The sequence below is a fragment of the Shewanella sp. ECSMB14102 genome, assembly GCF_000813075.1.
In the GTDB taxonomy this organism is placed as follows: domain Bacteria; phylum Pseudomonadota; class Gammaproteobacteria; order Enterobacterales; family Shewanellaceae; genus Shewanella; species Shewanella indica.
The window spans coordinates 57,672-108,342 of sequence record NZ_JWGX01000018.1; the positions used below are offsets into that span (position 1 = coordinate 57,672).

Below are 50,671 nucleotides of genomic sequence, written 5' to 3' on the forward strand. Positions count from 1 at the left end.
AGAATTGGTGCTGTTCCTGCTGCTTGATGTTAAAGGCATAGAGGAAGCTGGTACTCAATATGCTTCTGTGGCCAAAGGCCTGGGTATCTCCCAATGTTAGCTGACGCTGGAGACGACCATCGACGTAGTGGTAGATCTCCAGCTTGTCCGTACTGGGGTTATTAAAGGCCAGTATTCTGTTGAAATGGCCCGGCTCTTTGGCATAAAGGCTGAAGTTGAACCAGAGGCCATCAGCGCCCATCTCGATAAAGTTGTAGTCATTGGCTGGATGCCAGGCGGTATCCGGTAAATTCTGTACCTGGTTGAGGCGACTATCAGCGCCTTGCTCTGTGACTCGGGTGCTGGGGCGCAGATCCAAATCCAGCCCTTCGGTTGCGGAAACCGCGACTCTGGGTTCGGCAGCAAGAGTGAGAGACAGTAAACTCAAGAAGAGCAATAGAATGGAGTAGGCATTAGCCATGAATGCTCTCCAGCTTAAAGAAACGCAAGCTGTTGCTAAAGCACTGGCGCGCAAGACTCTCCAGCGACTGACCTCGGATGTCGGCGACAGCTTGGGCTATGTAAGGCAGATACTTGGGCTCATTGCGGCCCGATTTCGGCTTGGGTCGCATGCTGCGTGGCAGTAGATAGGGACTGTCGGTTTCCAGTAATAATCTGTTGTCCGGGATTAATGGCAGAGCGCTGACCAGATCTTGTCCACGGCGTTCGTCACAAACCCAACCTGTTACGCCCAGGTACAGATCCCTGGCAATATAGTCTTCGGCCTGTTTGGGGCCGTCGGTAAAGCAGTGCAGTAGCGCTGCCGGAAGGGCTTCCAGATAGTCATCCAGAATAGCCAGAAAATCATCATGGGCGTCGCGTTGATGCATCAGTACCGGGTATTGCAGTTCTACCGCCAGAGCCAACTGGGACTCAAAGGCTTGGCGTTGCTGCTGGCGCGGCGAAAAGTCTCTGTTGTAGTCCAGGCCGCATTCCCCTATGGCAACCACGCCCGGTTGCCTGGCCAGTTGTTTCAGTTCGGCGGCGCTCTTCGTCTGCCACTCGCTGGCATGATGAGGGTGGACACCTACTGTGGTGTAGACTTTTTGGGGATATTGCCGGCAAACCTGGATGCAGCTTCGGCTTTCATCCAGATGGCTGCCAATAATGATAAGCGGCGAGACGCCTTCGCCTGCCGCTTCATTGATAACTCGATTGAGATCTTGTTCCAGGTGGCTGCCAATTAGATTGACAGCGATATCCAGGTATTGATTCACTGCAGACGCTTGACCCTGATAGTGCTGTTGCGCCCTTCAGTTCCCAACAGGAATGAGCCTAAGGCGGCTTTTTCGATATAAACCTTCTGCCCGGATTTCAGGCGGAAATTGCGGCTGTCGGTTTGTTTCCAAACCTGACCGTTACTGAAGCTGATTTTGAGGGCACCATAGGGGTCTTTATCGACCTCGCTGATGGTCAGGAAAATCTTCGCAACTTCATTTTTCTTGCTGGTCTGGATAGTGGATTCCAGGTTATCGGCACCGAAGTCGGCCGCAGGATCGGCCTGAACACTCTTGGCCACAGGCGCAGCGGCAACTACAGTGGTTGCTTCGGCAGCACTAACTTGGCTGGCTTTTACATGAGAGACTTTGGCAGCCAGCTCATCGTAGCAGATGAGCCGGTCGAGTTTATCAGTTAGGGAGGCACATTGAGCCAATTCCTGCTCGATACCGGCCTGAGCCTGAAAACAAAGCAGTGCAGCCGTAGAGGCAGCAATCCAGGTTAAACGCATGAATATCATCCTTCTTTTATTCTTGTTATTGCCCTTGCTGCCTGCTGATTATGCCTGTTTTTCTTCGGTTTCATCCTCGTCTGATTCATCCGAAGCCTTGCTGTAAAAACGGGCAGCCAAGAGTCCACCTTCAAACAATAACAGCATTGGCACGGCCAGCATAGTCTGAGAGATGACATCAGGCGGTGTTAGCATCATGCCCACCACAAAGGCACCGACAACGATATAGGGGCGTTTAGCTCTTAGGTCTTCCGGAGTCGTGACACCGGCCCAGCACAACAAAATCACGGCGACCGGGATCTCGAATGCCAAACCAAAGGCAAAGAACAGCTTCAGAATAAAGCTCAGATAACTGCTGATATCGGTTGCTACCTGAACCCCTTCCGGAGCCACACTGGTAAAGAAGCCGAATACGACCGGGAATACTACATAGTAGGCAAAGGCGATCCCCAAATAAAACAGCAGAGTACTACTGAATAAGAGCGGAACTACCAGACGTTTTTCATGTTTATACAGTCCGGGCGCGACAAAGGACCAGATCTGAAATAGCACATAGGGCACCGCAATAAAAAAAGACAGTACCAGTGTTAGTTTAAAGGGAGCAAAAAACGGCGCGGCCACATCCGTTGCAATCATACTGCCGGTATCCGGCAAAGACTGCATCAATGGGATCGCCATATAGTGATAGATATCATTGGCCCAGTAAACCAGGGCAATAAACACGATAAGCACACTTGCAATGGCTTTGAGCAGTTTAGTGCGCAGTTCAAGCAAGTGGCTGATTAATGGCTGCTGTTGCGACATGCGTTACCCATTATTTAGTGTCAGTACCTGTCGGCTTGGGAGCCGTCTCGGTGGCAGGTGTTTTCTCCTCGACAGCGGCTTCTGCCTTGGGGGATTCCTGGGCTGGAGATTTGCTGTCTTCAACCTGATAGGGACGGTTAACCGATTGGGCCGCCTCTCTCAGTTGATCGATAGATTCCTGCAGTTCCGGAGACAGATTGCTGAGGCCCTTGTTCTCGGCCTTCTTCAGGTCTGCATGTAACTGCTCGATCTTGAGCTCCTGCTCAAGTTCATCTTTGACCGAATTAGCCATGCGTTTCATGGCACGGATCCAGCCGGTAATTGAACGTACCGCTACCGGGAGACGTTCGGGGCCGAGAACGACCAGCCCCAATACCCCGATGAGCAGCAGCTCCATAAAGCCGATACCATCGAACATAGGGAATTACGCCTGTTCTTTGTCCTTGGACTCAGGCTTCTTATCAGTCGCCTGTGCTTTGGGGTCTGCCTGAGTGTTCTGTGCAGAAGTGTCCTCGATGGCTTTCTTGTCCTCGTCACTGGACATAGCATTTTTAAATCCTTTAACTGCTCCGCCGAGGTCGCCGCCCAGTGAACGCAGCTTCTTGGTGCCGAACAGCAGCACTACAATTAACGCGATGATGAGAAGTTGCCAAATACTGATACCACCCATGAAGGTTTCCTCTATAGATAATCTTGGTTCAATTATGAACCTTTAATTAAAATGTACTAATTAAAATTTCTTAATTTTAGGCCTGGATCGCCATCCAGCAAACCATAGGATTGCTCCGACCCCAATACTGACATAGGACGGCCACAGTGTAGCGTCCTGACTGAGTGAAATCGTGCCACAGATCAACAAAATTGCGGATGTGATTAACAAATAATTACTCTTGTGTGCTTTTTGCTGGTGTTTAAGATACTTATCCAACATCTGCTGCTGAGCTCCAAGGAGATTACGCCCCAGCTTCAGATTGTCATATATCAGTTCCGGAAACTCTGGAAGTTTATCAGACCAGAAGGGCAATTGTGTTTGCACTTTTTTGAACATTGCCTTGGGGCCGACCTGTTCTGCCATCCACTGCTCAAGGAAAGGCTTGGCCGTTTGCCACAGATCCAGTTGAGGATAAAGCTGACGTCCCAAGCCTTCGATATAGAGCAAGGTCTTTTCCAGCAAGACCAACTGCGGCTGTACCACTATATGGAAGCGGCGGGCGGTGCGAAACAGTTCCAGCAGCACATGGCCGAAGGAGATCTCATCCAGCGGCTTGTTGAACATGGGTTCACACACCACTTTAACCGCTTGCTCGAAGGCCTGAATGTCGGTATCGGCTGAAACCCAACCGGATTCCACATATAGTTGGGCGATACGGCGGTAATCACGGTTGAAAAAGGCGAGAAAGTTTTCTGCCAGATAGCGTTTATCCGTGTCGTTAAGTGTTCCCATAATGCCGCAGTCCAGACCTATATAGAAAGGATCTTCCGGGTGCTCACGGGAAATAAAGATGTTGCCCGGGTGCATGTCGGCGTGGAAAAAGTTATCGCGAAATACCTGGGTAAAGAAGAGTTCCACCCCACGCTCGGCCAACAGCTTGAGGTTGGTGCCCTGGGCCTTGAGCGCGGCGATGTCCGACACCGGGATCCCCTCGATACGTTCCATCACCATCAAGCGCTGATAGCTCAGTTCTTCATAAACATAGGGAATATAGAGGGCGTTGGAGTCGATAAAATTGTTGCGCAGCTTGACTGTATTGAGCGCTTCCAGTTTAAGGTTGAGCTCCCCCAAAATGGTAGTGCGGTAGTCTTCCACCACTTCGGCCGGGCGCAGGCGGTTATCCGGGCCGAGAATGGTTTCCAGCAGCTTGGCACTCTGGCTCATCAGCTGTAGGTCGGCGAGAATGTTTTGCTCTACATTGGGGCGTAATACCTTGAGAACCACAGGCTTGCCGTTGGACTTGAGCGTTGCCGTGTGCACTTGGGAAATAGATGCCGAGGCCAGCGGGGTATCGTCAAAGTCGTCAAACAGGGTTTCTATGGGGGCTTTGAGCTCGGCCTCAATAGCTTCTCGTGCCAGCTTGGAGTCAAATGGCGGGACTCTGTCCTGCAACATGGCCAATTCATGGGCCCATTCATCACTGAGCAGATCGCGACGGGTGGAGAGCATCTGGCCGAACTTGATATAAACTGGCCCCAATTCTTGCATCGCCAGTTTCAGACGTTCACCACCGGCCTTGGATTTATGTTTGTTGCGCAGCCAAAACAGACTGCGACGCCAGAGTTTAAAGTACCAAGGGGTCAACTTTTTCGGCAACAGCTCGTCCAAACCATAATGCAGGGCAATGCTGATAACCTGATATCCTCTCTTGATACTGGCGAAACTCATGGGCTTTTCTTGTCCTTCAAATTGGCGAGTCGTTGTTCTAAGGCGTCCGTGGCGGCCGCAAGCTCGTCAATTTTGTCGCAATGGTGAATAAATTCAAGCCGATGAGGGGCTAATTTGTACTCTTCGGTGGTTAATTGCGCCAGATGGGACTGGGTCTTGTTAAACACCCGGCTTAAATCTGCCCTGGCGCGCTCCAGACCGCTCAATAATATATGCGTCGGGGCATCGCCCAGATAACGGGACAAAGGCTCGGCAAAGTCGAATCTGACCTGTTGCAGAAAATGGCTGAATGTTTGCAGCAGAGCGAGTTCCCCTTCGATGACCAGCTTATCTTGCTTGATAAGCTCGGTGAGACTCTCGCCTTCGCCCAGGCGATAGAGAGTGGTGGCATCGGCCTTGACGGTTACCGCCACCTCGCCCTCATAGCTGGAAAGCACCTGAATTTTCTTGGCAAACACCAGATAAAGCGGCCAATTTAGTTGACTGAGCTGCAGACACAGGACTTTACCGTGCAGCGATTTCAGCCGAGCATATTCGTCTTCGGCTTGGTCGGTGACTTTCTCTAGTGCCATCTCCAGGGCGGCGCAGCACAACAGCCGCCACTGGGATGTCAGGTTCAGCTCATTCATCTCAGAACTTATAGCCTCGATGCAGAGCCACTACGCCGTCGGTCATATTGATGTAATCCACCTGCTCCAGGCCGGCGTCCAGCATCATCTGCTTCAGAGTTTCCTGATCCGGGTGCATACGGATGGACTCGGCCAGATATTCGTAGCTGTCGGCATCTTTGGCAACCAACTGACCCATCTTGGGCAGGATCTTGAATGAATACAGATCATAGGCCTTGCGCATGATCTCATGCTGTGGCTTGGAGAACTCCAATACCAACAATTTACCACCCGGCTTGAGCACTCGTTGCATTGAGCGCAGCGCCGCGTCTTTGTCGGTCACATTACGCAGGCCAAAGGCGATGGTGATGATATCGAAGTGATTGTCCGGAAATGGCAGCGCTTCGGCGTTGGCCTGTACGTAATTGACGTTGCCCACAATGCCCTTGTCGCGTAGTTTGCTGCGGCCAACTTTGAGCATGGAATCATTGATATCCGCCAGAATAACCTGGCCCTTGTCACCCACCAGGTGCGAGAATTTGGCGGTCAAATCACCTGTGCCACCGGCCAGATCCAATACCTTCATTCCCGGACGGGCACCGGCGCACTCTATGGTGAAGCGTTTCCAGAATCTATGGATACCAAAGGAAGCGACATCGTTCATGATGTCGTATTTAGCGGCAACGGAATGGAAGACTCCGGCTACCAGGTCGGCCTTCTTTTCAGCTTCGACAGTTTTATACCCGAAATGTGTACTCTTTGGTGAGCCTTCAGACATCAGTGTATTCCTATGACTAACTTGTATTGCAGCGAGTGTAAGCTATTGGTGCGGCTTGCTGAATCTTTGCGCGGCCAAGCTGTGATCGCCGCAGTAAAAAACGCTGTTGGCCCCGTGGCCAGACTGCGCATTAGACCACAATATCTGCCGGGGGTGAATAGCCCCAGCCGCCATAGCATTGCCGATGGCGGCTGAACTTCGCTGTGTCTTCCTGCCCATTCGGGCATAGGCAAGCTTGGCGTCGCTAAAGCAAAAAGAGTGGAGTTGCATTCAGACCTGTTTGGCCTGTAGGTAGGCGTAAATTAGTTCGGCAAGGCACTGACCCACGGCCTTATAGCCTGCGGCCAGGCCTGCATCGTGGCATGCCGGGGCACCTTCTGCCAGATGCAGATAAACACTTTGGGTGTGGCGCGCCATATGGCTGACATAATGCGCCGCATCCAACAAAGGAATACCGGCAACGGTTGAGGCACTGGAGGGCATCTGGGTTATGGCATCCAGATCCAGCTCTATGGCTACCGGCAGCCCCGTATGACGCAGCTGGCGGGCAATATCGCTCAGAGCCTTCTCCAAGCTCAGCTCGCGACGTACCCAAATCTGCTGCAGGCTGTGCCAGCTGCCACCAAATGCCGTAAGTTGTTCCAGATTGGCTTCACTGTTTTTCAGTTCATGCAGCCCGAGCACATGATAATGCCCCAGGGCGCCGTTGGCCGCCGCATAACTGAAACCATTGCCACTGTGGCGGCCTTCCCGCAACCTGAAGTCTGAATGAGGATCCAGGTTGACCGCTGCCAGCGGCTTGGATAATGCCGCCCGGGCGGCGCTGAGTAAGCCAAAAGCGTTGTTGTGGCCACCGCCGATGACGATAGGCTCAAGTCCGGCGGCAAAAACCGGGGTTAGGGCCTCTATAACCTGCTGATCCAGCGACTCCACCTCTTGTCTGAGTTGCTGACAATCATGGGCAGCATTGGCAACTGGGATGATCTCCCCCAGCAGCAGGCATTCTTCACCACTTAAAAAGCGGTTGGACTGCAGGTTAAGCAGCGCCGGCAACATGGCGTCAAAGGCCTGGTTAGCGCCGCCTTGTCCCAGATTAGCTCTGGGCCCAAGATCTTCCTTGATACCTATGATGGCAAAACGGGCGCCTGCGGCTTTGGCCTGAGTCAGCGCATCCATATAGCTCGCCGCGCTTGGCAGCAGGCGCACTTTCTGACCCAGACGGGTTTCACCTTCTCTGGGGCTGAAAGATTGAGCTAACTTGGTTTGCGTGATGGGGGAGAGCGGCAGTTCCATAGAGTTTCCCTTTCTCTGACGGGGCAATAACAGCCTCTATTTTGGCCTACGTTGAGCAAAAGGCAACAAAAAAGCCGGCAGAAGCCGGCTTTGGTTCAACAGTGAATATCAGTCGATATCCAAGGGTTCAGGAGACAGAATTACCCCTGTGTTATCGGCATAGATATGATCGCCCGGCAGGAAGGTAACACCACCGAAGTTCACCGGAATGTCTACTTCACCAATGGCGTTGCCGTCGGCACCAACAGGAATGGAGGCCAGAGCCTGGATACCTATATCCAGTTCTTCGAGGGCATCGACATCGCGCACGCTACCGTAAACGATAATGCCTTCCCAGTTGTTATTGACCGCAACCTCGGCAATCGAGGCATCGATCAGAGCCCGGCGCAGAGAACCCCCGCCGTCTACCAGCAGAACCTTTCCTTCGCCATCGTCCTGCAATACATCGAGAATGAGGCCGTTGTCTTCGAAACACTTGATGGTGCTAATGGAGCCGCCAAATGAACTACAACCGCCGTAGTTGCTGAACATAGGCTCGACGACATCGACAACATCCAGGTACATGTCACAAAGTTCTGAGGTGTTGTATTCCATATTTACACTCCTGTTGAACCGCAAGGTCTGACAAGACCGCGGGATAACGCACTAAGTGCCAGTATATAAGGGATTCTTGAAAAGAAAAGTGTTATCAATCACGGTATTGCTGGATTTTCCTTTTATTAACATTTGTGTGGTAATATTTCGCAGCTAGTGTATAAATCTGCGCCATTTTTTGATGTGAGTCATTAAATAACGTATTTTTATTACAACTATGCTGTGGCTTTTGTTAATATAAGCACCATCCAAACTTACTTAACTTTAACCTGCTTTAGGGGCACGGATCCCCCGTCAGGCTTATGGACGGCAGAGAGCCTGAACGAGGTGCCTTATGGAAGCTCTTAACACAATTGAAATCATTGGCTATTTTGCCTCCATTATGGTGGCCATTTCTCTGATGATGAAGGACATTATCTGGCTGCGTTGGATCAACTTTAGCGGTTGCACCCTATTCGTGATTTACGGTGCGGCGATTTCTGCCTGGCCGGTAGCAGGTATGAACGCTTTTGTGGCTTGTATTAACGTCTATCATTTGATCAAAATTTATCGTGGCCGGGCGGCAATCACTGCCTGATGTCATAAAAGCTTAGGGCAGGTGTCACCTGCCCGTCACACCCCTTGACTAGGCTCTTTACTGCTACACAGATTGGAGTCCTTGACCTGGCTCCGTACTGTCCACAGAAGGAGCCTCAGCCATGTTTGCCTACCTTGCTGAACTCGATCTTCGAACATTTCGTGCGCTGACACAATTTGGCCGCAAACATGATCTGGAAACCTGTGCTCTCAAGTTTTCTGCATCAGGTAATGGCCCGCTTTACCTGTGTCTGGCGCTGCTCATGTTGCTGGAGCAGGATGGGTCACGTTTCTTCGCCTTGTTGCTGTTGGCGTACGCTGTGGAACTGCCTTTGTATCTGCTGCTGAAAAATGCCATTCGTCGTAAACGTCCATGCCATCAGGTTCTGGTGGGCTTCAGGGCCAGCTTTGAGCCCTCTGATAAATTCAGTCTGCCGTCCGGCCATACGGCGGGGGCTTTCGTGTTCGCCAGTGCGGTATGGCAAATTTATCCTCAAATGGCACTGCCGGTATTCATCTGGGCGGGCCTGGTTGGAGTTTCCAGAGTGTTTCTCGGTGTTCACTACCCTCTCGACATCCTGGCGGGGGCTCTTTTGGGCAGCAGTGCCACTCTCATAGCTGCAGTTTGGATATAAGGATAATCAATGCGAATACTTTACGGTGTTCAGGGCACAGGGAATGGCCATTTGAGTCGCGCTAGAGTTGTAGCCAAGGCCTTGGCAAAGCACGATATTCAAGTTGACTATTTATTCAGCGGTCGCCAGCCGCAGCAGTTTTTTGATATGCAGGCCTTCGGCGATTACCAGGTTTGTGCCGGGTTGACTTTTATTACTCAAAAGGGGCAGGTCAGCATCCCCAAGACAGTGCTGCACAATTCTGCCATTGAGCTTTGGCGGGACATTCGTGAGTTGGATCTCAGTGGCTATGATCTCTTGCTCAATGACTTCGAGCCGGTTTCGGCCTGGGCTGCCAGGCGCCAGGGAGTGCCCAGTATAAGCATCAGCCATCAAGCTTCCCTCAGATATCCGGTGCCCAAGGTGGGGAACTCCTGGTTCAATAACTGGTTGCTGGAGAACTTTGCCCCGGTGGATCAGGCATTGGGGTGTCACTGGCATCATTTTGGTTACCCGATATTGCCGCCCTTTGTCGATGTCAGTCGTGGCGCCGTGGAACATTCGCACGATATTTTGGTATATCTGCCGTTTGAGAGCTCACAAGCTATCACCGAGTTGTTGCTCCCTTTCCATGACTACCGTTTTATGGTGTATCACAGCCAGGCTGCGCCAGTTGCTTTACCTGAGCATATTCTGTGGCATGGTTTTGATCGTGAAGGCTTCAAGGCCGATCTCGCCAGCTGCGGTGGGGTGATAGCCAATGCCGGATTTGAACTGGCCAGTGAAGCCCTGACTCTGGGCAAAAAACTTCTGGTTAAGCCCTTGCTTGGGCAGTTTGAACAGCTGTCTAATGTGGCCGCCCTCGAGTTGCTGGCAGCGGCCGACAGTATGATGACGCTGGAGCCGCAAACGGTGAAACGTTGGCTCAAACGGGGTAGCCCTGAGCCGATTAACTACCCGGATGTGGGCGATCTGCTGGTGCCTTGGCTGTTGGCCGGCAACTGGCAGGATAGCCAATCACTGTGCCGGGAGTTGTGGCAGCAGGTGACGTTGCCCGATACCTGGTTTTCCAAGCAGGATGCCAGGGCACTCAGCGGGCTGCCTTTGGGCTCGCTGATCCGCTAGCAAAGGTTAGAATAGGCGCTCGTGGAACCTGTTTGTACCTTCCTCAGTTATATTTGATATTCATGCTGATCAGGGCTTCGCGGCTGCCCTTTTCGGCGCGCAGCCTAGCCAGATACTGTTCCCAGAGTTCAGTTTGTTGGGTGCAGAGCTGGTGCAGCATCTGCCAGGAATAGAGGCCGGTATCATGGCCGTCGTCAAAAATCAGCTTCACTGCATAATTGCCAACCGGCTCGATGGCGCTGATATTGACCTCTTTCTTGTGAGTCACCAGCTTGGGGTTGCCATGGCCGTGTACTTCGGCCGACGGAGAGTGAACCCGCAGAAATTCGCAGCTCAGCTGATACTGACTGCCATCATCGAAGCCTATCTCGAGCAGTTTGGATTTACGTTTCAGTTTCAGTGATGTGACTTGAGGATGACTCATGGGAACTCCATTGTGTCCGGGGTTGCTGTGTATCTGTTTATTCTATGTCAGAGCGCTTGGACTGTGCACCCCGGTGGATGAGAGCTGACACACATTAATGGTGGCAAAAATAGCGGCCGCATGCAGCGGCCGTGATTGATAATGGGGGAATAACCTATTTGATAAAGGCGAAGGCATCGCCGTAGAGGTGGGCTTCATCCAGTCCCATCTCGCGAAACAGTTCCCGCGCAGCGCCGACCATGTCGAAACGACCGGCGATATAGATGTCATAGCCTACCAGGCTGACAAAGTCCGAGCGTATCTGCGACAGTAGATTCGCTTGTTTCCCAGCCCAGTCGGCCTCGGCCTGTTCGACTACAGGCACGAAATGCAGCCAGGGGTGCGCTTGATGCCACTCTCTGGCGATGGCTTCGTAGTACATGGCTTCAGGGTTGCGGCAGCCCCAATAGAGCAGGGTTTCAACTTTTTGCCCCAGGGCGATTTGCTGCTCTACCAGGCTCTTGATATAGGAGAAGCCAGTACCACCTGCAACCAGTAGTCTGGGTCTGACACTCTGGTGTCTGAGGAAAGCTTCACCGCCCGGGGCTTCGATATCGATATGACTGTTGTTTCTCAGCCGCTCGACCACCTGCATGGGATAGCTCTCGCTGACGGCTGCGCCTATGTGAAGTTCTATGAGTTCGCTGCCGGGGGCCGAAGCTATGGAGAAGGGACGCTTGTCTTTCTCACCCATTACCACGCACAGGTACTGACCAGCCTTGAATTCCAGCGGTTTTTCGGGGCGCAGCAATACCTGGTACACAGCGTCATTAAATGGGGCAACTTTCTCTATCTTACAGCGGATGCTATTCATTGAACTTCCTTTTTACCTCTCTGTTGAAGGCTTATTTTCATAATGGCTAATGCAGTTATTGCGGATTATAGGGTCGCTTGGTCTTCTATGCCCAGCTGTTCCCAAATCTCGTCCACCCGCTGTTTAACCTCTTGGTCCATCACTATTGGGGTGCCCCATTCGCGGTTGGTCTCACCTTCCCACTTATTGGTGGCATCCAGGCCCATCTTGGATCCCAGTCCCGCCACGGGGGACGCGAAATCCAGATAGTCAATGGGGGTGTTGTCTATCATCACTGTGTCGCGGCTGGGATCCATCCGAGTGGTTATGGCCCAGATAACGTCCTGCCAATCGCGGCAATTCACGTCTTCATCGACTATGACAATAAACTTGGTATACATAAACTGACGCAGGAAAGACCAGGCTCCCATCATCACCCGCTTGGCATGGCCGGGATATTGTTTGCGGATGGAGATCACCGCCATCCGGTAGGAACAACCCTCCGGTGGCAGGTAAAAGTCGACGATTTCCGGATACTGCTTGCGCAGGATAGGAACAAAGACTTCATTGAGCGCTACCCCGAGCATGGCCGGTTCATCCGGTGGCCTTCCTGTGTAGGTGCTGTGGTAGATGGCGTCTTTTCTGTGACTGACATGAGTCACGGTAAACACAGGGAAACTGTCAGTTTCATTGTAATAACCTGTGTGATCACCGTAGGGGCCTTCCACCGCCATCTCCTCGGGATCGATATAACCTTCGAGAATGATTTCGCTGGTGGCCGGTACTTCCAGATCGCAACTCAAGGCCTTGACCACTTCGGTACGCTCACCGCGCAGCAGCCCGGCAAAAGCATATTCGCTCATGGCATCGGGCACTGGCGTGACGGCGCCGAGAATGGTGACAGGATCGCTGCCCAGAGCCACTACCACAGGATATTTTTCACCTGGATGTTGCTGTTTAAAGTCGGCAAAGTCCAACGCGCCGCCTCTGTGTGACAACCAGCGCATGATCAGCTTGTTCTTGCCCAGCAGTTGCTGGCGGTAGATCCCCAGATTCTGGCGTTTCTGTCTCGGCCCTTTGGTGATGGTCAAACCCCAGGTCACCAGCGGTGCAACATCGCCGGGCCAGCAGTGCTGAATGGGCAGGGCGGTCAGGTCAACCTGATCGCCTTGCAACACCACCTCTTGGCAAGGGGCGTTACGCACTGTCTTGGGTGGCATGTTCAGCGCTTGTTTGAACATGGGGATCTTGGCAATGGCATCCTTGAAGCCCCTGGGGGGCTCGGGCTCCTTGAGAAACGCCAGCAGTTCGCCCACGTCCCGCAGCGCCATGGGATCATCCTTGCCCAGGGCCATGGCGACCCGCTTCGGAGTACCGAAGAGGTTCACCAGCACGGGCATCTGTTTGCCCTTGGGGTTTTCAAACAACAGAGCCGGGCCACCGGCGCGCAGTACCCGATCGGCTATTTCGGTCATTTCAAGATAAGGATCAACCGGATAGCTGATACGCTTGAGCTCACCCTGACTCTCAAGGTGATCGATAAAACTGCGTAAATCCTTAAAATTCATGTGGAAATAGCCTCGCTGCCGAATGCATTAATGGCGCGCACTATAGCATTAATCCGAGCAACGGTTAACTGCTAAGGAAAGTGCAAATAACTCCTCGTGGCACTCTGGCTTGCAGATTAATCGGCGTTCAAGGCCTCTGGCAGCAAGCATGCCGGGGCCTGTCGAAGTCGGATCCTGCCACAGATTGCTGCCGCGGCCAGAGATGACCAGGTAACCCTTGGCTGAATGTACGCTGAGTCATCTTTATTTCGCCTGCGATTCTGTGATGAATCCGGGAGTAAGCCGTAGTAGCATGAAAGCTGCGGGCCTTGAAGCCTGGAGGTTATATGAAACGAGCTATTTTCCTGAGTCTGATACTGATGAGTTTGCCACAGGTGGCTGCTGCCTGGGATAACTCCCATACTGAGCGCCACTATCAGAGTGATATTCATAGAGAAGATTATAACCGCTACCATAACCATGGCTCACGGAGTCACTGGGGCCTGTATTGGGGCGTTAACAATCCCTGGCTATCGCCCTGGCGTTATGACCCATGGAATCGCTGGCAGTGGGATGATCCTTGGTACAGAGATCGCTGGCAGCGTCCCTATGTATATCGCAGGCAACCCAAGCCGGAGCCAGTGGTGGTTGCGCCACCGCAGCGAGTAACGACTCACTTCGAAACCTTGGCAGATACAGAGAGTCGCGCCAGCCTACCGGCCAATGCCAGGGTGATACAAGAAGCTAATCGCACCTTGTATCAATGGCAAGGCAAGACCTATCAATTTGACTGGCAAAGCCAAACCTATCGGCCTCTGCCGCAATCCCCATCTGAAGTTGGAGAACAAAACAAATGAAATTGATCACAGGGGCCAGCAGTGGCTTGGGGGCTGCGCTGGCGAGACGCTATCATGCTGAAGGTGAGTCCTTGCTGTTAACCGGCCGCAGTGAACAGAGGTTGCAACAGTTGGCGGCAGAGTTGCCCGGTGTCAGTTACCAAACAACAGATTTAACCAATCCAAGCGCGATTGAGGCTCTGCTCGATAGCTTAGGCGAGGCCCCTGAAATGCTGCTGCACTGCGCCGGCAGCGGCTGCTTTGGTAACCTGGAAACTCAGTCTCCAACTGATATCAAGGCTCTTATCGACAATAATCTGCTGTCCACTCTGCTGTTGCTCAGAGCCATGCTGGCTCGTTGGCGGCAAGAGAGCATGACACTGGTGATTGTCATGTCTACCGCGGCGCTGCAACCCAAGGCAGGAGAGAGCAGTTACTGCGCGGTAAAATGGGCCGTCAGAGGCATGCTGGAGTCCCTGCGCTTGGAGCTCAAGGGTAGCAAGATAAAGCTGATAGCCGTCTACCCCGGCGGAATGGCAACCGGTTTTTGGCCCAGCAGCGGTAAGTTGGTGGATACGTCGAGCTTTATGACTGCCGATGAAGCGGCAGGCATGCTAAGTAACGCCTTACAAAACTGCGTTCATGGTTATGTTTCGGATATCACCTTGAGCCGAGGCTAGCAGGCTGCATTAAAAGTTAAAAAGGATTTTGCACTGTGAGTCGGGGCGGCCAAGAAGAAACACTGCCAAGGGAGGCGCTATGATATCTCAATGGAACCATACTAACTCAGGCTTGGGCACTCGCTTTTGGCTCGGTCGTTACTTGATGAATTGCCTGTTGCTGCTGGGCAGTTTGCTGTCTTTGGGATCGGCGCAGGCCAACATAGCCGACAACTTGTGTATTCCCTATACAGCCAGCGAAAAGGTCACACTCGCTTATATCAATGATGGCGATACCCTCACACTCAAAGATGGCCGCCTGATACGCTTGATAGGTGTTAATGCTCCTGAGATAGATCATCAGTATCCGGGGCTCTCTCAACCCTACAGCATGGAGGCCAGGGCCTTTGTCGCCTCTAAGCTCAAAGTGGGTGATGAGCTGGCGCTGATGTTTGGCCCAACCAAGTTGGATCCCTATGGTCGCACCTTGGCCTATGTCTTTACTCCGAATGGATTATTGTTGCAGCAGGAACTACTGCAACAGGGTTTTGCGATGGCCAGGGTCTTCCAGGAACATCCATTTTGGGAATGCTTTGCCGAGTTGGAGCAGCAAGCGCGCACTCAGAATGCAGGCTTGTGGCAGTTTGAAGACTATGCGCCCAAGGCGACTTCGGCTATCGGTCAGCAGGATTTAAATCACTACCGGCTGGTCAGAGGTGTGGTGACAGATTTTGAAAGAAAGGGACAGTATTTGTGGCTTATTCTGGACGATAACTTCTATGTTGGCATACCTCAGGCCGGATCTGGTAATTTTAGCAAGGTTTTAGCGCTGAACTCGCTCAAAAGAGCCGTTGTGGTGCGGGGTAAGTTGTATTTTTCCTACAAAAAGTGGCAGATTATCGTCAGCCATCCTTCACAGATAAGTTTCGAAAATCCCCCTTAGAAGCAAAATACCTGACTTAAGTGGAAAATTTGCCATACACTGTTTTAAAATCGCGCCTTTTCGCGTATCTTTAGCGCCTTGTGATTTGAGTCACTGTGAAAGGAATTTTGCAGTGATCCAGACCTGTGTTTGTACGGTTTTTACTTAATATCATTCCGCATTTCAGGATTTTAAAATGACAGATTTCCGTCAAAAAGCGCTCGATTACCATGAGTTCCCCGTTCCAGGCAAAACCGCAGTGATGCTGACCAAGCCCGCCGAGACCAGTATGGATTTGGCTTTGGCCTACAGTCCTGGGGTGGCAGAACCGGTACGTGAAATCGCTTCCAATCCTGCCAATGCGTACAGATACACCAACAAGGGCAACACGGTTGCAGTAATCTCCAACGGCACCGCCATTTTGGGGCTGGGTAACCTCGGCCCCTTGCCATCCAAGCCGGTAATGGAAGGAAAGGCTTTGTTGTTCAAGCACTTTGCCAATATCGACGCCACTGATATCGAAGTAAAACACCGCACAGCTGAAGAGTTTATTCATACGGTCGAAGCGATTGCCGACTCCTTTGGCGGTATCAACCTGGAAGATATCAAGGCGCCAGAGTGCTTTGAAATTGAGCGTGAACTGATCGAGCGCTGTCAGGTTCCTGTGTTTCATGATGATCAGCACGGTACGGCAATTGTCACCGCTGCCGGGATGATCAACGCCCTCGAGATCCAGGGCAAGAAGCTTGAAGAAGCAGTGTTTGTCTGTATGGGCGCAGGCGCAGCGGCTATCGCCTGTATGAGCATGTTGGTCAAGTGTGGTGCCCAGCGTGAAAATGTCTACATGCTGGATAGAAAGGGCGTGATTCATACTCGCCGTGAAGATCTCAACGAGTACAAGGCGCTGTTTGCCAACAACACAGACAAGCGCACCTTGCAGGATGTGATCAAGGGGGCTGATGTGTTCCTGGGGCTGTCTGGCCCAGATGTTCTCGGCGCTGAGGAAGTGGCCATGATGGCCGAGAAGCCGGTGATCTTCGCCTGCTCCAACCCGGATCCCGAGATCAAGCCTGAGCTGGCCCATGAGATACGTAAGGATCTGATCATGGGAACCGGTCGCAGCGACTATCCCAACCAGGTCAACAATGTGCTTTGTTTCCCATTCATCTTCCGTGGCGCCCTGGATGTGCGTGCCAGCCGCATCAATGATGAGATGAAGATAGCCGCGGTTTACGCCATTGCCGAACTGGCCAAGGAGCCAGTGCCTGAATCTGTGTTGGCGGCTTATCCCAATGTCAACGAGTTGAGCTTTGGCCCTCTGTATGTGTTGCCCAAGCCGATGGACCCAAGGTTGCTGCCTAAAGTCGCCAAGGCTGTGGCACAAGCAGCCATAGACTCTGGGGTGGCGCAGATAGACACACTGCCGCAATACCCGGAAGTCTGATAGCAGCTTTATTCCAAAGGGGCCTTGTTGGCCCCTTTGTTGTTTTTGCAAGGCAAACGGGGCATTTTCTGGTCTATGCTGCTTGTTGGTTGCCTTTTGCGTATGGCTGCTGAATAATCAGCAAGTTGAGTTCCCGCAGTGAGGCGGCTCACCCCCAAGAAGAATAAGACTGGCAGGATCGCCCTCGATGAAACTCACCCGTATTCTCACAAAAAAGCTCACCAGTTTTTGGCTCTTGTCGCTGACGATAGTGGCATTTGTGTTTCTGCTCTGCGCCATGATGAGTTTTCTGCAGCTGACTTATAAGTTCCAGCAACAGAAGGTCACGGAGCTGGAAACCATGCTGGCCAATCAATACCACTCCGGCAGTAACTGGGAGCTGGAGTCCTGGCTGCCTCCCATGTTAATTGCCTACAATGCTGCCAGTTTTAAGCTCTGGCATCATGATAAATTACTATTTGAATATAAAGGCAATATCGCTACAGAAAATCTGGTGCGCTATCAATCTTCGTTGAAGAATAACCCTGAGTTTCGTATGGAGCTGGAACTGCCGCAGCCGTTTTCCCAGCACAGACCAGGTTGGTATGAAGTCTTGATAATTCTACTTGGCGTGGGGGCCGTGCTGGCGTTTGTCCGCTTTGGTTATCTCTGGTATTCGCGGCAACTGGAGGGCATTGAAGAGCTGGCACAGCGCAGCCGTTTGATTCTCCTGGGTGAGCACGAAAAAGCGCAGGCGATGCCGGGCAAGGGTAAACCCAGGTTGATTAACCGTGCTCTCAGTCGTTTGCTGGAAGAGCTGGCCGATGCCCAGAAAGAACGTGCCAGATTTGACAAGTTTATCCGCAGCAATACCTTTCTGGATCCCGACACTCGTATAGGTAATCGTCTGTTTCTCAAGAATCGCCTCGATGCCCTGAGCAATGAGCAGGGCATGATAGCCCATGGGGTGCTCTATCTGTTGGAGCTGGAAGATCTGGATCTGCTGCAACAAAAAATGGGGGACAGTCTGACGCTGGAACTGCTTAGACAAAACGTTAATGGCATCAGCCAGATACTACAGTCACAGCCCAACAGCTTTTTTGCCCGTCGTTCCCATAACCAGTTTGCAATAGTGGTGACCCAAATTTCCCTGGCTGAGGCTGATCAACTGGCAATCCGCTTGTTAAAAGTCTGCCAAAGCCAGGTATTGCCCAAGCTGGACAACGCCGACAACTTCTATCATCTCGGCGGCGCTTATTTCAAGGTGGGTGATGGCCATCAGCAACTGCTGGAAGAGGCGGAAATGGCCCTGAGAGCGGCGCAGTTGCAGGGGATCAATACCTGGTTTATGTATGATAAGGGCGCGGTAGATCAGGAGTTTGCCAAGGGCTCGGTACGCTGGCGCAGCTTTCTGGAAATGGCCTTGGTCAATAAGCGATTTCTGGCTTATACCCAGCCCGTGATGGATTGTGACGGCAAGCTGCATCACAGAGAAGTGTTTACCCGAGCCAGGGATCCCGAAGGTAATCTGGTGCGGGCGACCCTATTTTTGCCTATGGCGGTTAAATGTGGCCTGATGCCGCAAATTGAGCGTCAGACTCTGGAAAGAGTCTTGTTTGAGTTGCTGCCAAGTGAGCCGGACAAGAAGGTTTGTTTCAGCATCAACCTGAGTCTGGATTCGCTGATGAGCCGAGCCTTTATTCGCTGGTTGCGTACCACCTTGCTGGAATACCGGGACCTGACCGGCAGGCTGATCTTCGAGGTCAGTGAAGATATCGCGGCGCCCAATCAGGAGAAAATCGCCTCCAGGCTGCAGATGATCCGCAAGATGGGCGCGCGCCTGTGTGTCGATCATGTGGGTCAGCAGGTGATCAGCACCCAATATATTCAGGACACAGGTTTCCAACTGATTAAGCTGCACAGATCCATAGTGCGGCAGATCCATCTACGACCCGAAAACCAGCTGTTTGTTCGTAGCCTGATAGGTGGACTCTACCGTACCGAAGTGCAGGTTTGCGCCGAAGGTGTGGAGTTGTTTGAAGAGTGGCAGACACTGAGAATACTCGGAGTCAGCGCCGCTCAGGGCAGCTGGTTCAGCGAGCCTATGCCGGCAACAGCCTGATCAAGAAAGAGTTCCGGGTTACTACAGGCTGGATTTGTCTGCCGGCCTTGCTGAGCCTATCTTTAGGACAGCTCTCAGTTTAATAATATTTGCCTATAAAATGAATTGATTAGTGTTTAGAATGAACATGCCAAAATATTGACTTAACTTTAAATTGGCAGCAAGTTCATAACCTTATGGGTACGATAAACGCTGCCGTTTTCACAGGGACTCAGGGTTTCTTATGACGAACAAGTCATTCATCAGTCGTCTTTTCAACTTTGGCGCGCCTCAATCCGGCAGCAATACCGGGGTGTTCCTTGCTGCCAATCACGCCTGGGTCTTTCGCCCGGAAAATGACGATCAAAGAGCCCTTTGTCATTGCTATCCACTGCACAAAGATGATTGGAATTCACTGTTTTCCGCGGTTTATGCCGATTTTGGCCCTTCAAAATTACAGTTGGCTCTAGGTTTTGGTCGTTATCAGCTTTTGAGTGCCGACCGGCCCAAGGTTGAAGCCGATGAGATGGCTCAGGCATTGGTATGGGCGGTCAAGGATATGGTCAGCACGCCGCCAACCGATATCCATTTGGATTACTTCGAATCGCCGATTAAAAGCAGTGACAAACTCAATGTTGTCGTCTGTTCCCACAGTCGCTTGTCTGCCTTGGCCCAGGAAATAGATAAGGCAGGTATGCAGCTGGTGGGGATTAGCATCGAAGAGTTACTGCCCACTAACCTCTTTAACCAAGATCCTTTAGCCAGGCTGGTGATAAGCCAAGTGCCTGGACAGGAGTTATTACTCACAGTGGTACGCGAGGGTGAGCTCTATATGCAGCGGCGCATTCGCGGATTTTCTGAATTGCATCAGACCGATGCCGAATCCTTGGGGTTCGGCGTTGCCGATACCCTCAGCCTGGAGATCCAGCGCTCGATGGACTTTTTTGAAAGTCAGCTCAGGCAAGCGCCGGTGGCCTCGATTGACATTATGGTTCAGGGGCAAACCTATACCTTGGCTCAGTTGATATCCCGTAACTTTAATCAACAAGTGCGTCCGGTAGATGGCATGGATGTCGGCATGAAAATGGCTGAACTCAGCTATCAGGAATTTAAGCGGGGGAGTAAATGAGCAAGACCCGGGTCAATCTCTATTCGCCTTCTCTCTTGCCCCCAAGGTTAAGGCTCAGTTTCGCCCGTTTGTTGGCTATTGCAGGCGTGCTCTTGTTACTGGGGCTTTCGCTTATCGGCTTGGGATGGTGGCAGCAAACGCAAGTGTCCAGGCAGTTGCTTGAGGTCGAGTTGCAGCGCCAGGCCTTGGAGAGCGAAAAACAACAACTGGAAGCCGAATTGGCCAAGCGTCGCCCTAGTGCCGAGCTGGTCGTTGAGCTGGAGCGCCGTACTCAGGAGCGGGAGCTCAAGGGGTTGCTGCTGACCGAACTTGGGCAGCGGGAGCGCATGACCTCCAAGGGCTTTGCGCCTGTGTTGCAGGAGTTGGCTCAAGTGTCCGATGGCAGTGTGTGGCTGAGCCGCATCAAACTTGAAGAAGGCAAATTGGCGTTTGAAGGTTTCGGCCAATATCCGCAGAGTCTGCCGCGCTGGATAGACAAGCTCAAACAAACAGAGAGTCTGAGAGGGCGCTCGTTTGCTTCCATGACCATGGCTCGGGAGCCAGGCCAGCCATTGGCCTTCGTTCTGACCAGTGAAGCCCGGGAGGTGAAGAAATGAATTTCCTTCGGCGTCTGGGCCAAGCCTTTGATGGTTTGAGTCAAAGAGAGAGAGGCATGGTGTCGGGAGTCAGCCTGTTGGTGCTGTTCTTGCTGCTGTATCTGCCGCTGGAGTCTTTTTGGCTGGAGCGCCAGAGCAATTTGCAACGGCTGCATGCCGGCCAGAGTAGCATCAAGCTCAGCCAACAACAGCTGGCGCTTTATCGCCAACGCCTGGCGGAAGACCCTGATACGCCGCTCAAGGCAAGTTTGGCGCAAGTGAATCGTGATATCGCTGCGCTGGATCAACAGCTGGACAGCCAGATGGTTGACATGGTGCCCGCCAGTTATATGCCGTCATTGCTTACCGCCTTGCTGGAACGGGTGCAGGGAATACAGCTGACCGGCTTCAAGTCTGTCGCCCCAACCCCTTTGCTGGTGGTAGGCAAAGCCGATGAACAGCAGATGAACCTTTACAGCCACGGCATAGTGCTGGAGCTGGAAGGTGACTATTTCGCCGTGCTCAAGTTTGTACAGGCGGTAGAGAAGATGCCGGACAAGCTTTATTGGAAGCGCCTGGATTACCGGGTGTCTGAGTATCCCAAGGCCAGTGTGCAACTTGAGTTATACACGCTCAGCATTAATGAGGACTTTATCAGTGTGGCATCTTCCCGCTAAAGGCTTAATCTTACTGGCGCTGCTCTGTAGCCAGGATCTCGTTGCCGCCAGCTTGCGGGACCCGACCATGCCGGCGCAGGGGCTGATCGCTCCGGCCAAAGAGCTGGGCGGACAGGGCCTAGTGCTGAGTAGTTTGCTCAATGGACCTCAGGGCAAGCGGGCCGTGATCAATAACCAAATTTACCGCCAGGGGGACAGAGTTCAGGGAGTGGTGTTAAGCCGTATCTATCAGGACAGCGTTTTGCTGGCCGATGGTCGCCGACTCTATCTGTTTCAAGCGATTACCGAGCGCAAGGAAAAACATTAATGAAAACCAGACTCGCCTGTATGCTGCCGTTGTTGGCTTTGGGCCTGGCGGCCTGCCAAACCACGGATAGGCCCAACCCAGCCGCTTCCAAAGAGGCGTTACGCGACTCTTTGGCACAGCAAAATGCCAAGGCGGTGGTGCCGCCTCCGGCCAGCTTGCCTCCCGGTGTGCAGCAGGAGTTGAATGCCGATGGTCTTCTGGCTGGGCTGGCCGCACCTATGCAGACCGAGCGGCGTTTCGATGTTTCGGCCAATGATGTCGATGCCAGGGTGTTTTTCCCGAGTCTGGTGGAAGGCACTCCCTTCAGCGTGGCTGTGCACCCGCAAGTGAGCGGCAATATCTCTCTGTCACTCAAGGGCGTGACCCTGAGTGAAGCCTTGCAGGTAGTGCAGGATATTTACGGTTATGAGATCAGTCGGGAAGGACGAGTCTTGAGGGTCTATCCCGCTGGGCTGAGAACCGAGACTTTCCCGGTCAATTACCTCTATATGGAACGCATTGGCCTGTCGCTGACCTCGGTCAGCTCGGGAAGGATCTCTGACAACAATAACAACAATAGCAACCAGAACAATAACGGCCTGAACAACAATAACAACAGTGGTTTTGGCAATAACAACAATAATAATAGCAACAACCAGAACAGCAATAACACCAACGGCACCTTTATCAGTTCCCGCACCAAGACAGATTTCTGGGGCGAGCTGCAAAAGACCCTGGAATCGATTCTGGGCAACAGCGGTGATGGCCGCTCAGTGGTGGTGACACCTCAGGCCGGCTTGGTAACCGTCAGAGCCAATCCGGATGAGCTGCGGCAAATTCGCAGTTTCCTTGCCACCGCTGAGAGCCATTTGCAGCGGCAGGTTATTTTGGAAGCCAAGATCCTCGAAGTGACCCTCTCCGATGGTTATCAGCAGGGGATCCAATGGCAGGATGTGCTTGGCAGCGCTTTGGCTGACGGTAACACCAAGGTTAATTTTGGCACCAGCGAGGGCTCGTTTGGCAATCAGATCACCGAGGCCATAGGAGGGGTGACCTCTTTATCACTCAAAGGCACAGATTTCGCCGCTATGATTACCCTGCTGGATACCCAAGGCGATGTCGATGTGCTCTCAAGCCCCAGAGTGACAGCGTCCAACAACCAGAAGGCGGTGATCAAAGTTGGCCGTGATGAATACTTTGTCACGGATGTCTCCTCCACCACTGTGGCCAGTACCACGCCGGTGACATCGCCTGAGGTGGAGTTGACGCCCTTTTTCTCGGGGATTGCTCTGGACGTGACGCCTCAGATAGACAAAGACGGCAGTGTGCTGCTGCATGTGCATCCTTCAGTCACGGATGTCAAAGAGCAGAACAAGAGCATCAAGATCAGTGACTCTTCGTTGGATCTGCCCTTGGCCCGGAGTGAAATCCGTGAGTCCGATACTGTCATCAAGGCGCTTTCCGGTGATGTGGTGGTGATAGGCGGCCTGATGAAGAGCGAGAATACCGAAGTGGTATCCAAGGTGCCGCTGCTTGGCGATATTCCCTTTATCGGTGAAGCCTTTACCAACCGCAGTAAGTTAAAGCGCAAGACAGAGCTGGTGATTTTGCTCAAGCCGACCGTGGTGGTTGATGGCACCTGGCAAAAAGAGCTGCAACGTTCCCAGAGCTTGCTCGACCGCTGGTATCCACAGGAATAACGGCCACTATGTATCTGCAGCATTTTGGCATGCAGAGCATGCCTTTTGCCCTGACCCCCAATACAGGTTTTTTCCTGGGGTTGGCTCCCCATGTGGAGGCCTTGCAAGTATTGCAGGTGGCGCTGCAAACCGGTGAAGGTTTTATCAAGGTCACCGGCGAGGTGGGAACCGGCAAAACTTTGCTGTGCCGTAAACTGCTCAACGAGCTGCCGCAACAGTTTCGCTGCGCCTGGTTGCCCAATCCTTATTTGACACCGGCAGAACTCAGGCTGGCGATTGCCGAAGAGCTGGGAATTGCTGTGAATGAGATTAAAGATCAGCAGCAACTCAGTGGCCTTATTCAGCAGCAGCTGCTGGCGCTCAGTGTTCAGGGGCTTAATATTGTTTTGCTGCTTGATGAAGCCCAAGCTCTGCCGGATGAGAGCCTGGAAGCCTTGCGGCTGTTGACCAATCTGGAAACCGAGAGTCGCAAGCTGCTGCAAGTGGTGATCTTCGGCCAGCCCGAGCTTGATGCGCGCTTGGCGCAGCAAGAGTTTCGCCAGTTACGCCAGAGGATCACTTTCAGCTATCGCTTGCGGCCGCTGACCCGGGATGAAGTCTACGCCTATCTGCGCCACAGATTGGCAGTGGCCGGCTATCAGGGACCGGCGTTATTCAGCGCCGCAGACAGTAAGCGTATTGCCATTGCCGCCAGAGGGATCCCCAGATTGGTGAATATTTTGGCGCACAAGGCGCTGCTGCTCTGTTTCGGTGAAGGTAAACAGCAAGTGACGTCTACGCATATCAAGGGCGCCATCAAGGATACCGAAGATGCTTCTCATCCTGGCAACTGGCGTTGGTTTTGGCCGACTCTGGTGCTGCTCCTTGCTTCAGTCGGCGCCTCGGTCGGGGTTTATGCCATGAAGGGAGCCGGACTATGAGCGTGGTCAATCAGATGCTCAAAGATCTGGATAAACGCCAGCAGCCGCACAACTTAGCTCATGTGCCGGCGGGGCAGACCAGTCACGCGGCGGCCAACCCCTGGTGGTTGCTGCTGGGAGGCACGCTGCTTGGCATCTCTCTGTTGGCGCTGGGGTTATGGTTGGGCGGTTATCTGGGTGATGACAACTCAAGCTCATCCCAAACCCAAAATCAAACTCAAAACTTTAGTGGCAACCGAGCCGAGCCATCGCAGACTGTGCCTTATGAGCCTGGGCCCACGGGCCGAAATCGGCCACAGCCGAGGGCAGTTTCAAGCGCTGCCGATGGCAGTGATAGATTAAATTTGGAGCCTGAGGCGCAGATCTCGGCGCTGCAACTGCCCAGCAAGAGTATGGCTCCAAGTGAACAACCCAAAGGTTCTAATGCAGGCTTGAATGCTCAAGGCTCAGCCTTTGAAACAAAAAGCTCTGAAACGAACGACTTTGAAATAAAAAAAACTGAAATGTATGGCTCAGAAACAGGCAGCTTAAACTCAAACCTAGCCGATGACAGCCTTGAAACCAGCACAGCAACCGAACGCTGGGCAGCCAAGGCAGAGCCGCTCGGACAGGAGGCTGTACAAGAGCCATCTCAGTCAGTACAAATAAAAACACCCGGTCGCAATGAAAAGTCAGGCTTGGAGCAGAAGCCCAGCTCCAATGAGAGTGGCCGGATAACCCAATCCAGATCAGCGGCTGCTAAACCAAGCCAGACGAAAATGAGCGTGACTCAGGTTTCTCTGACCCCGGCGGAGCTGTCGCAGAAAAAGTTACAACAGGGACTGCAGGCCAAGGAACTGGGCCAGATTGACAAGGCAATGTCGGCCTATGCCGAAGCCTTACGCTCGAATGATGCCAACCACAGTGCCCGTCAGGAGCTGGCGGCGCTGTTTTATGGCCGCGGCGAATTGGACAAGGCGGCAGTACTGCTGCGTCAAGGCGCCGAGCGTTATCCGCAGCAACCTGTGTTTTGGTTGTTGCTGGCCCGGGTGCAAAAGGCTCGCAGCGAGTTGCCTCTGGCTCTTGCCAGTTTGCAACAGGTAGCCGATGGCAGCGAGCTTGGCCGCGAGAAATGGCTGCTGCAGGCAGAAATAGGTCAAAGCCTCAAAGATTGGCCCTTGGTACAGCAAAGTTATCTTAGCCTAATTCAGCAGGATGCCTCTCAGGGACGCTGGTGGTTGGGGCTGGCCTATGCCCAGGATGCAAGTGGCGATTATGACGCCGCCAAGGCCAGTTATCAGGAAGCTCTCAAGCGCCAGGGCTTGTCCGCGGATGCCCGTGATTACATAGAAAACCGACTCGCCCAGATAGGAGGCCGCCAGTGAAACCCAAGTTAAAAATGCGCCTCGGTGATCTCCTGGTACAGGAACAGATTATCAGCGAGGTGCAGCTGCAAAACGCGCTGTCACAACAAAAACAAACCGGCCGCAAGCTGGGACGCACCCTGATAGACATGGACTTTATCAGCGAGGAACAGCTGCTGCAGTTTCTCTCTCATCAGTTGAATATTCCCTTTATCGATATCAGCAAGCGCCCCATTCCTGCTGAGGTAGTCAACCTCTTGTCCGAAGTGCAGGCCCGGCGTTTTCGAGCCTTGGTGATTGAGGCCGACAAGGACTCCGTGCTGGTGGCTATGAGCGATCCGGCCGATCTGCAGGCGTTGGATGAACTGGATGTGCTGTTGGCGCCAAGACGCCTGAAACTGGCGGTGGTCAAGGAGCAACAGCTGTTTGATGCTTTTGACAACCTCTATCGCCGCACCGGCCACATTGCCCAGATGGCCGGTAAGTTGGAGGAGGAATACGCTGCCGATGATCAGTTCGATCTCGCCAGTTTGACCGAAGCCGACAGCGACAACGAGACCACAGTGGTTAAGTTGTTGCAGTCGATTTTCGAGGATGCGGTGCAGATCCGCGCCTCGGACATTCACATTGAACCCGGCGACAAGTCGCTCAGGATCCGCCAGCGGGTGGATGGTCTGTTGCAGGAAAACGTGCTCAAAGAGGTCAATATTGCCGCGGCGCTGGTGCTTAGGCTCAAGCTGATGGCCGGCTTGGATATCTCGGAAAAACGTTTGCCCCAGGATGGCCGTTTTCATATTGAAATCAAAGGTCATCAGATAGATGTGCGTATGTCTACCATGCCCATCTATCACGGTGAGTCTGTGGTGATGCGACTGTTGGACCAATCGGCCGGCCTCTTGACCCTGAATGAAACCGGGATGCCGCCGCATATTCTCGAGCGGGTACGGCGGCAGATAAAACGCCCCCACGGCATGTTGTTGGTCACAGGCCCTACAGGTTCGGGCAAGACCACTACACTTTATGGCATTCTCAGTGAACTGAACAAGGCTGAGAGTAAGATTATTACCGTGGAAGATCCGGTGGAATATCAACTGCCGCGGATCAACCAGGTACAGGTCAATCACAAGATAGGCCTGGATTTTTCCAACGTACTGCGCACCACCCTGCGCCAGGACCCCGACATCATAATGGTGGGGGAGATGCGGGATCAGGAAACAGTCGAAATCGGCTTGCGTGGTGCCCTGACAGGTCACTTTGTGCTCTCGACCCTGCACACCAATGATGCCATTACCAGCGCCCTGCGTTTGCTCGATATGGGGGCGGCCAGTTATTTAGTGGCCAGTGCCCTTAGAGTCATTATCGCCCAGCGCCTGGTGCGGCGGGTGTGTAAGAACTGCGCCACAGATTATCAACTCACGCCGCAGGACAGGGTCTGGCTCCAGAGCATCAGCAAGCGCGACTTTTCCGATGCCAGGCTCAGAGTGGGCACAGGGTGTCAAAGCTGCTCCGGCACAGGTTATCGCGGTCGTATTGGGGTATTTGAGATCCTCGAACTGGATGAAACCATGATAGAGGCTATGCGCAGCGGTAATCCCCATGAATTTGCCCGCGCTGCTTACGCCAGCGAGCAGTTTACCCCGCTGGCTGAATCGGCACTGGCATATTTGCACTCTGGCCTGACAACCATAGAAGAGGTCGCCAAGTTGGTGGAAGATGTCTCTGAAGCTCAGGTGCCGTTGGCAGCCGAGATGATGGCTAGGGATGAGGTCTGATTATGCCGCTTTATGCCTATCGGGGCCGGGATGCCGGCGGTGAACAGGTAAAAGGGCAGCTGGATGCCGCCTCCGAGAGTGCGGCGGCCGATCAACTGCTGGCCAGAGCCGTGATCCCGCTGGAACTCAATGAGGTCAAAGCGGGCCGGGATCTTAGCCTCAAGGGCCTACTCAAACGCAGAGTCAGTCTGGATGAGCTGCAGATCTTTACTCGGCAGATGTATTCCCTGACCCGCTCCGGCATTCCTATTCTGCGCGCCATTGCCGGGCTGGCGGAGACCACCCACTCCAAGCGGATGAAAGAGGCGTTGCAGGATGTCTCAGAGCAGTTGACCGCCGGGCGGCCGCTGTCGTCGGCGATGAACCATCATCCGGACGTGTTCGACGCCTTGTTCGTCTCCATGGTGCATGTGGGAGAAAACACCGGCAAACTGGAAGATGCCTTTTTGCAGTTGTCCGGTTATATCGAGCGGGAGCAGGAAACCCGCAGACGGATCAAATCTGCCATGCGTTACCCCATGTTTGTTCTGTTGGCGGTGGTGCTGGCACTGGTGATCCTCAATATTATGGTGATCCCCAAGTTCGCCGAAATGTTTTCCCGCTTCGGTGCAGAATTACCCTGGGCGACCCGGTTGCTTATCGGTACTTCCAACCTGTTTGTCAATTATTGGCCCTTGATGCTGGTGGCGCTGGTGGTAACTGTACTCGGGGTGAGTTATTGGCACAAAACCGAGCAGGGGGAAAAGCAGTGGGATCGCTGGAAGCTGCATATTCCGGCGGTGGGTTCCATCATAGAGCGCTCGACCCTGGCTCGTTATTGCCGTAGTTTCGCCATGATGTTGAGCGCCGGGGTGCCCATGACTCAGGCGCTCAGCTTGGTGGCCGACGCTGTGGATAACAGTTATATGCACGACAGAATCGTCAACATGCGCCGCGGGGTCGAAGCGGGGGAATCTATGCTGAGGGTTTCCAATCAGAGTCAGTTGTTTACGCCTCTGGTGTTGCAGATGGTGGCGGTTGGGGAGGAAACCGGCCGCATAGATCAGCTACTCAATGATGCCGCCGATTTTTATGAGGGTGAGGTAGATTATGACCTCAAGAACCTCACCGCCAGGCTGGAACCTATTTTGATCGGCATAGTGGCAGTTGTCGTGTTAATCCTGGCGCTGGGTATTTATCTGCCTATGTGGGACATGCTCAATGTGGTCAAGGGAGGCGGCTGATGCCAAGCCAGCATCAGGCTGAGGAAGATCTGCTGCGAACCTTTGCCAGTCTGGCGGCGCTGTTGATTTTGCTGATTATTTTGGCGGTGTTGGGAATGCGTTATTTTTCTGCTGTGGACAAGGTATCGGCCAGAGGGCTGCAGCTTGAACACCACAGGTTGCTGAATGTATTGGCCATGGTGAGATCCCAGTGGTTGCGTTTGGGGCGCCCTGAACAGATGCAATTGGATTGGCACACATTGGATCACGAGGTGCAACCTAGTCCATTGGCAATGAATCAGGCCGGTTGGCCACAGGCACCCAGCCGGAATGACAAAGGCTGCGAGGTGCTTTGGCAGCAGCTTCTGGGAGGTCTACCGGATAAGGCGGTGATTCAAGCTCAGTTTATCAACCGGGATCAAAGCTGCCGTTATCTGAGCCCTGCCGGTGACAGTCTGAGCTATCAGTTGGACACTGGAAGGGTCATTTTTTTGACGTCAAATACAGATTATTGACTAAATGGTTTTTTATCTTAACGGAGCTGCTAATATCCATGGCGAACAGGTGGAGGAAACCTAGATGAAACGACAGATGCAAGGCTTCTCGTTAATCGAGTTGGTGATAGTAATAGTTATCCTGGGCCTGCTGGCCGCAACTGCTATTCCGCGTTTTTTGAATGTGACAGATGATGCCGAGGATGCCAGCCTCGAAGGCGTGACGGGCGGCCTGGCTACGGCGGTGAGTTTTGTACGCTCCCAATGGGAGGTTGATGGTCGCCGTAATACGTCAGTGCTCCTCGATGGTATTTCCGTGTCTTTGGACACCCGTTTCGGTTATCCAACCGGCACTGGCAATACTTCGGCCACTTCCATGGATGATGCCAGTTGCCAGCAAGTATTCAACACAGTACTGCAGAGTGCGCCTAAGAATGTGCTCTATACCGCTGACGCCAGAGAACAACGTTATACCGTCAGAGCCCTGGATGGTGCAGGTGTAAGTGCTACAGCTATTGACGGTACTTTAATAACCGGGCTGGATCTCTGTGTTTACCATCAGGTGGCATCATTGGCACTGAACCAAAGTTCAGGTGTGGCAACACCGGCGCCGGATCTCAACACCACAGGCGCCAAGGGTATTACCTATAACCCGGGAACCGGCCAGGTCTTGAGTTTCAGCAACTGATTGAATTGTATTTTTTGAACCAAAGGAAAGCGCGATGCGAAAACAACAAGGTTTCACCTTGATAGAATTGGTGGTGGTGATCATCATTCTCGGTATTTTAGCTGTGGTAGCAGCGCCCAAGTTTATCAATCTGCAATCCGATGCCAGGGAGTCCACTCTCCAGGGAATGAAAGCGGCACTTCAGGGAGCCAATGCCATGGTGTATTCCAAGGCTGTTATTGCCGGTCAAGGTAAAACTGCGGGTGAGAGTGTTGTCATTGGCAAGAGTGGTAACAGTGATATTAGTGTTACTGTGGATTTTGGATATTTGAATAGTGCGACCAATTCCACCACAGTGAAAACCAATCTGGAAAAAGCCATGGACAATACTTTCGAGGCTATTACCGGAACAGATACCGTTGCAACTGAAGACTTTGGGGTGATCTATGTCAGTGAAACTTCTTTCATTATTGTCCCCAAGGGTAAGAAAGGCAGTGAGGCCTGTCGTATTAACTACACCCCAGCCACAGTAACTTCGTTGCCAAAGTATGTGGTAACAGGTACAGATTGCTAATTTGAAAGGGATAGAAAATGAATAAACAACAAGGTTTTACGCTAATAGAATTAGTGGTGGTGATTATCATTTTGGGGATCTTGGCTGTCACCGCAGCGCCTAAGTTTTTGAATCTGCAATCAGATGCAACCAAGTCAACTCTTTCTGGTATGAAAGCAGCGTTACAGGGCGGTAATTCCTTGCTCTATTCGAAAGCTGCTATTCAAGGTAAAGAAAAAGACGACGGTAGCAATGGTGACAATGTTGATCTGACAGGGGATGATAGTGCGGATATCACTGCTGTATATGGATATGTGAAGGCTGATGCAACCAATATTCTCAAGATTCTGGAAGCAGATACCACCTCCAGCGGGGACTGGGTTATCGCAGCTCCCAGCGCAGCCAATGTCAGTGCTGCTGATGTGATCATTTATCGTAAGGGAACAACGCCTTCAGACACTTATAAATGCTTTGTTGAGTATTCGGAAGCTACCAGGAACTCATTGCCCGTATATGAGATCGTGGATACCAACTGCTAATAGCCTGTAGCTGAAAAGGCCTGCCAAGCAGGCCTTTTTTACGTCAGGATTCAAACTATTGGGCTTATTTGCCATACTTGACTGAGTATGGAATTGGCGGGAAATCATATGGCTGTGACCAAGGGGACAGGCACCCGGGGATTTACTCTGGTGGAGTTGGTAGTGACTATCATGTTGCTGGCCATACTTTCCGTCGTGGTGCTGCCCAAATTGGTATCCTCCAGCAGTTACAGCGCCTGGACGCTGCGACAGGAATTGATTGCCGAGCTGCAAAAGACCCAGATGTTGGCTCTCAATAATCCCGACCGCTGTTATCGACTCACTATCAGCAGCGGCGCTTATCAACTCAGCCACTTGACCCAGGATTGCGCGACCCTTATCCGCAGTAATAGCGCCGAAAGCTTGCCGCGTAATACCCGGATACTGCTTCAAAGTAACGGCGCTGACAGTTTTCAGATCCAGTTTGATGCTTTGGGCCGCACCAACCTTGCCTGCAATGGCGCCTGCCTCTCAGTGGTCGCCGATGAAACCCTGACTATCGCCATAGAGTCCGAGGGCTATATCCATGAGGGCTAAAGCGCGGGGATTCACCCTGATAGAGCTGGTGATCGGCATGTTGGTGCTCGGTATCGCCCTGGTGCTGCTGACCAGCGTGCTGTTTCCCCAAAGCGATCATGCGGCGCAGACCCTGCATAGAGTGCGCAGCGCCGAGTTGGCTCAGGCTGTGATCAATGAAATCTGGGGCAAGCGTTATGATGAACATAGCGGCGTAAATGGTGGCCTGCCCGCCTGTAACGGTTTGGGCGGTGTCACTTGTACCCGGGTTAGCGATTATGGCCCGGATGGTGAGAGTCGGGATCAATTTGACGATATCGACGATTACCACGGTCTTAACGAGCAGAGCCTGATGCTTAATTCCAGCCTGAGTTACCTGAGTCTCTATCCGGGGTACAGTCTCAGCGTCCAGGTATCCCAGTATCAAGCCAACAGCAAGCTGGTGACTGTCACGGTAACTACCCCTGCGGGCGAGGCTATCCGTTACGACGTGCTGAGGAGTAATTTCTGATGCGCTGCAGGCAGGGAAAAGGATTAATACAGACCAAAGGCCTGGGCTCTACCAAGGGCTTTACCTTGGTGGAATTGGTCACTGTGATACTCATCCTGGGCATTCTGGTGGTCGGTGTCAGCAGCTTTATTATCTTTGGTACCCGTATCTTTGTGGATTCGACCGCTATCGACCGAGTGTTGGGCAGCAGTCGTTTCGTGATGGAACGCCTGAACCGTGAGCTGCGTAATGCAGTGCCTTCCAGCCTTAGGCTGCAGTCGAGCTCTCAGCAGCAGTGTTTGGAGTTTCTGTCTATCAGTGCCAGCGGCAGCTATCTGTCATTGCCTTTGGCGCCGGATGTCCAGACGGACACTGCCACAGTGTTTGCGCCGGCAACGGCGGTTTCGGCCGGTGAACAATTGCTGGTGTACCCGCTGACCCATGCGGAGATTTATGGCAGTGGCAGCAACAAGCGTCACGCTATAGACAAGGTCACTGCCAACGGCTCACTGCTGACCTTGCAGTTTGCCGCCGCGGTTAACTTTGCCGAAGCTTCACCGGCGAAGCGCTTTTATGTGGCCGGGCAACCTGTCAGCTACTGTTTTTCTCAGGCAGATGGCAGCATTCGCCGTTATAGCCACTATGGTTATCATGCCGGTCAGCCTCTGCCCGATACCATGGGCACGGGAGCCTTGATGGCCGAAGGCTTGAGTAATGATATAGCCACCAACCCGGCGGTGCGTTTGCTGCCTGCGACTCTGGTTAACAACGCCATAGTACAGTTGCAGCCGCAGTTTGCTGTTGTCGGTGAAAAGTTTCAGTATCAACATCAAGTGCAGGTGATCAATGTTCCCTAGTCGAAATTATCACTGTTATGCGCAAAAGCATCAGGGCGGCAGCGCCTTGGTGATAGCCATCTTTGTAATATTGGTGATGTCGCTGTTGGCGGTGACTCTGTTGCGGGTTGGCGGCGACGCCGACGAGGGCGTTAACCTGGAAGTCTGGGGCTTAAGGGCGCTCAATGCTGCCAACAGCGGCGCCGATGCGGCCCTGGCCAGGCTGTTCCCCTTAAGCGGCGGCACTGCCGGTTGCGTCGCCGTGGGCTCAAGTTGGACAGCGCCGGATGTGACCGGGTTTCATGGCTGTAATGTCCAGCTCAGTTGCGAGACCTTAAGCCAGGATGCCAGCCCGGGCAGTGCCAAGTTGTATCGTATCCGCAGCACTGCGGTATGCGAGAGCGGCAGTTGCGGCGCGGCAGCGGTAGCAGACAGCCAATGTCTGAGGGTAAGTCGGGTTGTGGAGGTGGAAGCCCGTGAATAGTCGCATACTGCTGTTACTCGGGATCTTGCTTGGCGCTTGGCCTATGGCGGCCTTTGCCGTGCCTCTTTGCAGTGATATTTTTACCGATCCGCCTAGTGGTAACCATCTAAATGACGGTTTTGTTCCGCCCCCCAATCTGCCTCCAACGCAGGGGGTGCTGCATTGTCCTTATAACGGCACGTTTTGTAGTCAGCCCCTGGCGGCCGGCGATATTAATTTTAGTCATGGCAGTTTTTTTCATGGCCGTTTTTTGTATCCAACCACGACCACGACCAGGCTCTATTTCGATAGTTTGACTCTGAATAATGCCACCCTGAACCCAGGAGGAAAGGCTGAGAACCTGATCATCTATGTGCGTGGCTCGTTGGATATCACCGGGCAAAACACAGTGAATGCCATTATCTATGTGGCGGGCTCGGTCAAAGTGGCCGGTGGGGCTTCCCTCAGTGGTGCCCTGGCTTCCGGCGGGGCATTGGATATCAAGGGCAACTCGGATGTAAATATCGACCTCGGTGCAGTCGATGACGCCGATTTTGGCGGCATGTGCGGCAATGACCAAACGCCAGTGCTGGGGTGTTTCAGCGATGACTTCAGCTCGGCTTCCCTATCGGCAGATGCTTGGGCCATCAAGGTGCTGGGCAATTCAGTGCCGCCCAGCATAGTGGGCGGACGTCTGCGTTTGACTCCTGCCCGGGGCAATCAGGCAACCTCCAGTACCTATCAGCGCTTGTTTCCGGCTGAAGGCAATCTGGTAACAGTTGAATTTGATTATTACGCCTGGTCGCCCCAGGGTGGTACCGGCGGTGATGGAGTGGCGGTGATTCTCTCGGATGCCGCCGTGACGCCGCAGCCGGGCAGTTTTGGTGGCGCCTTGGGTTATGCCCAGCGTAATGATGGCACCCCGGGCTTTGCCGGAGGCTGGTTGGGGGTCGCTCTGGATGAGTACGGTAACTTTTCCAACCCCACAGAAGGGCGTGTCGATGGCCCGGGGGAGATTCGACAATCTGTTTCTATTCGTGGTTCAGAGGCAGGTTCTTATCGTTACCTGAAGGGGACGGAAGATTCTATCAGTCCCGGTATTGATGTTCGAGGCTCTCAGTCTCCTGCGCCGGGGCACAAGTATAAGATTACTGTAGATTCCCGTCAGGCAAATATGGCCATGGTGTCTGTTGAGCGAGATACAGGTGCCGGTTACCAAACTCTGGTGAGCCCTTTCAATGCCCGTAACTTTCCTGGACAAAGCCGTGTGCCGACAGATTTTTACCTGTCGCTTACCGGCTCTACCGGTGATGCTAACAACAACCATGAGATAGACAATTTCCAGGTTTGTGCCCTGGAGTCAAAACCCGTGGGCGAGCAGGTGCATCATTTTGAGTTTGATTACAGCAGCGCGCCTTTTACCTGTCGCGCCGAACCCATCACCTTGAGGGCCTGTAAAAATGCCAGCTGCTCAGAGCTCTTCACAGGTACTGTCACCGCCAATTTGAGCCCGAATCCTGTCAGTAACGGCCGTTGGTTGCCGGCAAGTTCGGTGACTTTCAATGGCGGCAGTACCCAAATTCAACTGCAAAAGTTTGATCAAACGCCGCTGACACTGGGGGTTTCCTCCTCGACTCCGGCCACCCGCCCCGGCAGTGATACCCTGTGCCGAAGTGGCAGCGGCCCCTTGAGTTCGGCCGCCTGTCGCCTGAGTTTTGCCGAGAGTGGTTTCATCTTTGATGTGGCAGATAAGCTGGCCAACAAGCCAGAGACGGGAGTGCTTGTTAAGGCGATGAAGTCAGATGGCACAGCCCAGTGTGTACCGGCCTTTGCCAGTACCAACAAGACGCTTTCGTTCTGGAGTGAGGCGCTGTCGGCAGTCGTCGGTTCACCCAAGGTGCAACTGAAACCGACAGGCGCCCTGAGCTGGCAGGATATAGGCAACAATCAAGCTGCCGCCACGCCGCTGACCCTGGCCTTCGACAGTCAAGGTCAAAGCCGAATCGATATCAATTATGCTGATGCCGGTCGGGTCGAGTTAAACACCCTCTATACTGGAACGACCAGCGAAGGGGATGCCGGGCTGGTGATGCACGGCGCCGATGATTTTGTCAGCTTCCCGTTGGGATTCTGTGTCGAGGTCGAGCAATACTGCCAGGCCGCGGATGCCTCCTGTGCGCCTTTTCGGCGGGCGCAGGAAAATTTCCCACTCAGCATCAGCGCCAAAGCCTGGGCGGATAATGGTAATGCCGATCTCTGTAAAAACCTCACTACACCTTCCTATCAACAGGCAGGTCTCTCTTTATGGCATAAGCTGATTGCACCGGCTTCAGGTCAACCCGGTGAACTGCAGCTGCAGCAGTATGATCATCTGCGCCAGCAAACGCCTGAGAATAACCGGCTCGCTCAGGCGGTCAGTGAGGTTGGGGTGTTTGAATTCGGCGTTACAGCGCCCTTGCCCTACGAGGGCAGTGTGGCCTTCCCGAGTTTGGTGGGCAGCGCTTATTGGCAGGGACCTAGCGGCAAAACCATAATGCCAGTCGGGCGTTTTGTGCCGGCCTTTTTCCGAGTCGATGAAGCCAGTTTGCTGCCGGCCTGCAATGGTTTCAGTTATATGGATCAGCCATTTGAAGTCAGTTATAAAGTCAGCGCCTTGGCACTGGATAGGCAAGTGACTCAAAATTATGTCGGTGATTTTGCCAAGGCTTACAGCCGTTATCAGGCAGCCAATCAATTCGACGGAGTGGCGTTGGACAGCCGGGTTTCGGGGGGCGAGATTACTTCAGATACCTGGGTGGATGGCCTGGCTGAGTTCCAAGGGCAACTCAAGTTTGCCCGCAAGGACCCGGTTGCAACAGATGGGCCTTTCCCGCTTTTGGATATCGGCCTGGAAATTCAGGATCCGGACAAGATTGCCGAGCTGCTGGACAGCAATATGCAAAGCGATTTCAGTGGTGACTGCTCTGTGGCAGGCAGCTGCAGCGCCGTACGTCTTGGTAGCCAAAATATGCGCCATGGGCGTTTGCTGTTGGACAATACCTTTGGCCCGGAAACCCAAATCTTGAGCATGGCGGCGAGGACAGAGTATTGGGATGGCAGTGGCTGGCGTTTGAACGAACTGGATAACTGCAGTGTGTTCAACACGCCACTTGAATATCAACAGGATCAACTCACCCTGGGTTACCACTATGAACCTGCGCTCAGTGCCGGGCAGAATATTAGCCGCTTCGCCGGCGGCGGCAACACAGTTACTGCCTTTGGCGGCGAGTTTGAACTCTTGTGGCGTGCGCTTGGAAGCTCCGGCTATCGCGGCAAGGTGACGGCGCCGCTCAAGACGCCTGAATGGTTGCAGTGGTACTGGAATTGGAATGGCCTCAATGACGGCACACTGAGCGACCCCAGAGCCAGTGCCTTCTTTGGCCGTTATCGCGGCAACGACAGGATCATCAGTTGGCGGGAAGTTAACTGAAGCCGAATCACCACAGTGTGAAGCAACTCACTAAAGCGCCAAGATGTAGATAATTTAACTTTGTCTTCAACTCACATTGAGCATAATCGACAGCCTCTGCTGTATTTGGCTGATTAAATTATGTTGGAAGCGCTTGCGGGTTTGGGGTGGATCTGGTCTTTGGGGCTGATCCTGGCTGTACTTTTTGTGTTGGCATACGAGTTTATCAATGGCTTCCACGACACCGCCAATGCGGTAGCCACTGTGATTTATACCAATGCCATGCCGGCCAGAGGCGCGGTATTGACTTCGGCGCTGTTCAACTTTGCCGGGGTGTTGCTTGGGGGGCTCGGTGTGGCTTACGCCATAGTGCATCTGCTGCCGGTCGGGCTCTTGCTGGACATGGACTCCTCCCAAGGCCTGTTGCTGGTGTTCTCCCTGCTGTTCTCGGCCATCGTCTGGAATTTGGGTACCTGGTTCTTCGGTATTCCTGCCTCCAGCTCCCACACTCTGATAGGCTCCATCATGGGGGTCGGTGGTGCCTATGCCTGGCTCAACGGTCAATCGCCGCTGGATGGAGTCAATACCGGCAAGGCGATAGATATCATGCTCTCCTTGCTCTTGTCTCCAACCCTGGGCTTTATTCTGGCGGCGATTTTGTTGTTGGTGATGAAGCGTATCTGGCGTAAGCCCAAGCTACATCGCACTCCGGCAGAGCAGATGGCGGTCAATGGCAAGAAGCACCCGCCATTCTGGGCCCGGATTACCTTGATAGCCTCGGCCATGGGGGTCAGTTTCGCCCATGGCTCCAACGATGGTCAGAAGGGCATAGGTCTGGTGATGTTGGTGCTTATCTGCATGGCGCCGGGTTATTTTGCCCTGGACTTGAACAGTCAAAGCTTCGATATGGATAAGGCTCAAGATGCCAACCGGCGCATCATGGCTCTGTACGAGCGCAACCCGCTGCTGGTGGCTAATCTGGGTGAGCACGCTGCCGACAGTCGCTGTCAGGACTCGGCCATCGCTTCGATGCAAAGCCTGGATAGGCTCCTTGAGCAAGGGAATACGGTTAAACAGCTGACTCAGGAACAGCGCCGGCAAGCCAGGCAGCTGATCCTTTGTATCGATGACAGCACCCGCAAATTGGCCAAGCAGCCATTGCCCGCTGCAGAAGTCAGTCAGTTAAAACATTGGCGTGGTCAGCTTAACGCCATTACCGAATATGCGCCGCTATGGGTCATAGTGGCCGTTGCCCTGGCTTTGGGTTGCGGCACCATGGTGGGCTGGCGCCGGATTGTGCACACGGTTGGCGAGAAAATTGGTAACGGTGGCATGACCTACAGTCAGGGGATAGCCGCGCAGTTGACCGCCGCCGGTTCTATCGGTATCGCCAGTATGACAGGCATGCCGGTATCTACCACCCATATCCTGTCTTCGGCCGTGGCCGGCACCATGGTGGCCAATGGCTCCGGAGTACAGAAAAACACTATTAAACAAATTCTGTTGACTTGGGTACTGACACTGCCTATGACCATAGTTTTGTCGGCCGGGCTCTTTATGTTGGTGCAAACCTTTTTTGCTTAATAAGCACACAAATCATGTCAAGGGATTGGCATGATCCAAGCTTTTGGCAACTTTATCTCAGCGCATTGCGACAGCTTTTACAGATATATGCCAAAAACCCTCACGGATTAGCGAATGTTAACCCCGCGAGTCTTGTGGAATGCCGGAGGCATTGATAAAGTTAGCTGATTTTCATTTCTTCTGACTCCACAGAATACAGGCTAGTTACATGTTCAAGAAGCTGCGTGGCATTTTTTCTAACGATCTGTCGATCGATTTGGGTACAGCTAACACTCTCATTTATGTTCGTGAAGAAGGCATTGTATTGAATGAGCCTTCCGTGGTCGCCATCCGTGGCGAACGAAGCAGCTCTGGGCAGAAATCCGTGGCCGCAGTCGGTACTGAGGCGAAGCAGATGCTGGGACGTACCCCCGGCAATATTCAGGCCATCCGCCCAATGAAAGATGGGGTTATCGCCGACTTCTATGTGACCGAGAAGATGCTGCAGCACTTTATCAAGCAAGTGCACAACAACAGCTTTTTCCGCCCAAGCCCTCGGGTACTCGTGTGTGTGCCTGTAGGTGCCACTCAGGTTGAACGCCGCGCGATCAAGGAGTCAGCGATGGGCGCCGGCGCCCGTGAGGTTTACCTGATTGAAGAGCCAATGGCAGCAGCCATAGGGGCCGGCTTGCCGGTTTCCGAAGCCACAGGCTCCATGGTAGTGGATATCGGTGGTGGTACCACTGAAGTGGCTATCATCTCGCTCAACGGCGTAGTTTACTCTTCTTCCGTGCGTATCGGTGGTGACAAGTTTGACGATGCCATCATCAACTATGTGCGCCGCAACTACGGCAGCCTGATTGGTGAAGCCACAGCCGAACGTATCAAGCACACAATCGGCACGGCTTATCCAGGCGATGAAGTACTGGAAATTGAAGTGCGCGGCCGTAATCTGGCCGAAGGGGTACCGAGAAGCTTTACCCTGAACAGCAATGAGATCCTCGAAGCGCTGCAAGAGCCGCTGTCGGGCATTGTCAGTGCCGTGATGGTAGCACTGGAGCAGTCGCCTCCAGAGTTGGCGTCCGACATCTCTGAGCGCGGTATGGTGCTCACAGGTGGTGGTGCCTTGCTGCGGGATCTGGACCGTCTGCTGATGCAGGAAACCGGGATCCCTGTGATGGTTGCCGAAGATCCGCTTACCTGTGTGGCCCGCGGCGGCGGTAAAGCACTGGAGATGATCGATATGCACGGCGGTGACCTGTTCTCAGAAGAAAACTAATACTTTCCAGCACAGGCGGTATCTTACCGCCTTAGCTTTTCTATGAAGCCTATTTTTGTTCGCGGTATTTCAAATCAGTTCAGGTTGACATTGGCAGTGGTCATGTCGGTGATCCTGCTGGTTGCCAATGATCGTCTCGAACCTGCGAGACAGTCGCTGGCATCCTTACTGAGCCCTCTACAGTACCTGGCCAACGTGCCCGGTGAGCTGCTGGATTGGTCTGCCCAGAGTCTGGCGACCCGTGACATGCTGGAGCAGCAAAACAAAGAACTCTTGCGCCAGCAACTGCTGATGAGCGAAAGACTGCAGCGTTTTGAACACCTGCGCCAGGAAAACCAACGCCTGCGCGAACTGCTGGGCTCGCCGGTGCATATGGACTCGCGCAAGATGGTGGCCGAGGTGATGGAAGTGGCCAGCGACCCCTTCCATCATTATGTGGTGATCAACCACGGCAGCCGCAACGGCGTGTTTGTTGGTCAGCCGGTGGTGGATGCCCAGGGGGTTGTCGGCCAAGTGGTGCAGGTCAGCGAACTCACCGCCAGGGTGTTGTTGCTCTCCGACCCCAAACACGGCTTGCCGGTGCGCATTACCCGCAACGATGTGCGCCTGATAGCCAACGGCATAGGCGAACTCGATGAGATAGAACTCAGACACGTGGCCAAGAGTACTGACATCAAGGTCGGCGATTTGCTGGTGACTTCTGGGCTTGGCAACCGCTTCCCGGAAGGTTATCCGGTGGCGCGGGTGATTTCGGTTTCCCGCGACGATGGCCAGAGTTACCTCAAGGTCACGGCGCAGCCGCTGGCGGCGCTGGACCGAATCCGTTATCTGCTGCTTATCTGGCCTGAAGACCATCCCGGCGCCAAGCCCGAGTCACAAGAGCCGGCTGCAACCGACGCCAACAGTGGAGCCGAATCATGAGCCTGGAAAATGCCAATGGCCGTTTGGCGGTATGGCTGACCCTGCTGCTGGGTATGCTGCTGCAGATCATGCCTGTACCGGAAATGTTCAGCGCCTGGCGCCCCGATTGGCTGGTGCTGGTGATGATCTATTGGGCCGTGGCACTGCCCCACAGATACAATATTCTCACCGCCTGGGTGTTGGGGGTGCTGCTGGATATTCTACTGGGAGCTACCCTGGGTATCCGCGCACTGGCCATTTCCCTGGTGATTTATGTGGTGGTACTGCACTTTCAGAAGCTGCGTAACTTCCCCATGTGGCAGCAGTCTTTGGTTATCGCCAGCCTGATCTGCTTCTATCATCTGATTATTTTCTGGGCCCAGTTTGTGGTTTCGGGGGCGCATTTCACCTTGGAGCTATTCCTGCCTTCCCTGTCTAGCCTGGCTATTTGGCCCTGGGTTTTCTGGATACTGCGCCGCATCAGGCGCCACTACAAGGTACGTTAATATGCCGCTGATTTTGGCCTCAGCCTCCCCCAGACGCCGCGAGCTTTTGGCGCAGCTGGCGCTGGGAAATCCGAACTTTGGTTTTGAGATCCTGCCCGCCGATATCGATGAGAGTCATCAAGCCGGGGAAACCCCGCAACAGTTTGTCAGCCGTTTGGCCGAAGAGAAGGCGGCAGCGGGCTTAGCCCTGTGGCACGGGAACCCTGAACATCAGCAAGGGTCTGATACTCTAGTGCTGGGCTCAGATACTCTAGTGCTGGGCTCAGATACTCTAGTGCTGGGCTCAGATACTATAGTGGTATTGGGCGACAGAATTTTGGGTAAACCCGTGGACAAGGCCGATGCCTGCGCCATGCTCAAGAGCTTGAGTGGCCGCAGTCATCAGGTGATGACCGCCGTGGCCTTGACCGATGGCAAGCGCACTGAGACGGCTTTGGTGGTCACCCAAGTGTACTTCTGCGACTTGAGCGATGCCGATATTCAGGCCTATGTTGCTTCGGGCGAGCCCATGGATAAGGCGGGAGCTTATGGCATTCAGGGGTTGGGTGGCAGCTTTGTCGCCAAGATTGAAGGCAGTTATTCGGCGGTAGTGGGCCTGCCCATGGCTGAAACCCGGGCGCTGTTGCACAAGGTCGGGTGTTTGTAAGCTCGCTTACACAAACTGACGAATTTTTAGCAGCTTTAACGCCCGCCAGTCGATAAAATCAATGAATTAACATCCAACAAGGGTAAATCGTGAATACCAGTCGCACAGTCAATAGCAAGGCTCCGCGGAAGATGGGGTCAGAACTGCTGATCAATGTGACGCCCACGGAAGCGCGAGTCGCATTGGTAGAACACGGTGTCCTGCAGGAAGTGCATATCGAGCGGCGTATGAAGCGCGGCCTGGTGGGCAATATCTATAAGGGCAAGATCAGTCGGGTTTTGCCCGGGATGCAGGCGGCATTCGTCGATATCGGCCTGGAAAAGGCGGCCTTTTTGCATGCCTCGGACATAGTGCCGCACACAGAGTGTGTTGCCGATGTGGAAAAGGGCAACTTCGTGGTGCGTGATATTGCCGAGCTGGTACGTCAAGGCCAGGACATCATGGTGCAGGTGGTCAAAGACCCCCTGGGCACCAAAGGCGCGCGGCTGACCACGGACATAACCCTGCCTTCCCGTTACCTGGTGTTTATGCCGGGCTCAAGCCATGTGGGGGTTTCCCAGCGAATAGACTCTGAAGAGGAGCGGGCGCGGCTGAAGAAAATTACCCTGCCTTTTGTCGACGATGACGGCGGCTTTATCATTCGCACTGCGGCCGAAGGCATAGGTGAGGATGAACTGGCGCAGGATGCCGCTTTCCTGCGGCGGGTGTGGGCCAAGGTCAGCGAGCGGCGCAAAAGGCCCAAGACCACGCTGTTGTACCAGGACTTGGCCTTGCCGGTGCGAATTGTCAGGGACTTTGTCGGTGCCGAGCTCGATCGCATTCAGGTGGACTCGGGCCACACCTTCGAGGAGCTGCTGCATTTCGCCCAGGAGTTTATGCCGGACATTGCCGATAAGATAGAACACTACAGTGGCCCGGCGCCGATTTTCGATCTCTACGATGTGGAGAATGAGATTCAGCGGGCGCTGGAGCGTAAGGTGGAGCTCAAGTCCGGCGGCTATTTGATCATCGACCAGACAGAAGCCATGACCACTGTGGACATTAACACAGGGGCCTTTGTCGGCCACCGTAACCTCGAAGAAACCATATTCAACACCAACCTGGAAGCGACCCAGGCGATTGCCCGTCAGCTGCGGCTGCGCAATCTGGGCGGCATCATTATTATCGACTTTATCGATATGTTGCAGGATGAGCACAAGCAAAGGGTGCTCAACAGCCTGGCCACGGCGTTGGCCAATGATAGGGTCAAGACCAATATCTCTGGTTTTTCCGGCCTCGGCCTGGTAGAAATGACCCGCAAGCGCACCCGCGAGAGCCTGGAGCATGTGCTTTGTGGCGAGTGTCCTGCCTGCCGTGGTACCGGCTCGATGAAAACAGTGGATACCGTTTCCTTTGAGATCTTCCGCGAGATCATCCGTCTCAACCGCACCTACGATGCCGATGAATTCCTGATTTACTGTGCCCCAGCGGTACACGCCTGCCTGTCCGATGACGAGAACCACCTGGTGGCTGAACTCGAAGTCTATATCGGCAAGCGTATTCGCATTCACTGCGAGCCCATGTATGTGCAGAGTAAATATGATGTGGTGATGGTCTAGTGCGGCTGTCTTTTTGCCCCCGAACCTTCGGCCGCTATTGCTGGCGCACCTTGGCCGTGACCTTGGTACTATTCGCCTTGATGGTGAGTCTCATCCGCGGGCTGTTGCCGCAACTGGATGAAGCCAAGCAGCAACTGGCCAACTATGTTGAGCGCGAATATGGCGTCGAGGTCAAGATAGGCAGCCTGGCTGCCCGTTGGCAGGCTTTCGGCCCGGCGCTGACGGTTGAGGACTTGGTGTTACCGCCGCAGGAGCGTTTGCCGGTGACACTCATGGTCGACAAGGTCGATGTCAAACTGGATTTCTGGCAGAGCCTGATGACCGCCAGCCCGCAAGTGGAGGATGTGATCTTCGACGGGGTGCAATTGGCGCTGGATCTGGATCATCTGGGGCAGAAATCGACCGGTGCAGCCGAGGCCGCGAGCAAGCCGGCTCCTGCCACCAATATCGACTGGCTCTATGCCTTGCTGCTGGAACAGTTGGACCGTTTCTCTATCCGCGATGCCAGTGTGCAGCTGTTGTCCAGCAGCCATGATTATCGCCCCATTCATCTGCGGGACCTCACTTGGCGCAATAGCGGCAAGTTGCACCAGGGCCGCGGCGCCCTCTATCTGGATGAGCTGGCAACGGCGACCGAACAACTCACTCTAAGGCTGGATCTCAAAGGTGATGGCTACAAGCCAGATAGTATCAAGGGCCAGGCCTATCTGCAGGCGCAGTCGCTGGATCTCGGCAAGTGGGCCTCACGCCAACCCAATCCTTATAACCCCCAGGCCAAGTTGCCGCTGGAGGGGGTGGTCAACCTGGAGGCCTGGGTAGGCTTTGCCAACCGCGGCCTGGAATCCGGGGTGATCAAGCTGTTGCCCAGCTGGCTGCGCTGGTCACTCAGAGATGAGCCACAAAAATTTGCCATAGATGGCGGTGTGATTGCCTGGCAGCCCATAGCCGACGGCTGGCGCCTGGACAGCAGTGAGCTCAAACTGGCAACCAATGACAAGCCCTGGCCCAAGCTGGAGTTTCACGCCATGGAAACCGCCGGGGAACTTTATGGCAAACTCAATGAACTGCAATTTGATAGTCTGTTACCTCTGTTGCCGCTGATTCCCGGCATGCCTTTGGACGGCTTGCATACTTGGCAGCAACTCAAGCCTCAGGGCAAGCTCGGTCCTCTGGCTATCTATCGGCCCAAGGACGGTGAACTGCAGGCCAAAGTGGCGCTGGAGCGGGTTAGCTGGCAGCCTGCCGAGTCCATTCCCGGCAGCAGCACGCCAATCGATCTCTCCCTGGGATGGCGGGACAACTTCCTCAGCGCAACACTGCCTACCCAGGACTATAAACTGGACTTTGGCGACGGTTTCAAGGCGCCGCTCAGTTTTCGCGCCGATGCCTTTGAGCTGGGCTTCTCGCTCGATAGTCAGGCGCTGATGGTGCCGGCACTGCATCTGGGCAATGACGACATCAGCCTGGACGCCTCTATGCGTTTGCTGCTGGCCGACAAGCCACACCTGGCGCTGTCTTCCCGGGTCAAACTGCTCAACGCCGCCAATGCCGGGCGTTATTTCCCGCGCCATGCCATGGGTGAGTCACTGGCCGATTATCTGGAAGGCGCCATCAAGGCCGGTCGCAGCGATGATGCCGCCGTGGTCTGGCACGGTGAGTTGGCCGGATTTCCTTATCAGGATCATTCCGGGGTGTTTCAGGCAGGGTTCAATCTGACCCACGCCGAATATGCCTTCCAGCCGGATTGGCCGGCGGTGACCGACTTGAGTCTCAAGGCGCTATTTGAAAATGCCCGGATGGATCTCTGGGTTAACAAGGGCAAGCTGTTGAATGTGGCGGCCGATGGCGCCCATGTCTATATCCCCAAGATGGATCACCAGAGTCTGCTGCGGGTTGAGGCGCAACTGGCGACTCAAGGGCAGGATGCCACCGAGGTGTTGCAGCGCTCGCCGCTTAAAGACAGTGTTGGCATCACCCTGGATGTGGTGCAGGTTCAGGGGCCTGTCAGCGGTAAGCTGGATCTCAGTATTCCGCTCTATGACGGTGAAGAGGCGCAAATCCTTGGTGATGTCCAGTTCGCCGGGGTGCCGATTTATATTCGTGAGCCCGGGGTGCTGCTGGATAAAGTCAACGGCAAGGTGAGTTTTCATAATGAGGTGGTCAAGGGCGAAGGCTTGAGTGCCAGCCTGTTCGGCCAGCCGTTGCAGTTTGGTTTTGATACCGGCAAGGTTAACCAGAATATGGGGCTCAATGCCAGGCTCAAGGGGCAGTGGAACCTCGCCAATTTGCCGTCCGAGCTGGACAACCCTCTCAGCGATTTTTATCAGGGCGCGTTGGATTGGCAGGGGAATTTGAAGCTGATCTTTGATGAGATAGGCTATCGAATTCAAGCCAATGTTAATGCCGATCTCAAGCAGACGGAGTTGCTGCTGCCGCCGCCTTATCAAAAGGCGCCCGGGCAGGCGCTGACGCTCAAGGCCGAGCTGCTTGGTGACAACAAGACCAGCTCCCTGGGCGTGCGTCTGGGGGATAAGGCCGAATTCTGGGGTGGCTTTGATGCCGACTCAGGTAAGGGTCTGAAACACTATGACCTGCTGCTGGGGCGCCTCTATCGCAGCGGTGATCAGTTGCAAAAACAGGATGGTCACTTACGGCTGGCCCTGGATGAGGTGGATTTTGCCCAGTGGCAGCCGCTGATCAATGCCTTTGTCGGCAGTGGCAACCATGACGAAAAGGCTGCTGCCGAGAGCCAAACAGCAGGTCAAGCCGCGACTCAAACCGAGAGCACGGCCGGTACCACAAGCATTGCAGCAGATAAAGCTTTTTTCCCGCCGCTCAAGGGGATAGAGGCCAGAGTGAAACAGCTCGAGCTGCTGGGGCAGCGCTTTACCGAGTTGCAACTCAGTGCCCGCCCCGGAGAGCATGCCTGGCAGATAGAGGGACTGTCGCCGGAGTTTGCCGGTCGGGTAGAGATCTACCCGGATTGGTACCGCCAAGGATTGAAGCTGGTGGCCTCGCGCCTGTATCTGAATCCGATAGCGGCTGAGCCTGAGTCCAAAGCGCAATCCGAGCCCGAGCCTGAAACCAATCTGCCTCAGGACAGTGACCTGCCGCCGCTGGCGGTGGAGGTGGATGATTTCCGCTATCAGGATATGGCACTGGGGCGTTTGTTGTTGCAAGCTAGCCCGTCGGCGACGGGCTATCAGATCCAGACCTTGGCGCTCAGCAGCGATGATGCCAGTTTGCAGGGTAAGGGTGAATGGCTGAGCCGTGGCGGTAACAACCGGACCCAGGTTGAACTCAATCTCAAGGGAGATAAATTTGATCTGTTGGCTACTCGCTTGGGACTGGATCCAGGCGTGAAAGATTCGCCGCTGGAGGTCAAGGCCGAGCTCAACTGGCTGGGTGCACCGCTGGCGTTTAATCTGGAGAGTCTCAGCGGTAAAGTTCGTTTCGATCTCGGCAAGGGGCATATCGAACAGCTCAGTGACAAGGGGGCGCGGATCTTCTCTCTCTTTAGTCTGGACTCGCTGTTACGCAAGTTGTCACTGGACTTTACCGATGTGTTTGGCAAGGGCCTGTATTACAACTCCTTTGGCGGCGATCTGACCCTGGAGAACGGGGTGCTCAAGACCACCAATACCGAGATGGACGCCATTGCCGGTAACATGAAGGTGCGCGGCTATACCGATCTGGTTACCGAGAGCCTCAACTATGATATTCGCTTTGTGCCGCAACTGGCCTCCAGCGTGCCGACCGTTGTGCTGCTCAGTACCAGCGCCTGGACCATGGGCCTGGGGGCTTTTGCCCTGACCAAGGTGCTGGAACCCGTAATTGAGATTATTTCAGAGATACGTTTCCGCTTGACCGGCACCATGTCAGAGCCCAAGCTGGAAGAGTTGGAGCGAAAGAGCAAAGAGATAGAGATCCCTGAGTCAGTACTGCCACGGCAACCCAAGTCGGCGCCTGGGAAAGGACAGACTCAAGTGCAGGACGATGAGCCTGCGGCCACGGATGCAGGCCAAGGCGATCAAGCCAAGGCGGACAACAAAGCCAAAGCGCTTAACAGTAACCCAGTGAGGGTTGTTGAAGAGGGTGTCGGCGCTGAGGCTGAAAAACCTTTGCCTCAAGCCGATAAAGTCACGCCGCTGCCGTTCAAATCGCCGAGTGAACCCAAGACAGAAGTGCCAGTGAAACAGGAAGTCGAACATGCAAGTCAGTCTGCTACAGTGTCAGAGTTGCCGCGAGCCGGAACAGAACCTGCAATTTATCGTCTCGCAGCTTGAGACTCTTCCCCGCCAAGATAATGAACCCCAACTCGTGGTGCTGCCCGAGTGCAGCCTGCTGTTCGGCGGCCATGAGAGCATGCAGTTGGCCTGGGCCGGTGAGCCTGGGCAAAGCCCGCTCAAACGGCGCTTGGCCGAACTTGCCACCCAGTTTCAGGTATTCCTGCTGGCCGGCTCTATTCCGGTAGCCAGTGGCGATGGCCGGGTTTACAGCCGCTGTTATCTGTTTAATGATCAGGGGCAGGTACTCGGCGACTACGACAAGCTGCATCTGTTTGACGCCGAAGTGACCGACGGTACAGGCCAATACCGCGAGAGCGATACCTTTTGCCCGGGTGAGCGGATAAGCGTGGTGGATACCCCTTTTGGCCGCATCGGTCTGGCTATCTGTTATGATCTGCGCTTCCCGGATCTGTTTCGGGCGCTGCGTTTGCAAGGCGCCGAGATTATCATCTTGCCCTCGGCCTTTACCAAGGTGACAGGCGAGGCGCACTGGGAAGTGCTGCTCAGAGCCAGGGCGATAGAAACCCAGTGTTTTATACTGGCGGCGGCGCAATGGGGCCAGCATAATCAAGGAAGCCGCGAGACCTGGGGCCAGAGCATGATAGTCGACCCTTGGGGACGTATTCTGGCGCAGAAGGCCGAAGGCACAGGCTGGGTGCAGGCGCGTTTGGACAAGGCCGAGTTAGCGCGGGTGCGCAGCGCCATGCCCGTAGAGACACACAATAGATTTTTGCCGCCGCAACTGGGCGACGGCAAGCGGAAATAACCAACAAGGCCACAGGGCCGGATTGAGAGAGACCCAATGCCATTTTTAACCCAAGTGGGACAGAGTTTACTGCAAGAGGGACTGCACCTCGACGATCTGCAAACTTACCTGGAGCGAATCCACCAACACCAGGTGGATTTTTCCGATCTCTATTTTCAGGGCAGCCGTCATGAAACCTGGGTGCTGGAAGATGGCATAGTCAAGGAAGGCAGTTTTCATATTGAGCGTGGTGTCGGTGTCCGAGCCATCAGTGGTGAAAAGACAGGTTTCGCCTACGCCGATGAGATAACCCCCAAAGCCTTGGCTGCCGCCGCCGATGCCGCCAGAGGCATAGCCCAGACTGGGGGCAGCTATCAAACTCAGGCCTGGAAGCGCCGCGGCGCCAAGGCGCTGTATCTGAGTGAAGATCCGATAGCGGCACTGGAAGAGGGCCGTAAAATTGCCCTGCTCAAGGAAGCGGATGCCTATATCCGCAGCCTGGATAGCCGCATCATTCAAGTGGTGGTCAGTCTGGCCGGGGTGCATGAAGAGATACTGGTGGCTGCCAGCGATGGTACTCTGGCGGCGGATATCCGGCCGCTGGTTCGCTTCAACTGCTCGGTGATCCTCGAAGAAAACGGCCGCCGTGAACGGGGCGGCGCCGGTGGCGGTGGTCGTCACCACTATCAAACCCTGATGGCTGCCGCTGATGACGGCCTGCCCATGTGTTTTGCCTTTGCCCGCGAGGCCGTGCGTCAGGCGCAGGTTAACCTACAGGCGATAGACGCCCCCGCCGGTGAAATGCCTGTGGTTCTGGGCGCAGGTTGGCCTGGAGTCTTGTTGCATGAAGCGGTTGGCCATGGCCTGGAAGGTGACTTCAACCGTAAGGGCAGCAGCGCCTTCAGCGGTAAGATTGGCCAGCAGGTGGCCTCCAAGTTGGTCACTGTGGTGGACGATGGCACGCTGGAAAACCGCCGTGGCTCGCTGACCATAGATGATGAAGGTACCCCGGCGCACAAGACAGTGTTGATTGAGAACGGCATTCTCAAGGGCTATATGCAGGACAAGCTCAATGCCCGCTTGATGGGACAAAAGCCCACCGGGAATGGCCGCCGCGAATCATACGCTCACTTGCCTATGCCGCGGATGACCAACACCTATATGCTGGCCGGTGAGTCGGCGCCTGCCGATATTATCAAGTCGGTGAAAAAAGGCCTCTACGCCCCCAACTTCGGTGGCGGTCAGGTGGATATCACCTCGGGTAAGTTTGTGTTCTCGGCCTCTGAAGCCTACCTGATTGAAAACGGCGAGATCACCAGTCCGGTAAAGGGCGCGACCCTGATAGGCAACGGCCCGGAAGCCATGGGGCAGATCTCCATGGTGGGCACAGATCTTGAACTCGACAAAGGCGTCGGCGTCTGCGGTAAAGACGGCCAGAGTGTCCCGGTCGGGGTTGGGCAGCCAACGCTTAAACTGGACCGCCTGACGGTCGGTGGCACAGCCTGAGAAATGCTGTCGAATCCTTGATTCGGCAGCTGAGTTTAGCGCTGGTTCCTGCATTGCTCTTGGCAAAGTGATAGCCGCTGTGGCGGCAGAAAGTCCCGGAGCAAATGCATCCCTATTAATCTAAATCGTTGGTGATCTTTGCAGAAACAGGCTTAAGCCTGCCGCAGGCAGGCCTGGCAAGGACAATTCTGCATGAACCTCCGAAAGTGAGCGTTTCAGAGAGTCTCATTTTCCAAAAATCCGTCGTTATTTATCAGAGATTGACACCTTGCAGCGGACTTCCTTGCAGCTCGCAGCTCGGAAAGTGTTTTGGATGTCCTGTATGTCCTGTATGTCGCTGTATGTCATCCGTTGCTCTCAAATATACAAAACACCACCCTGTAAAATCTGAGTTTCCCTAAAAAATTTACATTGAAAATTATGTAAATTATCTAACATATTTATTTCATGGTTGTAATAATCACATCCTCCATCTCTATATCACACATGGAATATATATGATAAGGACATTATTTTACATTTCTATTACTTTGATTTTTTTATTTGGGACAGTTGGGACAGAAATAAAGGCGGTGCCAATATCAGAAAACATAGCTTTTGACTACTACAGGAAACATCTAGTAGATAGCATTTCACTTTCTTCTAGTGATGTAACATCTCGCGAATTCAACTCCGAAGTGCACCACTCGCTAAATTAGGCTGCCTT

The 50,671-nt window shown here is 53.8% G+C and carries 50 protein-coding genes (1 of these 50 running past the window's edge); 36 read left to right on the plus strand and 14 right to left on the minus strand.

Translation table 11 applies throughout. The annotated features are described in order from the left end of the window. The 9 genes in view from RC73_RS07465 to ubiE are tightly spaced (at most 60 nt apart) and all read right to left on the minus strand, a layout consistent with a single transcriptional unit that may run on beyond the window. A protein-coding gene (locus RC73_RS07465; RefSeq protein ID WP_039034054.1) for a sensor domain-containing diguanylate cyclase crosses the window boundary here: on the minus strand, positions 1–460 show its beginning. It extends 1,442 nt beyond the left edge of the window; the window shows 460 of its 1,902 coding nt (coding positions 1–460); it begins with the start codon at positions 458–460; the stop codon falls past the left edge of the window. Then, positions 453–1,256, minus strand: a complete 804-nt coding sequence (locus RC73_RS07470; RefSeq protein ID WP_039034055.1) for a TatD family hydrolase — start codon at positions 1,254–1,256, stop codon at positions 453–455. The genes RC73_RS07465 and RC73_RS07470 overlap by 8 nt, the downstream gene beginning before the upstream one ends. Then, positions 1,253–1,768 carry a hypothetical protein gene (locus RC73_RS07475; RefSeq protein ID WP_039034056.1) on the minus strand — a complete coding sequence of 172 codons (516 nt, stop codon included), beginning with the start codon at positions 1,766–1,768 and terminating at the stop codon, positions 1,253–1,255. The genes RC73_RS07470 and RC73_RS07475 overlap by 4 nt, the downstream gene beginning before the upstream one ends. A gap of 48 nt (positions 1,769–1,816) precedes the next feature. Next, entirely contained in the window at positions 1,817–2,572 is a 756-nt protein-coding gene (gene tatC, locus RC73_RS07480) for a twin-arginine translocase subunit TatC (protein ID WP_039034057.1), read from the minus strand. A 10-nt stretch (positions 2,573–2,582) separates the two neighbouring features. Continuing rightward, positions 2,583–2,990: a Sec-independent protein translocase protein TatB gene (gene tatB, locus RC73_RS07485; RefSeq protein WP_039034058.1), complete on the minus strand. Its 408-nt coding sequence runs from the start codon at positions 2,988–2,990 to the stop codon at positions 2,583–2,585. A 6-nt stretch (positions 2,991–2,996) separates the two neighbouring features. After that, positions 2,997–3,242, minus strand: coding sequence for a Sec-independent protein translocase subunit TatA (gene tatA, locus RC73_RS07490; protein WP_039034059.1), 246 nt, complete (start codon positions 3,240–3,242; stop codon positions 2,997–2,999). A gap of 60 nt (positions 3,243–3,302) precedes the next feature. Then, a complete protein-coding gene (gene ubiB / locus RC73_RS07495; RefSeq protein ID WP_039034060.1) occupies positions 3,303–4,952 on the minus strand; it encodes a ubiquinone biosynthesis regulatory protein kinase UbiB in 1,650 nt (549 codons plus the stop codon). Continuing rightward, a complete protein-coding gene (locus tag RC73_RS07500; protein ID WP_039034061.1) occupies positions 4,949–5,581 on the minus strand; it encodes a ubiquinone biosynthesis accessory factor UbiJ in 633 nt (210 codons plus the stop codon). Before RC73_RS07500 ends, ubiB begins: the two co-directional genes overlap by 4 nt. Position 5,582: 1 nt before the next feature. Then, positions 5,583–6,338: a bifunctional demethylmenaquinone methyltransferase/2-methoxy-6-polyprenyl-1,4-benzoquinol methylase UbiE gene (gene ubiE, locus RC73_RS07505; RefSeq protein WP_039034062.1), complete on the minus strand. Its 756-nt coding sequence runs from the start codon at positions 6,336–6,338 to the stop codon at positions 5,583–5,585. A 12-nt stretch (positions 6,339–6,350) separates the two neighbouring features. On the opposite strand from ubiE, the gene RC73_RS20480 reads away from it, so the two are divergent. Beyond that, positions 6,351–6,533, plus strand: a complete 183-nt coding sequence (locus RC73_RS20480; RefSeq protein ID WP_143078343.1) for a hypothetical protein — start codon at positions 6,351–6,353, stop codon at positions 6,531–6,533. 75 nt (positions 6,534–6,608) lie between these two features. On the opposite strand, the gene RC73_RS07515 is transcribed toward RC73_RS20480, so the two are convergent. Both RC73_RS07515 and rraA read right to left on the minus strand, forming a co-directional pair. Next, positions 6,609–7,631 (minus strand): formimidoylglutamase, encoded by a 1,023-nt coding sequence (locus tag RC73_RS07515; protein WP_039034064.1) that lies wholly within the window; start codon positions 7,629–7,631, stop codon positions 6,609–6,611. 108 nt (positions 7,632–7,739) lie between these two features. Beyond that, positions 7,740–8,225 carry a ribonuclease E activity regulator RraA gene (gene rraA / locus RC73_RS07520; protein ID WP_025011574.1) on the minus strand — a complete coding sequence of 162 codons (486 nt, stop codon included), beginning with the start codon at positions 8,223–8,225 and terminating at the stop codon, positions 7,740–7,742. 334 nt (positions 8,226–8,559) lie between these two features. Here rraA and RC73_RS07525 point away from each other — a divergent pair, with 334 nt between their 5' ends. The 3 genes from RC73_RS07525 (at position 8,560) to RC73_RS07535 (ending at position 10,540) form a co-directional block, all read left to right on the plus strand. Then, positions 8,560–8,802: a YgjV family protein gene (locus RC73_RS07525; protein ID WP_039034065.1), complete on the plus strand. Its 243-nt coding sequence runs from the start codon at positions 8,560–8,562 to the stop codon at positions 8,800–8,802. 121 nt (positions 8,803–8,923) lie between these two features. Next, the gene (locus tag RC73_RS07530; RefSeq protein ID WP_039034066.1) at positions 8,924–9,436 is read left to right on the plus strand and encodes a phosphatase PAP2 family protein; all 513 of its coding nucleotides are present in this window, start codon (positions 8,924–8,926) and stop codon (positions 9,434–9,436) included. A 9-nt stretch (positions 9,437–9,445) separates the two neighbouring features. Continuing rightward, positions 9,446–10,540, plus strand: a complete 1,095-nt coding sequence (locus RC73_RS07535) for an MJ1255/VC2487 family glycosyltransferase (protein ID WP_052248053.1) — start codon at positions 9,446–9,448, stop codon at positions 10,538–10,540. 43 nt (positions 10,541–10,583) lie between these two features. Here the strand turns inward: RC73_RS07535 and RC73_RS07540 are convergent, their stop codons facing one another. The 3 genes from RC73_RS07540 to ubiD form a co-directional block, all read right to left on the minus strand. Further along, complete coding sequence (locus RC73_RS07540; protein ID WP_039034067.1) at positions 10,584–10,964, minus strand: gamma-butyrobetaine hydroxylase-like domain-containing protein; 381 nt, start codon at positions 10,962–10,964, stop codon at positions 10,584–10,586. Between the two features lie 154 nt (positions 10,965–11,118). Then, a complete protein-coding gene (gene fre, locus RC73_RS07545; protein ID WP_039034068.1) occupies positions 11,119–11,817 on the minus strand; it encodes an NAD(P)H-flavin reductase in 699 nt (232 codons plus the stop codon). Between the two features lie 65 nt (positions 11,818–11,882). Further along, positions 11,883–13,364, minus strand: a complete 1,482-nt coding sequence (gene ubiD / locus RC73_RS07550) for a 4-hydroxy-3-polyprenylbenzoate decarboxylase (RefSeq protein WP_039034069.1) — start codon at positions 13,362–13,364, stop codon at positions 11,883–11,885. A 326-nt stretch (positions 13,365–13,690) separates the two neighbouring features. On the opposite strand from ubiD, the gene RC73_RS19840 reads away from it, so the two are divergent. The 32 genes from RC73_RS19840 (at position 13,691) to tldD (ending at position 49,965) form a co-directional block, all read left to right on the plus strand. Next, on the plus strand, positions 13,691–14,200 hold the full coding sequence (locus RC73_RS19840; protein WP_052248054.1) for a hypothetical protein: 510 nt from the start codon (positions 13,691–13,693) through the stop codon (positions 14,198–14,200). Further along, complete coding sequence (locus RC73_RS07560; protein WP_039034070.1) at positions 14,197–14,859, plus strand: SDR family NAD(P)-dependent oxidoreductase; 663 nt, start codon at positions 14,197–14,199, stop codon at positions 14,857–14,859. Before RC73_RS19840 ends, RC73_RS07560 begins: the two co-directional genes overlap by 4 nt. Positions 14,860–14,938: 79 nt before the next feature. Next, complete coding sequence (locus RC73_RS07565) at positions 14,939–15,781, plus strand: thermonuclease family protein (protein WP_234500895.1); 843 nt, start codon at positions 14,939–14,941, stop codon at positions 15,779–15,781. A gap of 175 nt (positions 15,782–15,956) precedes the next feature. Then, positions 15,957–17,204: a malic enzyme-like NAD(P)-binding protein gene (locus tag RC73_RS07570; protein WP_039034071.1), complete on the plus strand. Its 1,248-nt coding sequence runs from the start codon at positions 15,957–15,959 to the stop codon at positions 17,202–17,204. Positions 17,205–17,391: 187 nt separating this feature from the next. Next, positions 17,392–19,305 carry an RNase E specificity factor CsrD gene (csrD, locus tag RC73_RS07575; RefSeq protein ID WP_039034072.1) on the plus strand — a complete coding sequence of 638 codons (1,914 nt, stop codon included), beginning with the start codon at positions 17,392–17,394 and terminating at the stop codon, positions 19,303–19,305. Between the two features lie 223 nt (positions 19,306–19,528). After that, positions 19,529–20,413, plus strand: coding sequence for a hypothetical protein (locus tag RC73_RS07580; protein ID WP_039034073.1), 885 nt, complete (start codon positions 19,529–19,531; stop codon positions 20,411–20,413). Beyond that, positions 20,410–21,009: a PilN domain-containing protein gene (locus RC73_RS07585; protein WP_039034074.1), complete on the plus strand. Its 600-nt coding sequence runs from the start codon at positions 20,410–20,412 to the stop codon at positions 21,007–21,009. Before RC73_RS07580 ends, RC73_RS07585 begins: the two co-directional genes overlap by 4 nt. Then, the gene (locus RC73_RS07590; RefSeq protein ID WP_039034075.1) at positions 21,006–21,665 is read left to right on the plus strand and encodes an MSHA biogenesis protein MshJ; all 660 of its coding nucleotides are present in this window, start codon (positions 21,006–21,008) and stop codon (positions 21,663–21,665) included. Before RC73_RS07585 ends, RC73_RS07590 begins: the two co-directional genes overlap by 4 nt. Further along, complete coding sequence (locus tag RC73_RS07595; protein ID WP_039034076.1) at positions 21,646–21,972, plus strand: hypothetical protein; 327 nt, start codon at positions 21,646–21,648, stop codon at positions 21,970–21,972. Before RC73_RS07590 ends, RC73_RS07595 begins: the two co-directional genes overlap by 20 nt. Then, positions 21,972–23,651, plus strand: coding sequence for a pilus (MSHA type) biogenesis protein MshL (gene mshL, locus RC73_RS07600; protein ID WP_039034077.1), 1,680 nt, complete (start codon positions 21,972–21,974; stop codon positions 23,649–23,651). The genes RC73_RS07595 and mshL overlap by 1 nt, the downstream gene beginning before the upstream one ends. An 8-nt stretch (positions 23,652–23,659) precedes the next feature. After that, a complete protein-coding gene (locus RC73_RS07605; RefSeq protein ID WP_039034078.1) occupies positions 23,660–24,571 on the plus strand; it encodes an ExeA family protein in 912 nt (303 codons plus the stop codon). Then, positions 24,568–25,935: a tetratricopeptide repeat protein gene (locus tag RC73_RS07610; protein ID WP_039034079.1), complete on the plus strand. Its 1,368-nt coding sequence runs from the start codon at positions 24,568–24,570 to the stop codon at positions 25,933–25,935. The genes RC73_RS07605 and RC73_RS07610 overlap by 4 nt, the downstream gene beginning before the upstream one ends. Beyond that, positions 25,932–27,686, plus strand: a complete 1,755-nt coding sequence (locus RC73_RS07615; protein WP_039034080.1) for a GspE/PulE family protein — start codon at positions 25,932–25,934, stop codon at positions 27,684–27,686. Before RC73_RS07610 ends, RC73_RS07615 begins: the two co-directional genes overlap by 4 nt. A gap of 2 nt (positions 27,687–27,688) precedes the next feature. Continuing rightward, on the plus strand, positions 27,689–28,909 hold the full coding sequence (locus tag RC73_RS07620; RefSeq protein ID WP_039034081.1) for a type II secretion system F family protein: 1,221 nt from the start codon (positions 27,689–27,691) through the stop codon (positions 28,907–28,909). Continuing rightward, on the plus strand, positions 28,909–29,403 hold the full coding sequence (locus RC73_RS07625; RefSeq protein ID WP_039034082.1) for a hypothetical protein: 495 nt from the start codon (positions 28,909–28,911) through the stop codon (positions 29,401–29,403). Before RC73_RS07620 ends, RC73_RS07625 begins: the two co-directional genes overlap by 1 nt. A gap of 64 nt (positions 29,404–29,467) precedes the next feature. After that, positions 29,468–30,070 carry a pilus assembly FimT family protein gene (locus RC73_RS07630; protein WP_039034083.1) on the plus strand — a complete coding sequence of 201 codons (603 nt, stop codon included), beginning with the start codon at positions 29,468–29,470 and terminating at the stop codon, positions 30,068–30,070. 34 nt (positions 30,071–30,104) lie between these two features. Continuing rightward, entirely contained in the window at positions 30,105–30,623 is a 519-nt protein-coding gene (locus tag RC73_RS07635; protein WP_039034084.1) for a type II secretion system protein, read from the plus strand. A gap of 17 nt (positions 30,624–30,640) precedes the next feature. After that, positions 30,641–31,141, plus strand: coding sequence for a type II secretion system protein (locus RC73_RS07640; RefSeq protein WP_039034085.1), 501 nt, complete (start codon positions 30,641–30,643; stop codon positions 31,139–31,141). A 108-nt stretch (positions 31,142–31,249) separates the two neighbouring features. Next, on the plus strand, positions 31,250–31,717 hold the full coding sequence (locus tag RC73_RS07645; RefSeq protein ID WP_039034086.1) for a pilus assembly FimT family protein: 468 nt from the start codon (positions 31,250–31,252) through the stop codon (positions 31,715–31,717). Continuing rightward, entirely contained in the window at positions 31,707–32,207 is a 501-nt protein-coding gene (locus RC73_RS07650) for a type IV pilus modification PilV family protein (RefSeq protein ID WP_039034087.1), read from the plus strand. The genes RC73_RS07645 and RC73_RS07650 overlap by 11 nt, the downstream gene beginning before the upstream one ends. Then, the gene (locus tag RC73_RS07655; RefSeq protein WP_052248056.1) at positions 32,207–33,043 is read left to right on the plus strand and encodes a PilW family protein; all 837 of its coding nucleotides are present in this window, start codon (positions 32,207–32,209) and stop codon (positions 33,041–33,043) included. The genes RC73_RS07650 and RC73_RS07655 overlap by 1 nt, the downstream gene beginning before the upstream one ends. Continuing rightward, positions 33,033–33,506, plus strand: a complete 474-nt coding sequence (locus RC73_RS07660; protein ID WP_039034088.1) for a hypothetical protein — start codon at positions 33,033–33,035, stop codon at positions 33,504–33,506. Before RC73_RS07655 ends, RC73_RS07660 begins: the two co-directional genes overlap by 11 nt. Continuing rightward, positions 33,499–36,954 carry a DUF6701 domain-containing protein gene (locus tag RC73_RS07665; protein ID WP_052248057.1) on the plus strand — a complete coding sequence of 1,152 codons (3,456 nt, stop codon included), beginning with the start codon at positions 33,499–33,501 and terminating at the stop codon, positions 36,952–36,954. Before RC73_RS07660 ends, RC73_RS07665 begins: the two co-directional genes overlap by 8 nt. A 120-nt stretch (positions 36,955–37,074) precedes the next feature. Continuing rightward, a complete protein-coding gene (locus RC73_RS07670; RefSeq protein WP_039034089.1) occupies positions 37,075–38,517 on the plus strand; it encodes an inorganic phosphate transporter in 1,443 nt (480 codons plus the stop codon). A 208-nt stretch (positions 38,518–38,725) separates the two neighbouring features. Continuing rightward, positions 38,726–39,775: a rod shape-determining protein gene (locus RC73_RS07675; RefSeq protein ID WP_025011854.1), complete on the plus strand. Its 1,050-nt coding sequence runs from the start codon at positions 38,726–38,728 to the stop codon at positions 39,773–39,775. A 42-nt stretch (positions 39,776–39,817) separates the two neighbouring features. Then, on the plus strand, positions 39,818–40,696 hold the full coding sequence (gene mreC / locus RC73_RS07680) for a rod shape-determining protein MreC (RefSeq protein ID WP_039034090.1): 879 nt from the start codon (positions 39,818–39,820) through the stop codon (positions 40,694–40,696). Then, positions 40,693–41,181 (plus strand): rod shape-determining protein MreD, encoded by a 489-nt coding sequence (gene mreD, locus RC73_RS07685; RefSeq protein ID WP_039034091.1) that lies wholly within the window; start codon positions 40,693–40,695, stop codon positions 41,179–41,181. The genes mreC and mreD overlap by 4 nt, the downstream gene beginning before the upstream one ends. 1 nt (position 41,182) lies before the next feature. After that, positions 41,183–41,827, plus strand: coding sequence for a Maf family protein (locus tag RC73_RS07690; RefSeq protein ID WP_039034092.1), 645 nt, complete (start codon positions 41,183–41,185; stop codon positions 41,825–41,827). A 131-nt stretch (positions 41,828–41,958) separates the two neighbouring features. Continuing rightward, positions 41,959–43,425, plus strand: a complete 1,467-nt coding sequence (gene rng / locus RC73_RS07695) for a ribonuclease G (RefSeq protein ID WP_052248058.1) — start codon at positions 41,959–41,961, stop codon at positions 43,423–43,425. Next, a complete protein-coding gene (locus tag RC73_RS07700; protein ID WP_039034094.1) occupies positions 43,425–47,711 on the plus strand; it encodes a YhdP family protein in 4,287 nt (1,428 codons plus the stop codon). The genes rng and RC73_RS07700 overlap by 1 nt, the downstream gene beginning before the upstream one ends. After that, positions 47,635–48,480 carry a carbon-nitrogen hydrolase family protein gene (locus RC73_RS07705; protein WP_039034095.1) on the plus strand — a complete coding sequence of 282 codons (846 nt, stop codon included), beginning with the start codon at positions 47,635–47,637 and terminating at the stop codon, positions 48,478–48,480. The genes RC73_RS07700 and RC73_RS07705 overlap by 77 nt, the downstream gene beginning before the upstream one ends. A 36-nt stretch (positions 48,481–48,516) precedes the next feature. Beyond that, positions 48,517–49,965, plus strand: coding sequence for a metalloprotease TldD (gene tldD / locus RC73_RS07710; RefSeq protein ID WP_028781336.1), 1,449 nt, complete (start codon positions 48,517–48,519; stop codon positions 49,963–49,965). The last annotated feature ends 706 nt before the right edge of the window (positions 49,966–50,671 follow it).

Coding starts and splice junctions, on each gene's coding strand:
- RC73_RS07475 (WP_039034056.1), bottom strand. CDS start 1,768: ATGCGTTTAACCTGGATTGCTGCCTCTACGGCTGCACTGCTTTGTTTT.
- tatC (WP_039034057.1), bottom strand. CDS start 2,572: ATGTCGCAACAGCAGCCATTAATCAGCCACTTGCTTGAACTGCGCACT.
- tatB (WP_039034058.1), bottom strand. CDS start 2,990: ATGTTCGATGGTATCGGCTTTATGGAGCTGCTGCTCATCGGGGTATTG.
- tatA (WP_039034059.1), bottom strand. CDS start 3,242: ATGGGTGGTATCAGTATTTGGCAACTTCTCATCATCGCGTTAATTGTA.
- ubiB (WP_039034060.1), bottom strand. CDS start 4,952: ATGAGTTTCGCCAGTATCAAGAGAGGATATCAGGTTATCAGCATTGCC.
- RC73_RS07500 (WP_039034061.1), bottom strand. CDS start 5,581: ATGAATGAGCTGAACCTGACATCCCAGTGGCGGCTGTTGTGCTGCGCC.
- ubiE (WP_039034062.1), bottom strand. CDS start 6,338: ATGTCTGAAGGCTCACCAAAGAGTACACATTTCGGGTATAAAACTGTC.
- RC73_RS20480 (WP_143078343.1), top strand. CDS start 6,351: ATGACTAACTTGTATTGCAGCGAGTGTAAGCTATTGGTGCGGCTTGCT.
- RC73_RS07515 (WP_039034064.1), bottom strand. CDS start 7,631: ATGGAACTGCCGCTCTCCCCCATCACGCAAACCAAGTTAGCTCAATCT.
- rraA (WP_025011574.1), bottom strand. CDS start 8,225: ATGGAATACAACACCTCAGAACTTTGTGACATGTACCTGGATGTTGTC.
- RC73_RS07525 (WP_039034065.1), top strand. CDS start 8,560: ATGGAAGCTCTTAACACAATTGAAATCATTGGCTATTTTGCCTCCATT.
- RC73_RS07530 (WP_039034066.1), top strand. CDS start 8,924: ATGTTTGCCTACCTTGCTGAACTCGATCTTCGAACATTTCGTGCGCTG.
- RC73_RS07535 (WP_052248053.1), top strand. CDS start 9,446: ATGCGAATACTTTACGGTGTTCAGGGCACAGGGAATGGCCATTTGAGT.
- RC73_RS07540 (WP_039034067.1), bottom strand. CDS start 10,964: ATGAGTCATCCTCAAGTCACATCACTGAAACTGAAACGTAAATCCAAA.
- fre (WP_039034068.1), bottom strand. CDS start 11,817: ATGAATAGCATCCGCTGTAAGATAGAGAAAGTTGCCCCATTTAATGAC.
- ubiD (WP_039034069.1), bottom strand. CDS start 13,364: ATGAATTTTAAGGATTTACGCAGTTTTATCGATCACCTTGAGAGTCAG.
- RC73_RS19840 (WP_052248054.1), top strand. CDS start 13,691: ATGAAACGAGCTATTTTCCTGAGTCTGATACTGATGAGTTTGCCACAG.
- RC73_RS07560 (WP_039034070.1), top strand. CDS start 14,197: ATGAAATTGATCACAGGGGCCAGCAGTGGCTTGGGGGCTGCGCTGGCG.
- RC73_RS07565 (WP_234500895.1), top strand. CDS start 14,939: ATGATATCTCAATGGAACCATACTAACTCAGGCTTGGGCACTCGCTTT.
- RC73_RS07570 (WP_039034071.1), top strand. CDS start 15,957: ATGACAGATTTCCGTCAAAAAGCGCTCGATTACCATGAGTTCCCCGTT.
- csrD (WP_039034072.1), top strand. CDS start 17,392: ATGAAACTCACCCGTATTCTCACAAAAAAGCTCACCAGTTTTTGGCTC.
- RC73_RS07580 (WP_039034073.1), top strand. CDS start 19,529: ATGACGAACAAGTCATTCATCAGTCGTCTTTTCAACTTTGGCGCGCCT.
- RC73_RS07585 (WP_039034074.1), top strand. CDS start 20,410: ATGAGCAAGACCCGGGTCAATCTCTATTCGCCTTCTCTCTTGCCCCCA.
- RC73_RS07590 (WP_039034075.1), top strand. CDS start 21,006: ATGAATTTCCTTCGGCGTCTGGGCCAAGCCTTTGATGGTTTGAGTCAA.
- mshL (WP_039034077.1), top strand. CDS start 21,972: ATGAAAACCAGACTCGCCTGTATGCTGCCGTTGTTGGCTTTGGGCCTG.
- RC73_RS07605 (WP_039034078.1), top strand. CDS start 23,660: ATGTATCTGCAGCATTTTGGCATGCAGAGCATGCCTTTTGCCCTGACC.
- RC73_RS07610 (WP_039034079.1), top strand. CDS start 24,568: ATGAGCGTGGTCAATCAGATGCTCAAAGATCTGGATAAACGCCAGCAG.
- RC73_RS07620 (WP_039034081.1), top strand. CDS start 27,689: ATGCCGCTTTATGCCTATCGGGGCCGGGATGCCGGCGGTGAACAGGTA.
- RC73_RS07625 (WP_039034082.1), top strand. CDS start 28,909: ATGCCAAGCCAGCATCAGGCTGAGGAAGATCTGCTGCGAACCTTTGCC.
- RC73_RS07630 (WP_039034083.1), top strand. CDS start 29,468: ATGAAACGACAGATGCAAGGCTTCTCGTTAATCGAGTTGGTGATAGTA.
- RC73_RS07635 (WP_039034084.1), top strand. CDS start 30,105: ATGCGAAAACAACAAGGTTTCACCTTGATAGAATTGGTGGTGGTGATC.
- RC73_RS07640 (WP_039034085.1), top strand. CDS start 30,641: ATGAATAAACAACAAGGTTTTACGCTAATAGAATTAGTGGTGGTGATT.
- RC73_RS07645 (WP_039034086.1), top strand. CDS start 31,250: ATGGCTGTGACCAAGGGGACAGGCACCCGGGGATTTACTCTGGTGGAG.
- RC73_RS07650 (WP_039034087.1), top strand. CDS start 31,707: ATGAGGGCTAAAGCGCGGGGATTCACCCTGATAGAGCTGGTGATCGGC.
- RC73_RS07655 (WP_052248056.1), top strand. CDS start 32,207: ATGCGCTGCAGGCAGGGAAAAGGATTAATACAGACCAAAGGCCTGGGC.
- RC73_RS07660 (WP_039034088.1), top strand. CDS start 33,033: ATGTTCCCTAGTCGAAATTATCACTGTTATGCGCAAAAGCATCAGGGC.
- RC73_RS07670 (WP_039034089.1), top strand. CDS start 37,075: ATGTTGGAAGCGCTTGCGGGTTTGGGGTGGATCTGGTCTTTGGGGCTG.
- RC73_RS07675 (WP_025011854.1), top strand. CDS start 38,726: ATGTTCAAGAAGCTGCGTGGCATTTTTTCTAACGATCTGTCGATCGAT.
- mreC (WP_039034090.1), top strand. CDS start 39,818: ATGAAGCCTATTTTTGTTCGCGGTATTTCAAATCAGTTCAGGTTGACA.
- mreD (WP_039034091.1), top strand. CDS start 40,693: ATGAGCCTGGAAAATGCCAATGGCCGTTTGGCGGTATGGCTGACCCTG.
- RC73_RS07690 (WP_039034092.1), top strand. CDS start 41,183: ATGCCGCTGATTTTGGCCTCAGCCTCCCCCAGACGCCGCGAGCTTTTG.
- rng (WP_052248058.1), top strand. CDS start 41,959: ATGGGGTCAGAACTGCTGATCAATGTGACGCCCACGGAAGCGCGAGTC.
- RC73_RS07705 (WP_039034095.1), top strand. CDS start 47,635: ATGCAAGTCAGTCTGCTACAGTGTCAGAGTTGCCGCGAGCCGGAACAG.
- tldD (WP_028781336.1), top strand. CDS start 48,517: ATGCCATTTTTAACCCAAGTGGGACAGAGTTTACTGCAAGAGGGACTG.